Below are 55,227 nucleotides of genomic sequence, written 5' to 3'. Positions count from 1 at the left end.
TCACCAGAGAACAATTGCTCTGCTTCGCATCAGTGCGCCGCATTATCAATAGCTGTACATCGGTGAAGATCAAGCAAAAATTTTTACTCTGAAGCATTAATTCCGGACTAGAAAACGAGATCTCCGACGACATCTCAAAAGTAATACAAAAAAAGCCGGGCTGCCCCATCAGGGCAGCCCGGCTTTTTGTTAGTGGCTTGAAGACTTAAACGTCCAAACGCACACCCGTCGCAGTGCTAAACCAGTTGGTGTTGGCAGGGTTCACGCGCAGGCCGACTTGGTCGCCGGCTTTCCAAGAAGCGCTCGGGGCGGTGCGCACAGTCACTTCACCAGCAGCGGTTTTCACCACCACATAGGTGTCAGCGCCTGTGGGCTCCACCACCGCCACTTCGCCGCGCCAAGCGGCATCGCCAGTGATGAGCTCAATGTGCTCGGGGCGCACGCCCAGGGTGGCGTCGCCAGTGGCTGGGGTTGCCAGCTCCAGGGTGCTGCCGTTGAAAGTAAAGCGGCCTTGCGCACCGGGCACTTCTACATGGCCCTTGATCAGGTTCATGGTGGGCGAGCCGATGAAGGTGGCCACGTAGGTGTTGGACGGGCGGTTGTAGATGTCGTCGGGTGTACCGATTTGTTGCAGGATGCCGTCCTTCATGACCGCGATGCGGCTGCCCAGGGTCATGGCTTCGATCTGGTCGTGTGTCACGTACACGCTGGTGATGCCAGACACCTGGTGCAAGCGCTTGATTTCGGCGCGCATTTCCACGCGGAGCTTGGCGTCCAAGTTGGAGAGCGGCTCGTCAAACAAGAAGAGCTGGGGGTCACGTGCCAATGCGCGGCCCATGGCCACACGCTGGCGCTGGCCACCAGACAGCTGCGCTGGGCGGCGGTCCAGCAAGTGTTCTATTTGCAGCATGGCAGCCACTTCGGCAATGCGCTTTTTGCGCTGCTCTACGGGCACCTTGCGCATTTCCAGCGCGAAGCCGATGTTGTCGGCCACGCTCATGGTGGGGTACAGCGCGTAGCTCTGGAACACCATGGCGATGTCGCGCTGCGCAGGGGCTACGCCCACCACGTTTTTACCGGCAATGCGCAGTTCACCTTCAGATGGCTCTTCCAGGCCCGCAATGATGTTAAGCAAGGTGGACTTGCCGCAGCCAGAGGGGCCTACCAGGATCAGGAACTCGCCGGGGGCGACGTCGATTTCGATCTTTTTCAGGACTTCAACGGCTTTGTCGCCCTTGCCGAAAACTTTGCGGATGCCTGCGATTTGGAGAGAAGCTGCCATTTTTTATCCTTTCACCGCGCCAGCGGTGAGACCTTTCACGAAGTATTGACCTGCCAGTACGTAGACCAACATGGTGGGGAGACCTGCAATCACGGCCGCAGCCATGTCGACGTTGTAGCTTTTGACACTGCTGGAGGTGTTGGCCATGTTGTTCAGGCCGACGGTGATGGGCTTGCTGTCTGCGCCGCTGAAGGCCACGCCGAACAGGAAGTCGTTCCAGATGTTGGTGAATTGCCAGATGAGCGTCACCATCAGGATCGGGGTAGACATGGGCACCACGATGCGGAAGAAGATGCGCCAGAAACCAGCGCCGTCAATGCGCGCAGCGTTCACCAGTTCTTTGGGGATAGCGGTGTAGTAGTTGCGGAAGAACAGCGTAGTACCAGCCAAACCGGCAATGCAGTGCACCAAGATCAAGCCACCCAGCGAGCTGGACAGGCCCAGAAAACCGAGCACTTGGCTCATGGGCAACAGCACCACCTGGAAGGGCATGAACACACCAAACAACATGAAGCCGAACAGCACTTCACTGCCTTTGAACTTCCACATGCTCAGCACGTAGCCGTTGATAGCGCCCCACGCGGTAGAGATCAACACCGCAGGCACGGCCATGATGATGGAGTTGGTGAAGAAGGGTTGCAAACCGCGGCAGTCCACACCGGTACAGGCGGTGGACCAAGCGGCAGACCAGGCGTCAAAGTTGAGCGAGGTGGGCAGGCTCAGCAAGTTGCCGGAGCGGATTTGCTCGGCGTCCTTGAACGAGGTGGCCAACATCACGTACAGCGGCGCCAAAAAGAAGAAGGCGGCCAGCAGCAGCGTGGCGTAGATCAGGATGCGGGGTAGGTTTTTGGTCAGCATAAGGTGCGATCGTGGAGGACGGTCGTAAGTAACGGTCGTGGATTAACGGTCGTGGGGTTTGGTGCGCAATTCGCTGTACAGGTAGGGCACCACAAGGGCGGCCACAAACACCAGCATCATGGTGGCGCTGGCTGCACCCAGGCCGATCTGGCCGCGGGTAAAGCTCATCACGTACATGAAGGTGGCAGGCACGTCAGACGCGTAGCCGGGTCCGCCGGAGGTGAGCGCCATGACCAAGTCAAAGCTCTTGATAGACAAGTGCGACAACACCAACACGGTAGAAAACACCACCGGGCGCAGGATCGGCAGAATGATGCGCCAGTAGATGCGGGGCAAGGATGCGCCGTCGATCTGGGCCGCTTTGATGATGCTGTCATCAATGCCGCGCAGGCCAGCCAACGACAAAGCCATGGCAAAACCGGCGGACTGCCAGATACCGGCAATCACCACGCAGTAGATAGCGGTGTCAGACTGCACCAGCCAGTCGAAGCTGAAGCTGGTCCACCCAAAGTCGTGCATCAGTTTTTCGAGGCCGAGGCTGGGGTTCAAAATCCATTTCCACGCGGTGCCGGTCACGATGAACGACAAGGCCATGGGGTACAGGTAAATGGTGCGCAGCACGCCTTCAGCGCGGATTTTCTGGTCCAGGAAAATCGCCAGGCCCATGCCGAGGGCCATGGAGCCGCCCACGTACAACACGCTGAAGATGCCCAGGTTTTTCAAGGCCACATACCAGCGGTCCATTTCCCAGAGGCGCACGTACTGCTCCAAGCCTACGAACTCGTCGTAGTTGGGCAGCATGCGCGAGCCGGTGACCGACAGGATGCCGTTCCAGATCATGAATCCGTAAATGAAGGCGAATCCGAGCACAAAGCCCGGGGCAATCACCAGCTTGGGGAGGATGTTTTCGATGGTTTTCATAAGTCTTACTTTTGCTTTGGCGCGCTGACTGCGACCAATTTGGCGACGGCTTCGCTCACGCTCAGCTTGTCGTTATTCCAGAACTCGCTCACCGCAGCGCGCATGGACGCTTGCTGCGAGGACGGCAATGCCATGCCATGCGCCACGGACGGAACCAGTGAGCCCGAAGCGGACGTGGCTACAAAGTCTTTGCTGGAGGTCTTGGCGCAGTCGTCAAACTTCTCCATGTTCATGCCCATGCGCACCGGGATAGAGCCCTTGCGCAGATTGAACTTTTCCTGGAACTCTTTGCCCATCAACAAATAGGCTAGGTAGCCCTGTGCCTTTTGGGCCTCCCAGCCTTTGAGCTGGAACATGGCAAAAGAGTCGACGTTGAAGGTGTAGGCATTGGCCGTGCCGGGCGCTGCCGAGCAAGTGAACTCTTTGCCCGGTGTCTGGCCTGCGGCCAGGAACTCGCCTTTGGCCCAGTCGCCCATGAATTGGAAACCGGCTTTGCCATTGATCACCAGCTCGGTGGTGACGTTCCAGTCGCGGCCGCCGGAGGCGGTATCGGTGTAAGCCTTGAGGCGGCGGAAGGTTTCCAGCGCCTTTTTCATGTCATCGCTGTTGATGGCAGCCCGGTCGAGTTTGACCAGTGCCTTGTCGTAAAGGCTTGCACCGCCCACGCCCAGCACCACGGACTCGAACACCGTGAAGTCTTGCCAGTCTTGGCCACCGTGGGCCAGAGGGATCAGGCCTGCGGCCTTGATTTTGTCAGCGGCAGCAAAAAACTCATCATAGGTTTTGGGCAACGCGGCAACGCCTGCTTTTTTCAGCACGGCGGAGTTGGCCCACAACCAATTCACCCGGTGCACATTGACCGGGACGGCCACATAGCGGCCTTTGTATTTCATTTGGTCAGCAACGACCTTGGGGAGCGTTTCGTCCCACTTCTCGAAAGACGCCATCGCGTCCAGGTTGCTCAAGACACCGAGCTCTGCCCACTCCTGAATGGCAGGCCCCTTGATATTGGCGGCTGCGGGCGCATTGCCAGCCAGCACACGCTGCTTGAGTACGGCCATGGCATTCTGGCCACCGCCACCGGTCACGGTGAAGTCGCGCCAGGTGTGGCCACGTTTTCCCATCATGTCTTTGAGCTCGACCACCGACTTGGCTTCACCGCCTGAGGTCCAGTAGTGCAGCACCTCGACTTCGCCCGCAAACACGCCTGCACCTGCGCACAGAGCACATGCAGCGGCAAACCGGCGCGCGAAAGCAGAAAGAGCCATGGGAATAGACCTGAAGAACACGAGATTTGAAATAGCCCCACCCCTGCGGGAGGGATAGGGCTATATGAGGTGAACGGCGCCTGCTGGCGCCGGCCAGGGCTTACTTGGTAGCAGCGGCCTTGGCGATGTTCTTCACGCCGTCAGCAACGGAGATCTTGTCGTCGTTCCAGAACTGGGACACGGCGTCCTTGATCGCGCCTTCAGCAGCTGGCTTGATAGCCATGCCGTGGGCCACGGAAGGAACCAAGCCACCGGATTTGGCGGTGTCCACGAAATCCTTGGCGGATGTCTTGGCGCAATCGTCAAACTTGTCCATCTTCATGTTCAAACGGACAGGGATAGAACCCTTGTTCAGGTTGAACACTTCTTGGAACTCGGTGCCCATGATGGAAGCAGCCAGATCAGCCTGTGCCTTTTGAGCGCCAGCGTCTTTGAGCTTGTACATGGCGAACGAGTCCACGTTGAAGGTGTATGCGTTAGCGGTGCCTGGAGCAGCAGCGCAGACGTAGTCCTTGCCGGGAACCTTGCCAGCAGCGGAGAACTCGCCCTTGGCCCAGTCACCCATGAACTGGAATGCGGCCTTCTCTTGGATCACCATGGCAGTAGCCAGGTTCCAGTCGCGGCCAGGAGCGGCTGCGTCGGTGTAACCCTTGACCTTGCGGAATGTTTCCAGGACCTTGGTCATGGTGGCGCTGGTCAAAGCTTTTTCGTCGAGCTTGATCAAAGCGTCGTTGTAGAACTTGACACCGCCCACGCCCAGAGCCACAGACTCAAAGGTGGTGAAGTCTTGCCAGTTCTGGCCACCGTGTGCCACGGGGATCAGGCCAGCCTTCTTGACTTTTTCAGCAGCAGCAAAGAATTCGTCCCATGTCTTGGGAGTGGAGGTCACGCCGGCTTTTTTCAGCACAGCGGAGTTAGCCCACATCCAGTTCACGCGGTGCACGTTCACGGGAGCAGCAACGTAGTTGCCTTTGTACTTCATGACGTCAGCCACCACCTTGGGCAACAGGTCGTCCCACTTTTCGGCCTTGGCAGTTGCGTCGAGGTTAGCCAACACGCCTTCAGATGCCCACTCCTGGATGGCTGGACCCTTGATCTGGGCAGCTGCAGGTGGGTTACCGCTCACGACACGGCTCTTGAGCACGGTCGCTGCGTTGTCACCGCCACCGCCGGCCACTGCGAAGTCTTTCCATGTGTGGCCCTTGCCTTGCATGATCTTCTTCAGTTCAGCCACAGACTTGGCTTCGCCGCCGGATGTCCAGTAGTGCAGGACTTCCACTTCGCCAGCCACAGCGGCCGAACCAGCAACCACGAGTGCCACTGCGGTGGCGAGTTTAGAAAGCTTCAACATCTTGTCTCCAAATAAAGTTTGTCTGTCCGGCCCTTTGTGCTCTGGGCCGAAAGCAACGTTGAATTCAATTGGACACCATGTCCACTTGAATTAATTAATTTTTAATTAATTTTTAACGCCAAACTACTAGGAGTTTCCCTAACCCGCTCGAAATCGGCGGGTTAAAGCGGTTTTTAGCCCAGCACAAGGGCCAGCGCGGCATAGTCGCCCACTTTTTCACCCAGGCCCGCCGGCACGATTTCGACGCCATCGGTGAGCGCCGGCAACTTGCCCTTGAGGGCCGCTTGCAGCTTGGGTAACAAGAACTCGCGGTTGTGCCAAAAGACGCTGCCGCCGATGCTGATGCGCTGCAGATCGAGTGTGGCCACCATGTTGTAAAGGGTGCGGCCCATCACATCGCACAAGTCATCCACAATGGCCAGAGCGCCCACCTCACCTGCGCGAGCCGCTACAAAAAGCGTAGCAGCATCGGTGTAGCCCTGCGCACCGAAACGACGCGGAATCGCATTACCGGCAACCAGCCCCTCCACATCGCCCACGTTGCCGCAGCCGCACAACGCGTCTTGGTTGGTGCTGACAAAGGTGTGGCCTGCGTGGCCTGCGTTGCCATTTTTGCCGCGCAGGATATGGCCATCCACACACAAGCCCATGCCGATGCCAGTGCTCCAGGTCACGTAGGCGCAGTTGGCCACGCCCTGCAGGGCACCCCAGCGACGCTCGGCCTCAAGTGCACCTACGCCATCGTTTTCGACCCGGACATTGGGGAAAGCGGCTTTGAGCGGCGCCTCGAGCAGCGCAGTAACCCAGTCATTGGGAAGGCCGCGGGCCTTGCCGGCCAAGCCGCCACAGATGTTGGGGCCTGCCAGCTCGACCATGCCGCCATTGATCACAAACGGGCCGCAAGTCGCCACGCCCACGGCGGCAATGTCTGCCACCGCCACACCCGCCAGGGCGCAGCTTTCACCCACCATGCGAATGATCTGGCGTGCCAGTGCGTCGTTAGAGCCTTCTTTGGCGGTGGGCTCAGAGACTTTGCCACGCACACCTGCGGCGTCGGCAATATTGACTGCCACTTTGGTGCCGCCGATGTCTACACAGGCAACCGGCGTGCTGCCGGGGGCAATGTTCAATTCAATGTCGTGGGTCAAAGCCATGCTGCACTCGCTCTCAAATCTTGAAAAAACAGGGGGGTCGGAAGCTCAATCGCGGCCGTAGTCGTCCTGCAGGCGGACGATATCGTCTTCGCCCAGGTAACTGCCGAACTGTACTTCCACAATCTCTACCGGGCCGTTGGTCAGGTTCGCCAAGCGGTGCACCTGCCCGATCGCGATGTCGCAATACTCCCCAGGCTGCAGGTCAAACTGGCGGTCATCCAGCGTCACCCGTGCGGTGCCGGTGGTCACCACCCAGTGCTCCGCGCGCTGGTGGTGCTTTTGCAAACTGAGCTGCTGGCCGGGGTGTACCCCGATGCGCTTGATCTTGTTGCCCGGCACCTCCGAGATGGTTTCATACCAGCCCCAGGGGCGCTCGGTGCGCTCAATCGTCTCAGTTCGCAAGGTAGTCTGCATGATTAAACAATCCTTAAAACGGCGCGCAGATACTACCCCGCATCCCCCCTATAGGGTTACTGGCGTGTTACTGCGCGTTTTCAGGATGCGGGAAATACATGGGCAGTACCGCGTGCGGACACCGCTACACGGGCGCCGACCAACGGGGCATCGAGGCCCGCGCTGTGCACATGCACCAGGGTGCCGCCGGCATCTTCGTCCAGCTGCACCGACAGCTCACACACCGCGCCACAAAAATCCGACTCGACTACGGTGCCCGCACACACGGTGCCGGGTCTGGCAGATGGCGGTGTGCTCGCCAAAGGGGTGACGTGGAGCTGCTCGGGGCGCAACAATATTTGCCCGTCTCCGTGGCGCAAGGTGTCGCCGGTGGGAAGGCGGCCCAGCGCACACTCGGCCCACCCTTGTGACAAGCGCGCATTCAGCACCACCGCCTCGCCCAAAAAGCTGGCGGTGACCGGGTCTTTCGGCCGGAGATACACCTCCAGCGGGGCACCCACTTGTGCGAGCTGGCCAGCCCGCATCACGGCTACTTGGTCGGCAAATGACAGCGCCTCGGCCTGGTCGTGGGTCACCAGAATGGTGGTGATGCCTGCCGCTTGCAGCAGTTGCGCCACGGCCTTTCGGGTGGATGCGCGCAAGCCAGTGTCCAATGCTGAAAAGGGCTCGTCCAGCAGCATCAGCTTAGGCCGCTGCGCCAGCGCCCTGGCGAGTGCAACGCGTTGCTGCTGACCGCCCGACAGCTCATGCGGGCGGCGCTGCAGCATCGCGCGGTCCAGCGACACCATGTCCATCAGCTCGTCAATGCGCGCCCGGCGATCCGGCGCTGATTTGTCGAGCCCGAAGCCCACGTTGTCCGCCACGCTCAGGTGCGGAAACAGCGCCCCGTCTTGTGGCACATAGCCAATACCGCGGCGGTGCGCAGGCACGATGGCCGGGCCATCGGCCAGCACCTCGCCTTGCAACACGACCCGGCCAGCGTCTGGCGCCTCGAAGCCGGCAATGATGCGCAACAAACTGGTTTTCCCGGAGCCGGAGGGCCCCACGATGGCGGTGCGGCTGCCCCGGGGCACGCTCAGTTGTATGCCTTCGAGCGCGGCGACCGCGCCATACGATTTGTGCACGCCGTGCAGTTCAAGAGTAGTCATCGTCCAGCAACACGTCGGGATTGGATATACAGCAACCAGGTAAGGGGCAGCGACAAGAGCACCATCAGGAGGGCATAAGGTGCCGCGCCCGCGTAGTCGATCTCGGAGCTATGGGCCCAAAAGGCGGTTGCCAATGTTTGTGTGCCGTTGGGCGCGAGCAGCAGTGTCGCGGTCAGTTCGGTCGTGATGGCCAAAAACACCATGGCATAGCCTGAAGCCGCACCAGGAGCTGCCAGTCGCATGGTGATTTGCCACATGGCCTGCAACGGTGAGCGGCCCAGGCTGCGGGCCGCCTGCTCCAGCTCCTTGGGCGCCTGGGCAATGCCGGCACGCAGGCTGACCAACGCACGGGGCAGAAACATCAGAGCATAGGCCAGCATGACCGTGAACACCGTTTGGTACAAAGGCCGCGCCACCCGCACCGTGATGGTGACCAGCGACAGCGCCACCACAATGCCCGGCAGTGCACCGGCCAGGTAGTTGGCCCCCTCGACCCAGCGTTGCAATTTGCCGGGCGCGCGGATCGACAGCCACGCCATGGGAACCGCAGCCACGGTGGTCAGGGCCGCGCCCAGTCCTGCCAGCAGCAGGGTTTGCCACACCGCGGGGATTAGTTCAGGGAGATTCCACACCACAGCGCCACCAGCCCACAGCCAACGGCTCAAAGTCACCATGGGCACACCCAAGGACAGCAGCGCCGTCACCACTGGCAAGAGCAGGCATAGCAGCGACCAGCGCCCGAGCGCTTGCACCGGCACCTGGCGGGCGGAGCCCGAGCCGACCCGCGCATAGCGCTCGCGGCCACGGGTGCCGGCCTCCAGGCCCAAGAGCCCGAAGCAGCAAATCACCAGCACGCCGGCCAGCATATTGGCGGCGGGGCCGTTGTAGGTGCTTTGGAACTGGTCCACGATGGCGGTGGTGAAGGTGTCAAACCGGATGGTGACAAACAAGCCATATTCGGCCAGCAAGTGCAGACCGACCAGCAAAGCCCCGCCCCAGATCGCCAAGCGCATTTGCGGCAGCACCACACGCACAAATACCGCCCACGGGCTCAGGCCCAAGGACGCGGCAGCATCCTCCATGGCTGGGTCCAGGCGGCGCAAGGCGGCCGCAATCGGCAAATACACAAACGGGAAATACGCCGCCACTGAAATCAAAACCGCTGCCCACAGGCCATGCATGCCGGGGGCTACGCTGATCCATGCATAGCTGTGCACAAAGGCCGGCACAGCCAGGGGGGCGGCAGCAATCCACGACCACCAGCGCGCTCCGGGCAGGTCGGATCGCTCGGTCAACCAGGCCAGGGCCAGCGATAGCACGATACACACAGGCACCGTCAACACCACCAGCGCCGTGGTGTTGAGCAACAGCTCACCGACACGGGGCCGGAAGACCAGCGCTGCCACCACGTCCCATCCACTTTGAACGCCAACCCAAACGACAAAAGCCAAAGGCAGCAACGCCAATGCCGACACCAGCAAAGCCGCGCCTGCTACCCACGACAAACGCCCCCGGCGCACCATGCGAGCCGGGGGCGCATTCACATGCACCGCAAGAGTGGTCACAACAAGGCTTACAGCAAACCAGCCTGCGTCATCAGGTCGGACACTTTCCGGCTATTGAGCTTGGCCGGCTCCACTTTGGGCGCCTGCAAGTCAGCCAGCGGCACGAGACTGCGATGCGAAGCGGCACCTTGGCCCACCGCGTATTCATACGAAGAGCCGGTACGCAAAATTTCTTGGCCGCCTTTGCCGGTGATCCACTTTACAAAAGCCTGAGCCTCGGCTTTGTGCTTGCTGGAGGCCAGCACGCCGCCACCGGAAATGCTGACAAAAGCGCCCGGATCTTCGTTGCGGAAGTAGTGCAGGCCCACCTTTTCGCTGTTCTCGCCGGTCTTGGCCATGTCGCCGTAGTAGTAATAGTGGTAGATCACTGCGCCATCCACTTGGCCTGCATTAACCGCCTTCATGGCGATGCTGTTGCCTTTGAAAGGAACCACGTTCTCTTTCATGCTCTTCAGCCAGGCCAAGGTGGCAGCCTCTCCCTTGAGCTCCAACATGGCACTCACAATGGCCTGAAAGTCCGCACCGGCCTGAGCGGCAGCCCAGCGGCCTTTCCACTCGGGCTTGGCAAGATCCATGATGGATTTGGGCAACTGGTCTTTGCTAAATTTGGTTTTGCGGTACACAAACACGGTGCTGCGCGCGGCAATACCGACCCAGCGGCCATGGGCCGTACGGAAGTTGGGTGCCACCTGGTTGATGGTTGCGGGGTCGAGCGGCGCAAACAAACCTGCGCCATCCACCAGCGTCATGGCGGGGGAGTTTTCGGTCAAAAACACGTCAGCAGGTGATGAGCCCCCTTCTTGCACCAACTGGTTGCCCAGCTCGGTGTCACCGCCTTGGCGCAAGGTCACCTTGATACCGGTTTCCTTGGTAAAGGCCTCGACCCATGCCTGTGTCAGGCTGGCGTGCTGGGCGTTGTACACCACGATGCCCTCGGCAGAAGGCGTAACGGATTGCGCTTGCACCCATGCAGCGCTGCCCATGGCTGCGCCCAAGACGGCGAGCCGGAAAAAGGAGGTCAAAAATGTGCGTTTCATGAAGCGGGCTCTTGAATCTGTGGCGACCGCAATAAACGGACGCCGTCACGAATAAAAATAATTCGCATTTAGATTGTAGCCTCAGCTATCCGGGTTTGTACTGACGCAGGTCAAACCCATGCACTGCTGTCTCCTTGGCCCGGCGTGTCAGATCAAAGCCGGTGGGTACGGTCGCCGCGGGCAAAGCCCAGCAAGGGCGTGTCAACCCCCCGCCCGATGGCAATCACCTTGAAAAGCTCGCCCATTTCGTGCTCCATGAGCAACTTGCTGGCAGCCACACGGGCCGCCAAATCCTGAGACTGCATGGCCTCGGCCATGCCGCAGTTGATCAAGAAGTGCGCTTGGTTGGTGTAGCCCAGCACATCCAAGCCGGCGTCTTGCGCGGCCACTGCGGTACCGGTGAAGTTGACATGCGCGGTAATGTCTTTCAGGCCCACCCGGTCCAGCGGGTTGGCGTCGGCCTGGTGGGCCTGGTGGCACATCACGGTGCCGCCGGACCGCTGTACATGGTAGTACTCACTCTCCGGAAAACCATAGTCCAGCAACAAAGCAGCGCCCCGCTGCAAGCGGTCTGCCAGGGTGCGCACAAACGCATCGCCTTGGGCGTGGATCTCGGTCAGGTAGTCGTGCTCGCCATCCACCTCCAGCGGAGGGCGCAAATCGGTCAAGCGGTCTGCCCAGACGAGGTCGCCACCAGAGAGCGCCACACCGCGCTCGTGCCACACACCGGCCACCCGCGCCAGAAGCTGAACCGGCATCGCATCCAGCACCTCGTTCCCCACCACTACTCCTCGCATGGCGGCCGGCAGTTCGCTCACCCATTGCACCTTGTCGGCGTGCCGGGCTAAGCGCTCACGCTGGCGGGCTTTGAGGGAGTCTGAGAGATCCACAATCGTGTACGCGCGCACCCGGTCGCCCAGTGCATCAAGCAACTGCCCTGCCAGCGCACCGGTGCCAGCGCCAAACTCCCACACCTCGTCCGTCTGGGTGGCCTCCAGCACTTGGGCGACTTGGCGGGCCAGTGCCTGACCGAACAGTGGGCTGATTTCAGGGGCTGTGACAAAGTCACTGCCCGCGCCCTGCACGCCCTCTGCGGTGCTCACGCCTTGGGGCATTTGGCCGAACTTGGTCGAGCCGTTGGTGTAGTAGCCCAGCCCCGGCGCATACAAAGCCATGGCCATGAATGTGTCAAATCCCAGCCATCCACCGGCTTTCTCGATGGCATCCGCGATAATTCGGGTCAAGTTGGCCGGAATGTTTTCCGTCGTGGACATAGATGTTTGTTTTATGTTGCGTAAAGCCACGGATTATCTTTCCCCCTCGCCCCACTCCCATTTCAGGAATCATTTGTGTTGAAGCGCGTACTCGTTACCGGCGGAGCCCACCGTTTGGGCGCCTTGATTTGCACCCGCTTTGCGGCTGCGGGTTGGGAGGTCTGGTGCCATTACCAACGCAGTGCGGATGCCGCACTCGCGCTGTGCGCACAGCTGCGGGCCCAGGGGCATGAGGCACATGCGATCCACGCCAACCTGGCCGATGAAACCAGCCGCCGCGATTTGATCGCCGAGATTGCCGTCAAATCAGGCCCCCTGCACTGTCTGGTCAACAACGCCAGCAGTTTCGAGCCCGATGCTGGCGACGCCATCGACACCGAGGGCGCACGCCAGCAACTCGAAGTGAACCTGATGGCGCCTCTGTCGCTCTCGCGCTGGATGGCCAACAGCCTGGACCCTGACGCATTGGCGGGCGGGCACAGTGTGATTCATGTGTTGGACCAAAAAGTGTTCAACCTGAACCCGGATTATTTTTCGTACACCGTCAGCAAACTCGCACTCGAACGGGCGGTCGCTCTGCAGGCGCAGGCGCTCGCACCTGCGGTACGGGTGTGCGGTGTGGCCCCGGGCCTGATGTTTCTGAGCGGCCCGCAAACGCAAGAAAACTTCGATAAAGCCGCCCGGGTGAATTTGCTGCGCGAACCGATTGACCCCGGCCAAGTGGCCGCCACCTGCCTGTTTCTGGCGGAAAACCCTTGCATCACCGGCACCACCTTGTGCGTGGACAACGGCCAGCACCTTGTGCCGCTGGCCCGCGACGTGATGTTTGCGGTGGATGACCAACCCGAGAAAACACGCCCATGAGCCACGATCCGTTCGTCACCCTGGCGCTGGAGTGCCGCCGCCTTTTTTTAAAGGACCATGTGGTCCAAGTGCGCATCGGCGCGCACGACTTTGAAAAAGGGGTCACCCAGCGGCTGATTTTCAATGTGGAGCTGTTCGTGCCTTTTGAGGGCAGCACGCCCACATCCGACAGCCTCTCCGAGGTGGTGGACTACGACTTTGTGCGCCAGCTGATTGCCAGCCGTGTGGCGCGCGGCCATGTCGAACTGCAGGAAACCTTGTGCGACGAACTCGTGCAGCAGATGCTGGCGCACCCACAAGTGCGCGCCGTGCGCCTATCGACCCAAAAACCTGACGTGTACCCTGACTGTGCGGGGGTAGGCGTTGAAGTATTCCGAATGAAAGGCGCCAATGCGTGACGAGAGCATGAAGGCCGGCACCGGTCACCAAACCCTGACACTCACGGGCCTGCGCTTTGACGCCAACCTGGGTATTCTGGAATCAGAAAAGCTCGCGCCCCAACCTATTCAGGTAGACGCCGAGCTGAGTCTGGGCACCCAGCCGCTACTGCCGCATGACGATGACATCAACCATGTGCTGGACTACCGCAAGGTGCGCCAGATCATCATCACGGAGTGCACAGCCGAACATGTGAACCTGCTGGAAACACTGATCGGCAAACTGGCCCACCGGCTGATGCAACTGCCCGGTGTGCTGGGCGTGCGGGTGAAGATCGCGAAACTGGAAATTTTTGAAGACTGTGAAGTTGCCATCCGCATGGAAACCGGGCAGTGGTAAGCCACCCCGCCGCGCGAACACTGCAACAAGGAAAGAGAACACTATGAACGCCACATGGGTTGAAGAAGACACCATCGCCGACGCGGAGGCTGCAGAAGCCACCGCCAACCGCAACAAAGAACTCAAGATCGAGCGCGAAACTCACAAGCTCGAGAAGCGCCTGTGCCGCCAAGTGGGCCAAGCCATCATCGACTTCAACATGATTGAAGAAGGCGACCGCGTCATGGTCTGCATGTCCGGCGGAAAAGACAGCTACGGCATGCTCGATATCCTGCTCAAGATGCAGCAGCGCGCACCGATCAACTTCGAGATCGTGGCGGTCAACCTCGACCAGAAGCAACCCGGCTTCCCTGAGCACATCCTGCCCGAGTACCTGGCCAAGCTTGGCGTGGAGTTCCACATCGAGACGCAGGACACCTACTCCATCGTCAAGCGCAACATCCCCGAAGGCAAGACCATGTGCAGCCTGTGCAGCCGTCTGCGCCGGGGCATTTTGTACAACGTAGCACGCAAGCTCAAGTGCAACAAACTTGCGCTGGGCCATCACCGCGACGACATGTTGCAAACCTTTTTCCTGAACATGTTCTTCGGTGGCAAGCTCAAAGGCATGCCCCCCAAGCTGACCAGCGACAACGGCGAATTCGTAGTGATCCGCCCGCTGGCCTATGTGGCCGAGAAAGACCTGATCCGCTGGGCAGCGCACCGCGAGTTCCCGATCATCCCTTGCTCGCTGTGCGGCAGCCAGACCAACCTGCAACGGGTGCAGATCGGCAACATGCTGCGCGACTGGGAAAAGCAATACCCCGGCCGTGCCGAGACCATGTTCACCGCGCTGCAAAACGTGGTTCCGTCGCACCTGATGGACCACACCAAGCACGATTTCAAAAATATCCGCCCCACCGGCATTGCGGACGAGAATGGCGACAAGGCCTTTGACGCCGAAGACTTGCCTGCCCCCACCCTGCCCGGCTTGGCGGGCTTGCCCGGAATGCAAGTGGTCAGCCTGTAAGCCACGGCCACAAGCCCCATTGGGAGACTGCTGATGCTTTCGAACCTCCGAACCTGGTGCCTACCGGCCCTCGTGGTCTTGGCAACTGCGCTCACAGGCTGCTCTTTGCCACGCATGATCGACAGCGATGTGCAGAGCTTTGCCGGCGCCGGTGCACCCGTCAGCCCGGCGGACTTCCGGTTTGAGCGCCTGCCCTCCCAACAAAACAGCAGCGCCCAAGACACCGTAGAAAACCTGACCCAGGAAGCCCTGGAACGCGTGGGCGTGATGCGCAATGACGCCTCGGGGCGCTACTTGGTAATGGTCGGGCTGGGGGCGGACAACATCCGCAACCCGCACTACCGGCCGCCACGCTCGCGGTTCATCCGGGGCGCAGATGGACGGCTCTACGAAGACCGCCCCCTTACACCCGACATCGAGGTCCCTTGGTATCGCCATCGGGTGCACTTGACCCTGCGCGACAGCACGACCAGCCAGGTGGCCTATGAAACCACGGCCGTTTTTGACGGCCCGTGGCGCGATACCCTGAACCTGCTGCCCCCCATGCTGGAAGCCGCGCTCAAAGACTACCCCATGCCGGTGCAGCGCAAAGTCGTGGTGGAGTTACCGGCCGCGAACAAAGAGAACCCTTAATGCCGGTCACCCGCATCATTGCCGTGCGCCACGGCGAAACCGCCTGGAATGTGGACACCCGCATCCAAGGCCAGCTCGACATAGGCCTGAACGACCGTGGCCTGTGGCAAGCCGAGCAGGTGGGCAAGGCATTGGCAGAGGAATCCATCGACCGGATCTACAGCAGCGACCTGCAGCGCGCCCACACCACGGCCCAAGCCATTGCCCGACACGCAGCCAACCCGACAGCGCACGAGGTGCAACTGCACGCCGGCTTGCGCGAGCGGAGCTTTGGCACCTTCGAGGGCGAGACTTGGGCGGACATTGCTGAGAAATGGCCCGATGAGTCCCGCCGCTGGAAGCAGCGCGACCCCCACTTTGCCCCGCCCGGCGGCGAAACCCCCACCCAGCTGCTGGCGCGCGTGCAGGCCACGGTGGACGACATCGCGGCGCGCCACCCGGGCGAGCACATCGTGCTGGTCGCCCACGGCGGCGTGATGGACATGCTCTACCGCCTGGCCACCCGGCAAGAACTGCATGCCCCGCGCACCTGGCACCTCGGCAACGCGGCCATTAACCGGCTGCTGTGGACACCCGACGGACTGAACCTGATCGGCTGGGGCGATGCACGCCACTTGGAAGACGACGTGCTGGACGAAACCACCGCCTGACGCTCCATTAAAAACCGCCATGCTCCACTACGCCCTGCACGCAGGCTCCGTCCCGTGGCAAGACCAGTTGCTATACGCCGGCATCATCATCGCGGTCATCGCCGCGGTGTTTTTCGGCCTGTGGTGGCGCAAGCGGGCAAGTCGCCCGCGCCAAGGCGACTTTGCGGCGCTGGTCCAGCAAGGCAATGTGGCCGAAGCCATAGCCGCGCAAGCCCAGAGCCCCTTAGCCGATGCAGCCGATGCCTGGCAGGAAACGCGCCACACCATGGACAACGTCAAGTCCGGCGTGGAACGCTTTCTCGCGCTGATGTTTGCGCTGCTCTCCGGACTGCTGTGCGTGATCAGCGTGACAGCGGTGATCGGCTATGTGTGGGATTTTCCGGCGGTAGATTGGGGCCTTTTGGCCTTTTATGCGGCGCTAGGCTGCGTCACCGCTTGGTTCACCCGGGTGCAGTGGCGCGACTTCCGCGGACAAAAATAGACGTCCGCCCCCAGCGCGGCCTAGGGTTCCCCCGATCAGCACCAAGCGCTTGCTCGGCAAAAATGCCGCATGAGCAAAATCATCGTTTTCGCTACCCCAGTTTTCTTCCTCCTCATCGCCCTGGAGTTCGCCTGGAGCCGGCGTGCCAACGCCCGCGTTCCGGGCAGCCGGGCCTATCGCCTCAATGACGCGATCAACAGCATCAGCCTCGGCATCCTGAGCCAGGTGGCAGGGGTGCTGAGCAAGGTGCTCACGGTGGGTATTTATGCCGCGGTGTTCAACGCGGTTGCCCTGTACCCCGACCTCGCTTTCTGGAGCACCTGGTACGGCGTGGTGCTGGCCCTGGTGTTTTACGATTTTTGCTACTACTGGCTGCACCGCGCCGGTCATGTGGTAGCGCTGTTCTGGGCGGCCCATGTGGTGCACCACCAGAGCCAGCATTACAACTTGTCGACCGCACTGCGCCAGACCAGCAGCGGGGCATTATTTGGCTGGGTGTTTTACCTGCCCATGGCAATCGCCGGGGTGCCACCGCTGATTTTCGGCATCGTGGCGCTCATCGACCTGCTTTATCAGTTCTGGGTGCACACCGAGCAGGTGGGCAAGCTGGGCTGGTTTGACCGGGTGTTTTGCTCACCCAGCAACCACCGGGTGCACCACGCGGTGAACGACCCGTACATCGATAAAAACTACGGCGGCATCCTGATGGTGTGGGACCGCATGTTTGGCACTTTCCGCGAGGAAGATGAACCCTGCGTTTACGGCACTCGCGGTGCGCTCAACAGCTGGGACCCGGTGTGGGCCAATGCCGAGGTGTACTGGGGTCTGGCCAAAGATAGCTGGGCCACCCGCCGCTGGGTCGACAAGCTGCGCATCTGGTTCATGCCGCCGGGCTGGCAACCGGCAGACTTGGCCGCAGCCCACCCCAAACCCGCATTCCGCTTGGAGCAGGTGCAGACGTTTAACCCACCCTTAAGCACCCGCCAGCAGTGGTTCGCCAGTCTGCAGTTTTTGGGCTTACTGGGTGCTGTGGCGGCATTTTTGTGGGTGGCGGACAGCCTGAGCTTTACCGATGCTGCGCTCTATGCGGCGGGCCTGTTTGCCTCGGTATGGGCGGTAGGCCGATTCATGCAACATGGCCTGAACACGCTGGAAGTGTTGGCCGTAGAAGCTGCGGCTTGGGCCAGCCTGAGTGCAATAGACCTGCTGCCCGGCCACCTGCTGGCCAAGCCACTGGTGATGACACTTGCTATTATTTTTGTAGCTACTCGCGCCTATTCTATGAACACTAGTGACCAAAAACACTCTAAATCGACTGCCTTACTGCTTGCGGCGTTGGTATTTTCACTGGCCGGTGATGTGTTTCTGATGCTGCCCGGCGACTATTTCATCCCCGGGCTGGCGGCGTTTCTGGTGGCGCACGCCTTCTACATCGCCCTGTTCCGGCAGGACGCGCCTTGGTTTGCCAACCGCAGGGCGTTACAAGGAGTGCTGGCAGTTGGCGCCGGGGTGTATGCCGTGCTGTGGAGCCACTTGCCTGATGCAGGCTTGCAGGTGGCCGTGGCAGCCTATATCACCGTGATCTGTTTGATGACCTCACAGGCCTTGGGCCGGGCCAGCACATTGGGCGATGCAGCCGCTGATCGCGTGGCGCTGGGCGCCTGCATTTTCATGGCGAGCGACGCGCTAATCGCGATCAACAAATTCCTGATGCCGGTACCGCTGGCCCCGTTCTGGATTATGGTGACTTACTTTGCCGCCCAGCTGCTGATCACCCGCAACAGCAAAGCCTGACGCGATCGCTCAGCAGTGCGGCCTGCCGTAGTTTTGCATGCAAAGGTTGCGAATGCGCTGTTGGTCAATCGCCAAGTTTCTTTGGGCATCCTGCTGCGCTTGGTACTTGGCGTTTCTCTCAGCCGACTCTTTGCGCTGGGCCTCTGATCGCTCGAGATAGGCCCGTTGATTCTGCTGCGACATGGCCAGAGAGTTTTGGTACTCCGCGTTTCTGGAGGAAACCAGGCTTTCGCGGCGAAGTTTTTCTTCGCTGGCTTTGGCATCGGCATTCATTTTGGCCACCATCGCTTCGCGTTTGGCGACCTCAGCCTGTTTTTGCTGGGCCTCTTGCTCTTCGAGCTTGCGCCGTTCGAGCTCCATCATCGCGAGCTCACGCTTGCGCTCCTGGTTTTTATTTTGCAGGTAAAAACCCACTGAAAACAACACCGCGACCAACAAAGCGCCGATCATGATCGGGCGCTGGTACCACGGGGTCTCTGGGGCCTCCGCCACGTAGCGCATCGATAGGCTGGGTGTGGTCGAGCTTGCCTGCAACTTCCGGTCATGGGCGGCTCGCATCTCCGGGTTCAAAAGGATCTTGGCAGCATCGCGAATCGACTGGAGCCGATCCATGTCTTCGGGGTGATCGACCAGATGTTCTTTGGTGAACCTGGATTGAGCCGCCGTCAGCGCTTGCCGGATTTCCTCTGGATTCGCATCGCCGGGCAGGCCGAGCGTCAGATAGGCAGACTTCATTCTCTTCACTCCCTGTAGTCACCACGAACACCTGGGCTGCAGGTGAGCGATTGGCGTGGTTCTTTTCGTTCTCTGCCAAATATTTTACAAATCTTTACCGAGCGATCTGCCCTCGCGGAGCGCCTGACGAAAGAGAAGTCTGAATCACCCAGCGCCTTTGCAAAGCGCCGGTGGATTAGTCGCCCAACAAGTCCACCACCGGCCCCGCAGGCGCGGTGACTCCGAGGTGGCGGTAAGCCGCCAGCGTCGCAATGCGGCCACGCGGGGTGCGCTGCAAGTAACCCTGCTGGATCAAGTAGGGTTCGATCACGTCTTCAATGGTTTCGCGCTCTTCGCCGATGCTGGCGGCAATGTTGTCCAGCCCCACAGGGCCGCCATCGAAGCGGTGAATCACCGCCTCCAGCAGCTTGCGGTCCATCAGGTCAAAGCCTTGCGGGTCCACATCCAGCATGGCCAACGCGCGGTTGGCAATGTCCAGAGTGATCTTGCCGTCGCCTTTGACCTCGGCAAAGTCGCGCACACGCCGCAGCAGGCGGTTGGCGATCCGCGGCGTGCCGCGCGAGCGGCGGGCGATCTCGAAACCACCATCCTCGTCCATGGGCACGCCCAAGAGACCTGCACTGCGCTTGACGATGCGTCCAAGCTCTTCATTCGTATAAAACTCCAGCCGCGCCACGATGCCGAAGCGGTCCCGCAGCGGGTTGGTCAGCATGCCGGCCCGCGTGGTGGCGCCCACCAGCGTGAAAGGCTGCAAGTCGAGCTTGATGGAGCGGGCCGCCGGGCCCTCGCCGATCATGATGTCAATCTTGTAGTCCTCCAGCGCGGGATACAAGATTTCTTCCACCACCGCAGAGAGGCGGTGAATTTCGTCGATGAAAAGAACGTCGTTCTTCTCCAGGTTGGTCAGCAGCGCGGCCAAATCTTTTGGCTTTTCGAGCACCGGGCCAGAGGTCTGGCGCAGGTTCACGCCGAGCTCGTGGGCAATGATGTGGCTCAGAGTGGTTTTGCCCAAACCGGGCGGGCCGAACAGCAGCACATGGTCCAGCGCTTCGTCCCGCTTTTTGGCGGCGCCGATAAAAATCTCCAGCTGCTCGCGCACCTTGGCCTGGCCCACATACTCATCGAGCAGCTTGGGGCGCAGGGCGCGTTCGATGGCCTCTTCGCTGTTAGACACAGGCGCGGCCGACACTACGCGGGGCGCAGGCGGCGGGGGAACAGCAAAATCGTCGGTCTGAATGCTCACAGCAGCGGCCTATCCAAGCAGAAAAAACAAGATACCCAAACGGGGTGCCCACTATAGCGCGCGCCATGCCGGACTTAAGAGAACCGGACCGACTGCCGATACCCATCACAACACCACTGTGTTAGATGAGGCAAGGCGCCACCGCCAGCTCCTGTCAGTGTTTGAAAGGCCCACCCTTGATACCCCGCCCCCCCGAACGCCACCAGCCACGCTCGCGATCACTGCGCTTGGGTGCACTCCTAGCAGCTGGCCTGTGCCTGGCGCCGGTGTGGGCCAACGATGTGAAGCCTGCCAAAAAGCCCGTGGTGGGTGAGATATCGGCCACTAGCGCCTCCAACCCCAAAGAGGTCGGCGACCAGCTGCGTGAAGCCTTGGGCAAAGACGTGATGGGCAAAAAGAAACTGCTGATCAACGTCTCCAAAGTGCCCGGAGCCGGCGGTTCACCCACCGCCCCTGCGCGCAACAAAGCGCCCAGCAAAAACAGCGACGCCAACGGCTCAGGCGGCCAAAACAGCCGCCAGTACATCGAGGCGCGCGCCGCGGCAATGGCGGGTACCAGCATTGGGCCAGCCTTGCCGGTGCTGGCTGCGCCTGCTGGCATGCCGGCTGCGCCGCCCATTTGGTCTTACGAGGGGGATAGCGGCCCGCAAGCTTGGGGGCAACTCCGCCCCGACTACCAGCTGTGTGCCAACGGCCAGCGCCAATCGCCCATCAACATTGAAGAGGGCAGCACTTTGCAAGGGCCGGCAGAGCCCATCGAGTTCAGCTACCTTCCCAGCCAAGGCGTCGTCATCAACACCGGGCGCACCATCCGGGTCGATGTCGATGGGGTCAACTCGATTTTTGTGCGCGGCTCGCGCTACCGCTTGGTCCATGTGGACTTCCACAGCCCGTCCGAGATGGCGATCAACTATCGCCGCTTCTCGATGGTGGCCCACTTGCACCACCAGAATGAGCAGGGCCAGCTCGCTATCGTCGCGGTCTCTTTGGACCCCGGCGAACCGAACCCCCTGATTGAAAAAGTGTGGACCTACATGCCACTGGATGTAGGGGACCGTGTGGAAATGCCGCGGTCCACCTTGAATCTGAGCGAGCTGCTCCCGTCAGACACCCGGTATTTTCAGTACATGGGCTCGCTGACGACACCGCCTTGCACCGAAGGGGTGCTGTGGCTCGTTTTAAAGCAGCCTGCCGCCCTCAGCGCGCAGCAACTGCGCCTATTCACCCAGCTCTATCCGCAAAATGCGCGCCCCGTACAGCGAACGAATGGCCGCCCTGTGCGTGAAGCGCAATAAGGCTACGCGAAGCGCCTTGCTACCAAAAATATAGCATCAGGCGCAATCAAAACCTGCGCTAGAAGCCTATTTGGCCAAAGACTTCAGCGCCAGCTTGATACCATCGCTCACCCCCACATCCTTGGGCAGGGCCTTGAGTGCAGCTGCCGCTTCCTTGTCGCTGTAGCCCAGGGCCAGCAATGCCTGCAGGATGTCGGACTGCGCATCGCCCACGGCGCCCAGAGGCGCACCAAGGTCTGCACCCAACTTGCCCTTGAGCTCCAGCAGCAAGCGCTCGGCTGTCTTTTTGCCGATGCCCGGTACCTTGATCAGGCGACCGGCCTCTTGCAAGGTCACCGCCTGCGCCAAGTCGCCCACGTCCATGCCCGACAGCACCGACAAAGCGGTGCGCGGCCCCACGCCGGAGATCTTGATCAACTCGCGGAAGGCCTCGCGCTCGGTGCTGGTGGCAAAACCGTAGAGGATTTGCGCGTCTTCGCGCACCACAAAGTGGGTGAGCAGCGTGACCTTGTGGCCGTCGGCGGGCAGGTTGTAGAAGGTGCTCATGGGCACCTGCACCTCGTAGCCCACGCCGCCGCAGTCGATGATGACTTGCGGTGGATTTTTGTCGCTGACGATGCCTGTGAGTTTGCCGATCATGGTGCGGAGTCCGGGGTTCTGGAGTGGTGGATGGCCAGCGAGGCCACGGTTCGGATCAAATTGGGGACAATGCAGGGGTAGCGCTTCTGTGGCGCCCCTTCGCAGTCCCCTGCTTTGCCGGATTATCAGCTTGATTCTCAAACACATCTTCACCCCGCTGAACAACACGCGTCTCTCGCACCTGTGCGGGCCGACCGACGAACACCTGCGCACCATCGAGCGCGAGTTGGAAGTCAAGATTGCCCACCGGCATGAGCAGTTCAAGGTAGAAGGTGCCAAGGCCAAAGCCCAGCGCGCCATGGAGATGCTGCAGGCCCTGTACGAGATTGCCGGCCGGCCGATTGCGGCCTCTACGGTGCAGCTCATGCTCAGCGGCGATGGTGAGTTGGGTGCTGAAGGACCGACTTTGTCCACCCGCCGCGCCGACCTCAAACCCCGCAGCCAGAATCAGGCGCTGTACCTGGACAACATTGCCGAGTTCGACATCACGTTTGGCATCGGCCCCGCTGGTACCGGTAAAACCTATCTCGCCGTGGCTGCGGCGGTGGACGCGCTGCAGCGCAGCTCGGTGCAGCGCATTGTGCTGACCCGTCCCGCGGTGGAAGCTGGCGAGCGACTGGGCTTTCTGCCCGGCGACCTGAACCAAAAGGTGGACCCCTATCTGCGCCCCCTGTATGACGCGCTCTACGACCTGATGGGCTACGACCAGGTGCACAAGGCCTTTGAGCGTCAGCAGCTGGAGATTGCACCCCTGGCCTTCATGCGCGGGCGCACGCTGAACAACGCCTTTGTGATCCTCGACGAGGCGCAAAACACCACGCCTGAACAAATGAAAATGTTTTTGACCCGCGTGGGCTTCGGCACCAAGACGGTCATTACTGGCGATCTGACCCAGATCGATTTGCCCAAAGCGCAGATGAGCGGCCTGGTGGAAGCCGAGCGCGTGTTGCGCCGCACACCAGGCATTGCCATCACCCGCCTCACCAGTTCAGACATCGTGCGCCACCCGCTGGTCGCCCGTATCGTGGATGCCTACGAGGCCGCACGGCTGGAAGACCTGCCACAGATCGCCATCCCCGAGCCAGAGCCAGAGCTCCCCCGCGTGGGCCTGCCCAAGACCCGCAGTGCATCACGAACCGTGCGCAGTAGCTAAACCTTTTTTGATTCACTGAACCCCATGCTTCCAGAACTCAGCCTCTCCCTGCAATTCGGCAAGATTCAAGATGCCGACAAACACCGCGACGCGCTCAAGCGCCACAAAGTCATCCGCTGGATCCGCAACACCCTGGAGGTGGACGGCGAGATCACCGTGCGCATCGTGGACACCGAAGAAGGCCAAACGCTGAACCGCGAATACCGCCAGAAGGACTACGCCACCAACGTGTTGACCTTCGACTACACCCAAGAGCCGGTCACCGCCGACCTGGTGCTGTGCGCGCCGGTGATTGCCAAAGAAGCCAAAGAGCAAAAGAAAACGCTGGAAGCCCACTACGCCCACATGATCGTCCACGGCACCCTGCACGCACAAGGCTGGGACCACGAACTGGACGAGGATGCCGAAGTGATGGAGCTGCGTGAGAGCGAGATCATGGCGCGCTTGGGATTTAAGAACCCCTATTGATCCTTGTTAGTGGTGCGCTCCGGAGCAGCCGCCTTGGGCGCTTTGCTCCGTGTCCCCCGCGCTTCGCGCTCCTCCTTGACCTACGCAAAGCGCCCAAGGCGGCTGCTCCTACAGGTTATTAGTTGCGAGCGAGAACCTGCGCACCTTTATCAATCCGCGTAACGCGTCCTTGCGATGGTCGCACGCTTGCGCATGCGACCGATCAACAGTAAGCCCACCGCAGCCAACACCACCAGGCCCACCATGCCGAAGGCCCAGATCACCCACAACAGCGGGGCCACCCAGTCCAGCAGCGGCGTGATCCAGGGCATGACAGCGGCGAGCATTTCAACTGACCACACGATGGTTGCGCGCACCGCCTCGGCTGTGCCAGCGTCTGTCCACAACGCAATCCATGGGGGCAGCGGCCACTGGGCGATGGTCTGAAGCCCGCCTTGCAGGTCCACGCCTTGGCCTGCCACCCAACTGGCCAAGGCCGCCGAGAGGCCGATAAAGCCGGTCCATAACAATGCGAGAAATACGGTTGCTATAGCGAGTGCGATTTTCATACGCAAATTATCGGGACCGCGCGTGAATTCACAGCGACATGCCGCAGCATGAGCCCTCGCTTGAAGGGGCCTTCAATGGGGGGCGACGGTCCTGACTCTTGAATCTTTTCAGCCCCTAGCGCCCATGGAATATGCGCAAACAGCTATCAAATCAGTAGCATCTAGACAGCTGATGCCACCCGCATGGGAATCGTCACTGGCCCGTCATTGACCAACTCCACCTGCATGTCCGCCGCAAAAATACCGGTCTGCACGATGGGGTGCACTGTGCGGGCTTGGGCCACAAAGTAGTCGTACAAACGCCGCCCTTCATCAGGCGCGGCGGCGCCCTTGAAGCTAGGCCTGTTACCGCCGGAGGTGTCTGCGGCTAGGGTGAACTGGCTCACGATGAGCAGGCCGCCGTGCTGGCCCGCGCCATCCAAATCCTGCACGCTGCGGTTCATCTTGCCTTCAGCATCACTAAAGATGCGCAGCTTGAGCAGCTTGGCCAGCAGCTTGTCGCCCTGGGCCTCGGTATCGCCCTGTTCGGCGCACACCAGCACCAGCAAGCCCTGCTCGATCTTGCCCACGGTGGCACCATCCACCACCACCTGCGCGCGGCGTACGCGCTGTACCAAAGCCATCATCCCGTGTACCTCTCGAAACTGTCTGCGGCCATTGTGCCGCGCACCCCTGTGCCACAATGAATCATCATGTTTGCACACCTTCAACGCCTCCGATTGTGGCTGCTGGCTTGGGCCGCGTTGTCGCTGTTGAGCGGTGTGTACATCGCGCGCGGCGAGCTGGCGCGTCAGCAGGAGGTGTTCGACACCAACTCCCGCATCGTGCACCGCTTGCTCAGCCAGCAGGTGGTGCAACACGACGCCATTCTGGCCACGCTGGCGCTGCTGCATGGCGGCAATGCGGCCGACCGGCCCGAGCAACGCCTGCCCGCACTGTATGGCCAAATTGCTGCTGCCTCCCACCGCGGCGCGAATGAAGCCTGGCCCTCGGCAGAGCTCACCAACGCGGAGGCCGAGTCCCTCCGCCTCAAGCGCGCAGTGCTGGCCGATGTCGACCTGCAAAAAGGCACTTACCAGCTGGTCCTAGCCGCGCAGCCCGACAGCTATGCCCTGACCATTGCCCTGCGCAACATGGTGCCCTGGGCGGAATGGCCCATGAAGCCGGACACCAGTCCGGTGCAAGTGCGCCTGGACCTGGGCGCCAAGACCTACACCGTGCAAGCCGGTCGCCCTTTTGCCGCGGAGGATGCAGGCTGGACCTTCGAAGCCCGCAAAGTGCTGGCGGCGGAGAGCCAGCCTTTTGAGGTGGTGTCCCGCCTGCATGTGCCATGGTCCGCGCTGCCGTGGACCTACATGTTGATCAGCGCCGGCGCGATTGCGCTGGCCTTGCTGCGCGGCCGGATGCTGGTGCAACAACGCACCCAGCAACGCCGTGAAGAAGAGCGCCAACGCGTGGGCCAACGCACACGGCTCAACACCTTGGGCGAACTGGCAGCCGGCATGGCCCACGAAATCAACCAGCCCCTCACCGCCATCCTGGCCAACACCCAGGCCGCCAGCCGTCTGCTGGATGATGCCGAGCCCGACATGACCGCCGCCCGCAGCGCGATGCAGATGGCGGTGCAGCAGGCGCGCAGAGCGTCTGATGTGGTGGGGCGCCTGCGGCGCACGGTGGAGCGCCCGGGCAGCGCCGCGGCAGTGCAAAGCGTGGACCTGCACGCGGCCTGCCAGCACGCACTCTACCTGCTGGAGCCCGAACTGCAGCGCAGCCGTTGCACCCCCGCCCTGACCGTGGACGGCACCCCATTGGAAGTGCAGGCTGACCCGGTGGCGCTGGAGCAAATCATTCATAACCTGCTGACCAACGCACTGCAAGCCATGGAGCAGGTGCCGCCGCAGGAGCGTGCTCTACGACTGGTACTCAGCCACACAGCCACCCACGGCGTGCTGCGTGTGCAGGACACCGGGCCCGGCATCCCACCAGACGCATTGACCAAGGTGTTTGAGCCCTTCTTTTCCACCCGCGAAGGCGGTCTGGGACTGGGCCTGAGCCTGTGCGAATCCTTGGCGCAGGGCATGGGCGCACACCTGAGCGCTGCCAATCTGCCAACGCAAGGCGCCGAGTTCACCCTGCAGATGCCCCTCGCAACCCCCGCCCCATGACCGCGCCGCTTTCTCCCCTGATCCACCTGATCGACGATGACGAAGCCGTGCGCAGCAGTCTGGCCTTGCTGATCAGCACCGTAGGCTTGCGCGTGCAGCCGTGGGCCGACCCGCAGACGTTTCTGCAGACCTTCGACCGGGAGAGCATTGGCGCGATCGTGCTCGATGTGCGTATGCCCGGCATCAGCGGGCTGACGGTGTTGGACACACTGAAAGAACAAAAGGTGGACCAGCCCGTCATCATGCTCACCGGGCACGGCACCATCGACATGTGCCGCCGCGCCTTCAAATCCGGCGCCGCCGAGTTTCTGGAAAAGCCGGTGGACGACGAGCGCCTGCTTGAAGCGCTGCAAACCGCGGTGCGCCAGCATGTGCAGTCCCGCCAACGCAACCAGGCCGACCGCGTCACCCGACAGCGCTACGCGCAACTGTCGGAGCGCGAGCGCGAGGTGCTGGGCCTGATCGTGTCCGGGCTGACCAACAAGGAAATCGGCCGCGCACTCAACGTGTCGCCCCGCACCATAGAAACCCACCGCGCCAACCTGTTCGCCAAGCTGGAGATTGACGCGCTGGCCCAGCTGGTGCGCCAGTACGCCGCACTGGTGGACGAAGACACCGCCGCTTAAAGCTCTGGGCGCTCCGTAGTTGTACGGAGGAGCGGGCGTAGCGGTACGCATGGGCAAATCGCCCCCGGATTTTTACAGTACCTGCACGGTTGATCGAACCGCTTGTACCCCTCAATTTCCGGAGCATTCCATGCGTACTTCCCACCTCCTCGCTTTGATTCTTTCCACCGTTGCTGGTGCGGCCAGCGCTCAAGCCGTGCGCACCGAGCGCAACATGTCCCTGGAACTGGCCAACCAGATTGCCACCGCTACTGTGGCCGCCTGCTCCGCCAACGGCTATGCCGTAACAGCGACAGTGGTGGACCGCGCCGGCAGCGTTCGCGCCGTGCAACGCGCTGACAATGCCGGCCCCCACACCCTGGCCGCCAGCCAGGAAAAAGCCTTTACCTCTGCCTCCGCCAAAAACACCACCCTGGCCATGATGGAAGGCACCCAGAAGAACCCGGCCGCGGCCAACTTGGTATACATCCCCGGTTTCTTGCTGGTGGGTGGCGGTGTGCCGGTCAAGGTGGGCAACGAAGTCATCGGTGCGGTCGGCGTAGGCGGCGCACCTGGCGGCCACCTGGACGAGCAGTGCGCCATCACCGCGTTGGACAAGGTCAAGGATTCTTTGAAGTAAATAGGCCTCTAGCGCTTGTAGATATTGCGCGAGAAGCTCCTGTTTTTATAGCATTTGAAAGTTACACACCATGTCAAACCCCGATAGCACCCGGCTTATCCGGACCCTTCGATTCGCCCTGCTACTGGCGGGCATGGCATGGCTGCCGCTGTCTCAGGCGCAGGTAGCGCCCACTGCCGCCGAGACAGCGGCCTACCGCGGCCTGCACGCGGCGGCGGCGCGGGGCGATATGGCCACACTCACGCAGCTGCTGAGCGCCAAAGCCGACATCAATCAGCGCGATGCCTATGGCCGCACACCCTTGCATGTGGCCACCTTTGCCAAACAGCGTGCGGCGGTGCGCGCCTTGATTCAAGCGGGCGCTGACACCGGCGCTTTGGAAAATGACCGGTACGACGCTGTCACCATCGCCGCAGTGGCTGATGACGAGGAAACTTTGCGCACCCTGCTGGGCCTGGGCGCCAGCGCCAAATTGGTGACCAGCCGCTATGACGGCACTGCGCTGATTGCGGCCGCCCACCTGGGCCACGACGGCGTGGTGCGCCAGCTGATTACGGGCGGCGCCCCTTTGGACCATGTGAACAATCTGCACTGGACCGCAGCCATCGAATCCATCGTGCTGGGCAACGGAGGCGCCCGCCACCAAGCCACACTAAGGGCCTTGGTGGAAGCAGGCGCTAACTTGCAACTCACCGACCGCCACGGCAAAACGCCGCTGGATCTGGCGCGCAGCTATGGCTACGCAGAGATGGTGCGCTTGCTGGAGAAGCGCTAGGCCCGGACTCAGGCCAGGGTCACGCGGGCAAACTTGCGCTTCCCCACTTGCAGCACGTAAGTACCCGCGCCGAGCTTCAAGCCCTTGTCGCTCACCACATTGCTGTCCACCCGCACTCCACCACCGTCAATCAGGCGGTTGCCTTCACCGCTGGAGGCAGCCAGGTTCGCTGACTTCAGCAGCGCGGCAATGCCCACCGCTGCGCCACCTTCGCCTAGCGGCAAGGTGATTTCGTCGATCTGGTCCGGAATACCTCCCTTGCTGCGGTTGATGAAGTCCTGCTCTGCCGCATCAGCGGCGGCCGCGCTGTGGAAGCGCGCCGTGATTTCTTTGGCCAGCGCCACCTTGGCATCTTTGGGGTTGCGCCCGCCCTCGACCTCGGCCTTGAGCGCCGCAATCTCCGCCTCGCTCTTGAAGCTCAGCAGCGTGTACCACTTCCACATCAGCACGTCGGAGATAGACAACACCTTGGCAAACATGGTGTTGGGCTCTTCCGAGATGCCGATGTAGTTGTTCTTGCTCTTGGACATTTTCTCCACGCCGTCCAGCCCTTCGAGCAGCGGCATGGTCAAGATGCACTGGGGCTCCTGGCCGTATTCGGCCTGCAGGGTGCGGCCCATGAGCAGATTGAACTTCTGATCGGTGCCGCCCAGCTCCAGGTCGCTTTCCAGCGCCACCGAGTCGTAGCCTTGCATCAGCGGATAGAGGAATTCGTGCACCGCAATCGGGGTGCCTGCGTGGAAGCGGTCGTGGAAGTCGTTGCGCTCCATCATGCGGGCCACGGTGTAACGGCTGGCCAACTGAATCATGCCGCGCGCGCCCAGCGGATCGCTCCACTCGCTGTTGTAGCGAATCTCGGTTTTTGTAGGGTCCAGCACCAGGCTAGCCTGGCGGTAGTAGGTCTCGGCGTTCACCTTGATTTGCTCGGCGGTGAGCGGCGGGCGCGTGCTGTTGCGGCCGGAAGGGTCGCCGATCATGCTGGTGAAGTCACCGATCAAAAAGATCACCGTGTGGCCCAGATCTTGCAGCTGGCGCATCTTGTTGAGCACCACGGTGTGGCCGATGTGGATGTCAGGCGCTGTAGGGTCCAGCCCCAGCTTGATGCGCAGCGGTTTGCCGGTGGCTTCCGACTTGGCGAGCTTTTTCACCCATTCGTCTTGCGGGAGCAGTTCTTCCACACCGCGCAGGGTGACCGCAAGGGCCTCGCGCACACGATCGCTTACAACTAATTGGGGGCTTAAGGCTTGATTCATAAGGGTTTTTCTTGTGGCCGAAACAGGCGCGGCGGCTATACTGCCGGCTCCTTTGCGCAACGCGTTCGTTGCCAGCGGCTGGATTTTAGTCGGGCCGCATCCCCCACACCGGAGTCTTTGATTTGAAGCATGGACTGAACCAGGCTGTTGAGTTGTGCGTGGCGCGTGCCACGGCCTTCATCCAGCTGTATCCCAAACAAATTACAGCCGCCATTGCTGCCCTGCTGATCGGCGGCACGGGCGCCACCTTCGCGGTCGCCACATTGGCGCCTGATGCCTCAGATTTGCCGGTGCGCACCGTGGTCGAAGTGGTGCAAAGTGAATCGCTAGCAGCCTACGGAAACGACATCAGCGATCAGGCCATGCGCTTGTATCGCACAGAAACCACCCGCTCGAGCGACACTGCAGACACTCTGCTCAAGCGCTTGGGCGTCGTCGATCCGCAAGCCGCTGCATTTTTGCGCGCTGACAGCCAAAGCCAGTCTGCACTGCTGGGCCGCGGTGGCCGCAACGTCACTGCTGAAGTCAACGCGCAACAAGGCCTGGAAAAGCTCAGCGCACGCTGGAGTCCGAATGACGACGGCACCTTCAAACGCCTGACCATTGAAAAAACAGCGGGCGGCTTCCGGGCCCGTACAGAAACACTGCCCCTGGTGGCCAACACACGGCTCGCCAGCGGCGTCATTAACAGCTCCTTGTTTGCAGCGACTGACGACGCCCGCTTGCCGGACTCGGTGGCCACGCAAGTCGCTGAAATTTTTGCCGGTGACATCGACTTTCACCGGGCTCTGCGCAAGGGTGACCGCTTTTCCGTGATTTACGAAACCCTGGAAGGCGATGGCGAACCGCTGCGCGCAGGCCGGGTGCTGAGTGCCGAGTTTGTGAACGCAGGCAAGCCTTTCCAAGCCATGTGGTTCAAGGACCCAGTGGCAGCTGGCAAGGGCGCGTATTACACCTTGGGCGGCGAGAGCTTGCGCCGTGCTTTCTTGGCATCGCCCTTGGAGTTCTCGCGGGTGACCAGCGGCTTCAAAATGCGTTTCCACCCCATTTTGCAAACATGGCGCGCACACTTGGGTGTGGACTACGCCGCTGCAACGGGCACCCCGGTGCGGACTGTGGGCGATGGCGTGGTTGATTTCGCGGGTGTGCAAGGTGGCTTTGGCAATGTGGTGATGGTCAAACACCGCAACAACCAAACCACGGTGTATGCGCACCTGAGCCGCATCAACGTCAAGAAAGGCCAAGCGGTGAGCCAGGGCCAGAACATCGGCGCGGTAGGTGCTACGGGCTGGGCTACAGGCCCGCACTTGCACTTTGAGTTCCGCGTCAATGGCGCTCACCAGGACCCACTGTCGATTGCACGCCAGAGCGAGTCCATCCCTGTATCGCCTGCTGCGAAGCCGATCTTTGAGCAAGCCGCAGCGCAGGTGCGCAGCCAGCTCGCCAGCGCAGCACAGATGCTGCCCGGCTCGGCTGAGTAAGCGCCTGCCCCTGTGTCGGAGTTATTCATCGGCCTGATGTCCGGCACGTCTTTGGACGGGGTGGACGGCGTTTTAGTGGATTTCGCGGGCGATGCCCCTAGGGTGCTGGCGCATGAGACTCTTGGCTTCCCCGACACATTGCGCGCAGATTTTCTGGCGTTGAACACCAGCGGTCCGGATGAAATTCACCGTGGTGCGCTCGCGGCCAATGGCCTCGTCCGCCTCTATGCCAAGGTGGTTGACGGCCTGCTACAAAGCACCGGTCTGACGGCCAATACAGTACACGCCATCGGAGCTCACGGGCAGACCGTAAGACATCGCCCCGGCGAGTTTGACGGCGTGGGCTATACCACCCAGCTAAATCAGCCCGCACTTTTGGCAGAACTCTGTAGCATCAACGTAGTGGCGGATTTCCGTAGCCGTGACGTCGCCGCGGGCGGGCAAGGGGCTCCGCTGGTGCCACCGTTTCATCAGGCCTTTTTCAGCCCACGCGGCGAGCGATTGGCAGTGCTGAACATCGGCGGCATCTCCAATTTCACCCTGTTAAATGCCACTCCAGAGGCCCCAGTGCTGGGCTTTGACTGTGGCCCGGGCAACGCGCTGATGGACGCGTGGTGCCATCGCCATACAGGGCAGCACTTTGACGCGGATGGCGCGTGGGCCGCATCGGGCACCGTGCTGCCAGAACTATTGAATCAGCTGTTGCAGGAGCCCTTCCTGCAAAAGAAGCCTCCCAAGAGTACCGGGCGCGATCTTTTCAACATCGCTTGGCTGGAGGGCCATTTGAGTGTGTGGCGCGCCACGGGCGAGGACTCCACCCCCGCCGATATTCAAGCAACCCTGACGGAGTTCACAGCGCGCACCTGTGCTGATGCGTTAGAGCGCAATATGGCGGCGTGCCCTGTGGTCGCTGTGTGTGGCGGCGGGGCCTATAACGGCTCACTCATGCGACGTTTGCAAGCGCTGTTGCCGGTATGCAGGGTACAAAGCTCCGCATCGCTCGGCCTGCCGCCACTGCAAGTGGAGGCGACTGCTTTCGCATGGCTGGCGCGGCAAACCTCACTTCACCGACCATCCAGTTTGCCAAAAGTAACGGGCGCCCAAGGCGCCCGCATACTCGGTGCAATCTACCCGGCCTAAAGGTCAGGTAGAGAAAGACGAACCGCAGCCACAGGTGGTCGTGGCATTGGGGTTCTTGATGACGAACTGCGCGCCCTGCAAATCTTCTTTGTAGTCGATTTCTGCGCCTACCAAGTATTGGTAGCTCATGGCATCGATCAACAAAGACACACCGTTTTTGGTCATGGTGGTGTCGTCTTCGTTCGTGATTTCGTCGAACGTGAATCCGTACTGGAAGCCGGAGCAACCGCCACCTTGCACAAACACGCGCAATTTCAAATCAGGATTGCCTTCTTCGGCGATCAGGTCAGCCACTTTTGCCGCGGCGCTGTCGGTGAACAGGATCGGGGAAGGCATGTCAGTTTGGATGTTTTCAGCAACGGCGCTCATGGCGACTCCATTCAGATACGAGAATAAGACAAATAGTACAGGAATCCGCTCGGGAATTCTTTCACTGGTTATTTGCCGCTAGTTTCAATGTGGGTTTTTCTTCGCCATGCAACATCGGACGCAGCTGGCCAGCGATCAAGGCGCCTTGGTGCATTTCCAGCGCGGCGTATTCAATGTCACCCTCGATCCGGGCCTTGGGTTGCAGCTCCAACATGCGACGCGCATGGATGGGGCCTTTCACCGCACCGTTGATGATGATGTGATCGGCCGTGATCGAACCGGTAATGCTCGCAGAGTCCGAGATCACGAGGATGCTCATGGCCGCCTCAGCAGCATACACATTGCCAACGACAGTGCCATCAACCCGGAGGCCATCCGAAAAGGTCAGGTTCCCTTGGATCTCAGTTCCGTCCGCGATCAGACTCTTGATGGGTGGCTGCTTATTTTTATTGAACATGGCATAGCTTTCAAAGACTTAAAGCTTGAGCGTCTGCGTTGCTCGAACCACAGACCCGTCAAGAACACGCGCTGACACGCTTTTCACCACAGTCTGGGGAGGGAGCGAAAACTCTCCTTCCAGGCGCCCGTATTGCTTGACCTTGAGGGCGATAGCCCCTTCGGGTAGCGAAGCCGTCCAGGGCTTGCCGTTTGCCGTCCCCACCAGAGTTATTTCCAAACGACCTACAAACTCTTGGCTGTTACGGCCGGCCTGCATGACCAACGCTTGCCATTTTAAGGTACCCGGAGCGGTGAGCTCCGCTTGAAGACCCCGTATCGCAATGCCCTCAACCCCGCCCGCAGGAATCAATTTTTCGAAAAACCCCAAATCGTCGCGCAAGGCCCGGTTGTCGGCCTCGAGTTGTTTCACTTGCGAGATGAGCTTTTCTTGAGACGCCTTTTCGGCGGTTACCAAGGTGTCCGCGGTATTGGCAACTGATTGCGCCTGATCTCGCTCCGCTTTCAGGGTCAACATTTCGGCTTGTAACGCAGCGGCTGTTGCGCGCAGCTGCACCAGTTCGTCTTTGGACCCCTTTTCGAGACCGGCAATATCCTTGCCGAACTCAAATGCCCATAGGCCAATGGCCGCACAAAAGCCCAACACAATCGCCAGCAAAGCCCAGCGGAAGGGCCACGGCATGGCACTGCGCACGGCCATTCGGGGAGCACTGATGGTGAGGCGGCGTCGAAGGAGTCGAAATCTCATGAGGGGCGAAGTCTAGCAGTCCACAAAAAAACAGCCGCCAGAGCTTGCACTCGGGCGGCTGTCGATGTGCAACCAGAGGTTGCAGCGTGATTAACGCTTGGAGAACTGCTTACGACGACGAGCGCCGTGGAAGCCGACCTTCTTACGTTCCACTTCACGCGCGTCACGAGTTACGAAGCCGGCTTGGCTCAGTGCGGGCTTGAGGCTCGCGTCGTAATCGATCAATGCACGTGTGATGCCGTGACGGGTAGCACCCGCTTGGCCGGACTCACCGCCGCCAGCAACGTTGACCATGATGTCAAACGTTTCAGCGTGGTTAGTCAGCATCAGGGGTTGCTTGCAGATCATGATGGAGGTTTGACGACCGAAGAAGTTTTCGATGTCTTTACCGTTCACAGTGATCTTGCCAGTGCCTTTTTTCAGGAAAACGCGGGCGACGCTGGATTTGCGACGGCCTGTTCCATTGTTCCATTCACCAATCATGAGAGCTCCTTACAGTTCCAACACTTTGGGTTGCTGGGCAGTGTGGGGATGCTCAGCACCACCGTACACCTTGAGCTTCTTGATCATGGCGTAGCCCAGGGGACCCTTGGGCAGCATGCCCTTGACGGCTTTTTCCAAAGCGCGACCGGGATGCTTGGACTGCATGTCACGGAAGTTAGTAGCTGTGATACCGCCGGGGTAACCGGAGTGGCGGTAGTACACCTTGTCCAAGGACTTGGTGCCAGTCACTTTGAGTTGGGCTGCGTTGATAACGACGATGAAATCACCGGTATCGACGTGAGGCGTGTAAATGGCCTTGTGTTTGCCGCGCAAACGGAGAGCAACTTCGCTGGCTACTCGTCCGAGGACCTTATCGGTCGCGTCAACCACAAACCACTCGTGCACGACCTCAGCGGGTTTTGCGCTGAATGTAGACATGAGTTTTCTCTTTAAAAAGAAGGTTTGGGAGGGCTCTTTTCCACGGTCGGCGTTCCTCTGTTGGGAATCTCTTAGGTGGGGAGTACCCTGTGCACTGTCGTGAGACGGAACCCAGAGTTGCTTCGCCGCGGAGCCGCAAAAAGCGCTGCGAAGCCCTCGATTATACAAAGCCCCCGCAAAAATCGCAAATCCACCCTCACGGGATCAGTTGCGGGACTTGTTCTGCTCTTCCCAATGCTTGCGGTCTGCCACGCAAACGGCCAAGTTGTAAAACTCGGGTTTCTGGCATTCCCGATAGACGCACATGGTTCGCGAAAAGATCGATGCAGTCGCGCAGATGGCGGTGGTATCTTTCGCGGGAGAAGCGGCCGCGGACGATGTTTCGGCACCACCCTGCCCAGCGGCGGCACCAGTCGCCGGAGGGCTCGACGGCTTTTCTGCCACTGCAGGTGACGTCGCAGCTCCCCCAGACTGCTTGGGAGCAGCGTTCGGCTTGGCGCGACCATTGGCAACCGTTCCACTCGCGGATTTCGCAGGCGCAAGCGGCACAGCGGCAGGGTTTTGCGATGGCTGAACTTGTGATGGAGCTACAACCGGCGTAGCCTCTGTCACCAGTGGGCTCGGGGGCACGATGCTTTCGACTAGCGGTGTTGCCGCTGTGACTGGAGGTGTCGGCCGCATGGACCACACGAGGGCGCCAACAAGTACCACGCCCCCTGCAATCCAGAGCCAGGGCGACTTTGCGCCCGCCTTTCCTTGGGGGGCCTCAGCGCGGCGCTTTTTAGCCGGCGACTCTCCCTTGGGAGGCACCTTCACTGTTTTGGATTGATCGAACGTAGCAGGCTGAAACACGGTATCCGGAAAATGCGGGGCCGGCTGCGTCGTGAGCAACTCCGTGGTAACCGGCTCCGGATCATTACCGGTCTCGACCAAAGTCACCGAATCGCCCAGAGATTTGCGCCAGTCGAATCGCGCAAGATCCGGGGGAGACTTCATGCCGATTTCTTGAGTAAAGGCCTCCACGCTTGCAGTTCGGTCAGCAGGCTCAATCGCCAGCGCGTGCGAGATGGCGCGGACAAAGCCGTCAGAGTATTTCTGGTTGAAATGTGTCTCGGCCGTCTGGGCCACCTGCGAAAAAGCCGGCAAGCGGTCGCGCACTGCGCGGAACGTGGCCGGTAGAGGCGGCTCATTGCAGATGCAGCCGTGCATCACGGCCGCTACCGCATAGAGATCGGTCCACGGCCCCTCTTGCATGTCCCGGGCGTCGGCGTATTGCTCGATCGGCGCGTAATTCACCTTGAGGATGGCCGTGTGCTTTTGACTGGTATCGAGAATGGCGCGTCGCGCAGCTCCCAAATCCAGCAAGACCGGAGGGCCGATGTTCTGCAGAAAAATGTTGTCTGGCGACACATCCCGGTGCAGCGTGCTGTTGTCGTGCAATACCTTGAGGCCAGCCAATACCGACCACAACACTGACTGCAGCCACTCCTGGGGCGGGGGGCCACTCATCCTGCGACGGGCCTCCTTGAGGGTAATGCCCTCATACAAGGGCATCGCCATATAGGCGGTGTTGTTGGCTTCCCAGAAGCGATATACCTTCACCAAAGACGGGTGGTCAAATCGGGCCAACAAGCGCGCCTCGGCAATAAAAGAACGCAAACCCGACTCAAAAGCCGCCGCGTCTGCGACCGACTTCACCGTGAGAGAGGACAGGTTGTCGCGCCCTACCAGGCTGGTGGGCATGTACTCCTTGATCGCGACCGCCCGGTGCAAGGAATGGTCATAACCCCGGTACACCATGCCAAAACCACCCACGCCCAGCAAACCCTTAATCTCAAACTCGGCGAGACGGGTACCGTTTGCAAGGGCGTCCATATGCCCGGCCCCAGTGACCCGGACTGAAGCAGGCGCAGTGTGAATGTCAACCATGGCGTGAGATGAACTCTGTATTTTTTATGCCCGCAAAGGCCCAGTCAGGGCCCCTTTCCAAACTCGATGCACATGGCAACGCGGGTCGATAGGTATCATAGGGGATGTTTAGTTATCGACACGCCTTCCACGCCGGCAACCACGCCGACGTGTTGAAACACACCACTTTGCTGGCAGTTTTGCGCCATATGACGCAAAAAGAGACCGCGCTCAACGTCTTTGACACCCATGCGGGAGCCGGGCTGTACAAACTCGATGGCGACTTTGCCAAGACCAGCGAAGAAGCCGCCGAGGGCTTTCTGAAACTGGTGGCCAGCAAACCAGAGACGCCGTTTGCACCCGCATTGCAGGACTACATCGACATGGTGGCGAGCTTCAATGCCGGTAACACCTGGTCGGTCTACCCCGGCTCGCCGTTCATCATCCAAAGCCTGCTTAGCGGCCGCGACAAGCTCAAGATGTTTGAGTTGCACCCGACGGATACCAAAACACTGATCGCCAACGTCGCCCAGCTCGAAGCCGGCCGGCAAGTGACGGTGTTGCGTGAAGACGGGTTTGAGGGTCTCAAGAAATTTTTGCCCCCACCCTCGCGCCGTGCTTTGGTGCTGTGCGATCCGAGCTATGAGGTCAAAAACGACTACATGCGGGTGGCAAGCATGGTGGCGGACTCTATGCTGCGTTTTGCAACCGGAACCTATGCGGTGTGGTACCCCATCATCCCGCGGCCAGAGGCCCATGACCTGCCGAAGAAACTCAAAACCATGGCCAACAAGGCCGGCAAATCGTGGTTGCACGCGACGCTCACCGTCAAGTCGAGCAAGCTGACGACCGACGAGCAAGGCGAAGTGGTCCGCCCCGGATTGCCCGCAAGCGGCATGTTTTTGATTAACCCACCGCACACACTTAAGGCAGCACTCAAGGACGCGCTGCCCCAAATGGTGAAGCTGCTCGGGCAGGACGCCAATGCGACGTCCACCCTCGACTCCGGCGGCTAAGTCGGCAGTTACCTTAGGCGCTTAGGCCGAGGTTTTGACACAAGGCCAGAGTCGGCGCACTCTGGTTCATGGTGTAGAAATGGATGGAGGGTGCACCGCCTGCGCGCAGTTGCTCGCACAAATCGGTCACCACCTCCAAGCCAAACGCCTTGATGGATGCCACGTCATCCCCGTAGCTCTGCAGGCGCAAGCGAATCCAACGCGGGATTTCGGCGCCACACGCATCCGAGAAACGCATCAGCTGGGTCGAGCTGGTAATGGGCATGATGCCCGGCACCACGGGCACTGTGACGCCCAAAGCATCCGCCTCTTCCAGAAACCGGAAATAAGCGTCAGAGTTGTAAAAATACTGGGTGATTGCGGAATTGGCACCCGCTTTGACCTTGGCAGCAAATGCCTGCATGTCGCTGGCCGGTGATTTGGCCTGCGGGTGCACTTCGGGGTAGGCTGCCACTTCAATGTGGAAATCGTCGCCGGTTTCGGCTCGGATAAAGGCCACCAAGTCACTGGCGTATTGAAACTCACCGCCTGCGCCATAGCCGCTCGGCAAGTCACCGCGCAAAGCGACCAAGCGCTTCACGCCCATGGTCTTCAAGGTGGCCAATTGCACCCGTACGGTGGCTTTGGTCGCCCCCACGCACGAAAAGTGGGAAGCCGCGCTCACCCCTTCCGACAAGATGTCGCGCACGGTGTTGAACGTACCCTCTTGGGTCGAACCGCCCGCACCAAAAGTCACCGAGCAAAATTCGGGGGCCAAGCTGTACAGCTGTTGGCGCACCACGCGCAGCTTTTCGGCACCCTCAGGGGTTTTGGGCGGAAAGAATTCCAGACTCAGTGGAATCCGATGGCTTGTAAACATAGTGTTCTCCGTCTCAGCCCCCGCTATGGCGAGGGCCGGATTCAACCCGCCTTGCGGGCGCAAATAAAGAATTCGCGGTTTCCGTCTCCACCTTCGATGGCGGAGTCAAACCAATGGGTCACCGTGAGCCCGAGGTCGGCACAGGTCTCGCGCAAGCGCTGTTCCACGATCGGATACATCTCGGGATCTTTGACGATTCCACCCTTGCCCACTTGACCGGGCTGCAGCTCGAACTGGGGTTTGACCAGCGTAAGCAACATCCCGCCCTCTTTGAGCAACTCGACCGCAGCAGGCAACACCAGGGTCTGCGAAATAAAGGACAGATCAGCCACGAGCAGATCAAAGGGCGGAGCAAACTCAGGCGGCAGCTCTACCGGTTCTGGCTCGGCAGCCTCTGGCGCCGGAGCCGCGTCTTCGTCGTCGAAGTCATCTTCATCGCCCCAGTCATCCGCGCTGTCTGATTCTTCATCAAATTGGCCGCCTGCGCCGGTGCTATCTGCGTAAGCAGCTACCAAATCCATAGCAGACAGCGTGCGCGCGTTGACAGACTCGACGCATAACACACGCGGATCGCTGCGCAGAGAGGGATGCAACTGGGCGCTGCCCACATCCACGCCCACGACCGATTGCGCACCGGATTGCAGCAAGCAATCGGTGAAGCCACCGGTGCTTTGCCCCACATCCAGACAACGCAGTCCGGTAACAGACAGGCCGACTTGCTTGAGTGCCGCTTCGAGCTTGAGGCCACCGCGGGACACATAACGCGCTTCGGAATCATCGAGCAAACGGATCTTGGCGCCATCAGGCACTTCATCGCCATTTTTGGCCACACGTTTCCAGACTTCGCCCGAAAGCTCCATCTTCAGCCACTCCACGCCATCCGCTATCAAGCGCTGAGCCTGTGAGCGGGTGCTGGCCAGTCCACGCTGCACCAAAAGTTGATCAATTCGCATCGTTATCCAAAGTTATCCCACACACACCCTCTTGATCAGGGACACCGCTGGGCCGGCTTCGCCGGACCGCAGGTGTCGCCCCTCGAGGGGGAGGCGCCAAAGGCGCCTCGGGGGTGTTAATACCTGTACGTGTCTTTCTTGTACGGACCGGCTTTGCTCACGCCGATGTACGAAGCCTGCTCGTCGGTCAGTTCGGTCAACATCGCGCCGACTTTCTTCAGGTGCAAACGTGCCACTTTTTCGTCCAGGTGCTTCGGCAAGACATAGACCTTGCCGGCCTTGTATTCCTTCGGCTTGGTGAACAGCTCGATCTGGGCGATCGTCTGGTTCGCAAAGCTGGAAGACATCACAAAGCTGGGGTGGCCGGTGCCGCAACCTAGGTTCACCAAGCGGCCCTTGGCCAACAAGATGATGCGCTTGGAAGCCTTCTTGCCCTTGGCAGGGAAGATCACGTGGTCCACCTGGGGCTTGATCTCTTCCCACTTGCACTTGGACAAGGACGCTACATCGATTTCGTTGTCGAAGTGACCGATATTGCAGACGATGGCTTGGTCCTTCATCGCATCCATGTGCGCGTAAGTGATCACGTTCTTGTTGCCAGTGGTGGTCACGAAAATGTCGGCCTTGTCGGCAGCGTATTCCATGGTCACGACCTTGTAGCCTTCCATGGCGGCTTGCAGGGCATTGATCGGGTCGATTTCTGTCACCCACACTTGGGCGGACAACGCACGCAGCGCCTGGGCAGAGCCCTTGCCCACATCACCGTAACCCGCCACCACAGCCACCTTGCCGGCGATCATCACGTCAGTGGCGCGCTTGATGCCGTCAACCAGGGATTCGCGGCAACCGTACAGGTTGTCGAACTTGCTCTTGGTGACCGAGTCGTTCACGTTGATCGCGCGCAGGGCCAGAGTGCCCTTGACGGACATTTCTTCCAGACGCATCACACCGGTGGTGGTTTCTTCGGTCACGCCAATGATGTTCTTCAGGCGGCGGCTGTACCAAGTGGGGTCCACCTTCAGCTTGGCCTTGATGGCGTTGAACAGGCAGACTTCCTCTTCGCTGCCGGGCTTGGCCAAGACCTTGATGTCCTTCTCGGCGCGGGCGCCCAGGTGCATCAACAAGGTGGCATCGCCGCCGTCGTCCAGAATCATGTTCGGGCCTTCGGCCGCAGTGCCCTTCTTGCCACCGAATTCAAAAATGCGGTGGGTGAAGTCCCAGTATTCGTCCAGTGTCTCGCCCTTGTGTGCGAACACGGGGGTGCCCTTGGCCACCAACGCTGCGGCTGCGTGGTCCTGGGTGGAGAAAATGTTGCACGAGGCCCAACGCACATCTGCGCCCAGAGCTTGCAGGGTTTCGACCAGCACGCCGGTCTGGATGGTCATGTGCAGAGAGCCGGTGATGCGCGCGCCCTTCAGAGGCTGGGCCTTGGCGAACTCTTCACGGATGGCCATCAGGCCGGGCATTTCGGTCTCAGCGATGGTCAGCTCTTTGCGGCCCCAATCGGCCAGGCTCAGGTCGGCGATCTTGAAGTCTTCTGCCTTCACGGGGGCAGCGACGGCTTTGGCGGGCTTAACCGTCTTTACCGCTTTGGGGGTCTTGGCGTTTTTAACCAGTTTCAATACAGCGCTCATGGTGTGCTCCAAACGTTGATTTGCATAGCCACTGGCGCACTCGGGGAGGGGATTTGACAAGCAACTCACCGCACGCGTTTCCAGTGGGTGAGCGCCGTTGTGAAGGCACGGTGCTGATTGCACCGTGTGTTCCGAGCCTCACTCGCGGTACCTACATGGGTACATGGCGGGCTGCAACGCTCCTCGGAATGTGCGCATTTTAACCATGCGCCGATGCCGCACCGCGCCGCTGGGGCAATGCCCCGACAAGTCGAGTGCACTCAATCGGCCGGGCCGCTACTGCTCCCCACTTGCAAAGCGGGTTGGCGGAGCAGCTGGTAAGGGCCGCTTTCGGGGTCGCGCAGCACTTGCATCACCATCTCAGCCAAAGCGATGCCGGTGGTTTGCGGTGTAGGTTGCGTCACGGTGGTCACGTTCAGCCCGGTCAACAAGGTGTCTTGCGGAATGTCGCCATGCACCACCACCGAGATGTCTTGCCCGACGCGCAGCCCCGCATCCATCAGCCCCCGGATCAATCCGACGCCACCTAGGTTGTTGTCCACCAGCACAGCCGTGGGCCGGGGCGACAAGGCCAAGACCTGCGCTACCGCATTCAACCCGCTACGCCGGTCGTTCACACCCCCGATGCAATAGCCAGGCGGGCACTCCACATCGGCTGCCTGCAATGTGCTGACATAGCCCCGATGCCGCTGAAAAGCAAAATTCAACGCCAGCGGCGCATGCACATAGGCAATGCGGGTGTGGCCCAAGGCCAGCAAATGCTCCACGGCCAGTTTGCTGCCCAGGTCATTGTCAAAGTCCAGCCACGAGTAGTGCGCGCACTCTGCGGTGCGGCCGTAGCCTACAAAGGGGTAGTTGTTTTCCAGCAAAAAGTCTACGCGCGGGTCGTGCACACGGGTGTTGGGAACGATGACCGCATCCACCCGACCGCCTTTGAACAAGCGCTCGTAAATTTCCAGCTCGGTTTCGTTTTTGGCCACCGCCAGCAACAAGTCCTGGTGCTCGCGCTCCAGGCGCTCGCCCAAGCCATCGGCCATGTCCAGAAACTGCGGATTACCCAGGTTTTCGACCGCTGCGGAATACACAATTCCAATCGCATCGGTGTTACCGCGCACCAGCCGGCGCGCACCCGCGTCGGGGCGGTAGCCCATGGCGTCTGCCATCTCTTTCACACGGGTGCGGGTGAGTGCGTTGACGTCGGTGTACCCGTTCAAGGCCCTGCTAACCGTGGAGGTGGACAGCCCTAGTGCCTGGGCCAACTGCTTGATGCTCACGCTTGTCTCCGCGAATGCTGTGTTTGTTGTGAGGCGAGTTTAAAGCCGACCCCGCGCGCGGCTGGCGGGGCACCTCTGTAAAATACGCCCTCTTTCCCCGCGGCCCGCCTGTGATGCGCGGCCCACCCGACCCTGGATCCCCCTGTGACCTACGCACCCGAGACCAAGCGCCGCCGCACTTTTGCGATCATTTCCCACCCGGACGCCGGTAAAACCACGCTCACCGAAAAGCTCTTGCTGTTCTCGGGCGCGATCCAGATCGCCGGCTCGGTAAAAGCCCGCAAAGCCAGCCGCCACGCCACCTCCGACTGGATGGAAATTGAAAAGCAGCGTGGCATCTCGGTGGCCTCTTCGGTCATGCAGATGTCGTACCGCGACCACGTGGTCAACCTGCTTGACACCCCGGGCCACAAGGACTTCTCGGAAGACACCTACCGCGTGCTGACCGCCGTGGACTCAGCGCTGATGGTGATTGACGCGGCCAACGGTGTGGAAGCCCAGACCCGCCGCCTGATCGAGGTGTGCCGCCAGCGCGATACGCCCATCATCACGTTTGTGAACAAGATGGACCGCGAAGTGCGTGAGCCCCTGGACATCTTGGACGAAATCGAGCGCGAACTGGGCATGCCCTGCGTGCCCATGACCTGGCCCGTGGGCCAAGGCAAGCTGTTCGGCGGCATCATCAATTTGCGCACGCAGGCCATGACCGTGTTTGAGAGTGGCAGCGAGCGTCGCCCACAAGACTTTGACGCCATGCCCCTGAGCGACCCGGCGGCACTCAAAGCCCGCTTCGGCCACGAGTGGGACACGGCGGTGGAGAGCATGGAGCTCGCCACCGGCGCATCCCCCGCCTGGGACCACGAAGCCTTTTTGGCCGGCAAGCAAACGCCCGTGTTCTTCGGCTCCGGGGTGAACAACTTCGGCGTGATGGAAGTGCTGGACGCGCTAGTCGACCTGGCCCCCGCACCCCAGAAACGCATCAGCACCACGCTGGTCAACCGCCAGCCCGTGGTCAAAGAAATCCAGCCTGAAAACAGCGCCTTCAGCGGGGTGGTCTTCAAGGTGCAGGCCAATATGGATGCCAACCACCGCGACCGCATCGCCTTCGTGCGCATGGCCAGCGGCAAGTACACGCCGGGCATGAAGCTCAAGGTCATGCGCACCGCCAAAGAGCTGCGCCCCACCTCGGTGGTGACCTTCATGAGCCAGCGCCGCGAGGCGGTGGAAGAAGCGTATGCCGGCGACATCGTGGGCTTTACCACCCACGGCGGCGTGCAGCTGGGCGACACCATCACCGACGGCAGCGTCAACCTCATGTACACCGGCCTGCCCTTCTTCGCGCCCGAAATGTTCATGACCGTGGTGCTTAAAAACCCCTTGCGCACCAAGCAGCTGCAGCAAGGCCTAGCCCAGCTGGGCGAGGAAGGCGCCATCCAGGTATTCAAGCCCGAAATGGGAGGCAACATGCTGCTGGGCGCGGTGGGCCAACTGCAGTTTGAAGTGGTGCAGCACCGCCTGAAGGGCGAGTACGACGCCGACATCCGCCTGGAAAGCAGCCAGTACACCGGTGCCCGCTGGATTACGGCCGACACGCCCAAAGAACTGCAGGAGTTTGTGAACGCTTACCCCATGCGCATGGCAAAGGACGCGGCAGACACGCTTGCCTATTTGTGTACCAGCCCCTACGACGTGCGTCTGGCGCAAGAGCGCTTTCCGAAGATCCACTTCCACCCGCTGCGCGAGCATGCGGGCTTGGCACTGCAAACAGCAGGCTAAACAAGAGGCCCCCACGTGAAACCCCTGGCGCAATGGCCGGTGGACAGCCGCCGTGCCATCCGCGGGGTGTTCACCGATATCGACGACACCCTCACCCACGACGGCCACATCGCCCCCGAGGCGCTGCAGGCGCTGGGGGATCTGAAAGCGGCCGGGCTCGCGGTGATTCCGATCACCGGGCGGCCCATCGGCTGGTGCGAACCCTTTATGGCCGGTACCAACGGCCCGGCCTGGCCGGTGGATGCCATGGTGGCAGAGAACGGGGCGGTGGCGTTTGTGCCGGCTTCTGCGGACACATTTACAAGCCAAATTGGCCTCCAGCGCTCGTCGGATATGCGCGAGGTGCTATCAAAACGATATCAACAAAGTGCTGAGGTGCGCAGCGCCAATCGACAGCGTATGGATGCGATTTCCGCCCAAGTCTGTGCCGAAGTGCCGGGCATGGAACTCAGCCGCGACAGCGCGGGCCGCGAAACCGACCTCGCGTTCGACTACGCTGAATTCGCCCAGCATTCACCTGACACTGTGCAACGCGTGCTGGCCCTGCTGCAAAGCCACGGCATGCAAACCACGGTGAGCAGCATCCACATCCACGGCTGCTTTGGGGACTTCAACAAATGGACCGGCGCCTGCTGGATCGTCCGCGAGCTGTTGGGCCGCGACCTGAGCACCGAGCTGGACCAGTGGGTGTTTGTGGGCGACTCGGGCAATGACCAGGTCATGTTTGAGCACTTCACGCACAGCGCGGGCGTGGCCAATATTGCGCGCTTTGTGCCGCAGCTCAGCCACCTGCCCACCTATGTGACCCCTTCCGCCCGCGGCGCAGGCTTTGCCGAAGTTGCGCAGGCCATCTTGGCGGCGAAAGACCATGACTAAGGCGCTCGACACCCACCACCCCGCCCCCAAGGGCTCGGGCACCGGGCTGCTGGCGGTATTCGGCTCCACGCTGTTTCAGCTCTCAGGCGTTTTCATGCTGTCACCGCTGATGCTGGTGATGCTCAAAGAGCGCGAGGTGTCCACCACCCTGGCGGGCTTATTTGCCGCTACGACGTGGCTGGGCATCTTCATCGTCACCCCGTTTGCATCGGCCATCACCCAGCGCTGGGGGCGGCGGCGCGCGATGTGGTTTGCCTCGGGGGTGCCGCTGGGAGCAGCCATCGGGTTCATGGCGACCGACCACCTGGGCCTGTGGTTTGCCTTGGAGCTGTTGGCCGGTATCGCCGGCGGCATGCGCTGGGTGCTGGCGGAAGCTTTTATTGCCGAGTTCTCGCCGCCCGAGCGGCTGGGCCGCACCATGGGCATGTACGCCACCATGGTCGGGCTGACCTTTGTGATCGGCCCCACGCTGCTCGCATGGACGGGTAGCAGCGGCCACGCGGCGCTGGGCCTGGTGATTGCGCTGCTCACCATCGGCCTGCTATGGACGGCGCTGATCCCCCCGATTGCGCCCCCTGCCGAGCCCGACACCGCACATGCCGGCCCGCGCGGCCTGTGGCTGGCGGTGCAGCAGCACCCGATCTTGATGCTGGCAGGCTTTATCGGCGGCTTTTTTGAGTTGGGCCTGGCCTCCATCCTGCCGCTCTACGGCCTCACGCTGGGCATGGGTGCCAGCGCCGCGGCGCTGATGATTTCAGTGAGCGGAGCCGGCAGCACGCTGGTTGCCATCCCGGTGGGCATGGTGGCTGACCGCTTTGCCAACCCGGTGCAAGGCCGCCGCACACTCATGGTGGCCGTCGCGGCCATGGCGCTCGTGTGCGCGGCCGCCCTGCTGGCGGTAGTGCGCGTGCCGTGGATTGTGTGGCCGGTGGTGTTTTTGCTCGGCGCAGCTGGCAGCGCGCTCTACACCTTGTGCATGACCGATATCGGCGCCCGAGAAAAAGGCAACCAGCTAGTTAACAGCACCGCTGTGCTGGTGCTCAACTACACCTTGGGCGGTTTGGTAGCGTCGGGCATCAGCGGTGCGCTCATTGAGCGCTCCGCCACCGTGACCTTCCCTCTCGTGTTGATGCTGGTGGCCGCCCTCGGGCTAGGCACGCTGCTCAAAGAGCACCGCCGCCAAACCTGAACGGTCGCCACCCACGCGCTGTTTTTTCGGCCCGGCTTTTAGCCGCCTAGTTTTTGGCGGCTTTCTTTTGGGCCGGAGCCGATTTGGCTTTGGAAGCGGGCTTGGGCGATTTCTTCACGACTTTTTTGCCGGTTGCCTTGGCTTTGCCTTTGGCTGACGGTTTTGCCTTGGCGCCCGGCTTGGCTTTGGTCTTGCTGTTCGCTTTAGCTGATGGCTCAGCAGCCCGCTTAAGCACGACCGCCTTGCCCGCCGGGGGCAGCAGGTCTTCGGTAGTCAGGCCATAACGCCCGGCCATGGTGGCCCAGGCGGTGCCTTGTGCCTTTTGGGGCAACACCCCATCCATCATCTGCTCGCCTTGCGGGGTGAGCAGCGCACCGCCGTGCAGGGCCGCTTGCAATTGCGATGCGTTGGGGGCGGTGACGCCTTGCTGGGCCAGCGCCCCTTGCGCCAGTTTGAGGGCCAGGCGCACCTCGCCATAGCCCAAGGGCCCGGTCGCAGGCTCTAGGCTGGCAGCGCCTGCGGTGGCTGTGGGGCGGCCGCTGCGCAAAGTGGTGACCACCTGGTCTGCATCGTGGGGGTTACCGATCCAGCTGCCGAACTCGGCAATCAGGCGTTCGGTGGAGGCTGCGTTATCGAGGGTGGCAGTCACCCCTTGGGCCTGCACCAGTGCGGGTGCGGCGACGGCACAGGCGATAGTCAGCACCGTGGCGCACAGGCCGCGCTGCAGCCACACGGGGCTGCACAGTTGAAAAATGTTGCTCATAAATGCAAGCTTAGCCGCTCGAAGGCGGTGTTTTCGGGGGGCAAATGTTACGGGCTGGTAAAGCCTTGAAGCACATTCACCGCATTCACGCCGACCGCGTCCACCGCATAGCCGCCCTCGAACACAAACACCGTCGGCAAACCCGCCCGCGCCAAGCGCTCGCCCAAGCGTAGATAGTCTTGAGTGGTGAGCTTGAAGCCCGAAATCGGGTCGCCTTCAAACGTATCCATACCCAGCGACACCACCAGCGCGTCCGCGTCGAACTTGGCAATGCCTGCCAATGCAGTCTCCAGGGCCTGGGCCCAAGTGGCGTAGTCGGTGCCACGGGGCAGCGGCAGGTTCAGGTTGGCGCCCAAGCCTGCGCCGGCGCCAGTTTCATCCGCGTGGCCGAGGTAAAACGGGTACTCGGTGCGCGGGTCGCCGTGGATGCTGGCGAAGTACACATCGGGCCGGTCGTAAAAGATGGCCTGGGTGCCATTGCCGTGGTGGTAGTCCACATCGAGCACCGCCACCTTGTGCATACCCGCATTGCGCAGGTGTTGCGCGGCCAGCGCTGCGTTGTTCAGGAAGCAATAGCCGCCAAAAAAGTCGGCCCCTGCGTGGTGGCCGGGTGGGCGGCTCAAGGCAAAGGCGGCGCGGTCGCCAGCCAACACCGCTTGCGCGGCGCTCAAGGCACAATGCGCACCCTCGCGGGCGGCCACCCAGGTGCCGCTGGTGAAGGGCGTACCGGCGTCGTACGAATACAGGCCCACCTTGGCCGCGAAGTTATCGGGCTCAATGTCGGTGCGGAGGGTGCGCGTGGGCCAGACGGAGGGCAGGATGTCCTTGTCCGCATGGGTGGGGTCCAGCGCCACCCACTGGTCCCAGGCCGTGGCCAAAAAGTTCAGGTAGCGCGGGCTGTGGATCGCGGTGAGCGCCGACTCGTCAAAGGTTTGCGGCTCCAGCACCGCGCCCAGCTGGCGGCGCTGCAGCTCGGCCAACACATGGTCGACACGGGCCGGCACCTCAAAGCACGGCACCAGCGCGCCGCGGAACATTTCGACTTTGCCTTGGTGTTGGGCGTGGAGGTGGTTGTAAAAGGTTTTCATGATGAGTTAGCTAGTCCATTTTGAGATTTGGATCATCCGAGCCCGGACTATTGGCTCACGCTCCGGGTCGCTCAGTAAACCGGGTAGTGCATTGTGGAAGGCTGGCATGTTCAGCAGTGCCGCCACTGATTGGCCTACATGTTTGCGCACTGCTGCCTCGGCGGCGGCCATTTCCTGCGCTACCAAGCTACGCCCTTCCATCACGGTCATGATGTCCTCAAGGTCGTGACTCAAGTACACATCGTTCTGTCCACGGTCTTTGAATGCTTCGAATTTGGTTGCGAAGAAGTGAGGCGCCGACAAATGCCGCAGCAGCAAACCATCCTCCAACTCCACTGACAAGGCCGCATCAAATCCCACCCGGTACCACGGGTTGGCAAAGCCCAACACCTTTTCGTCCAGGGGAACCAAGTCCAGCTGCATGCGGTTCCAGAACCAGCGAAACGGGGGCGTGTTGTCCGCCATCGACTGCTTGAAGCCACGTTGCATCAGTTGATCTGCCAGCCGGTGATACGCAGACAACGACGCCACTTCCACGATGGCGTCTACATCTTCCGTGGGGCGCACGTCCATCAAATCAACATCGTCCACCAGCAACCCCGTTGCACAGCCGCCAACAAAAACCACCTGCTCACACAGCGGCCCCATAGCCTGCGCTATCGCAATCAACAAGGCTAAATTCGGATTAGCCATACACAGGTCCCTTCACGGGCTTGGGCGCGCTAGGGTCAATGAGCGCCTGCAGGCGTTCCAGCGCCATGCCCCTTTCGCGCGCCTTGCCCACGCGTAGCGCGTCAAACAGTGCCAGCATTTCGTAGAGTTTGGCATCTTGCATGGCTGCAAAGGGCACCGATGGATGCAGTGGATCCACCCCCACGCCACGCATCGATCCGTTGGGGTGCGGCCATACAAAGTCTGAGCTACCGGGGGCAAATACACCGGCAAACGCTGGGGCGCTGTGGCTGGTGGGCACACCCACGGACAGCGGCAAACGTACCCCCGGGAACGCGTATTTGGCGCCGTGCAAGGCGAATTCGGCCAAGTTATGTGAATGGGGCCGAACCGCGTTGTCATCAGGTGCATCGCCATCCGGCAAGGCCGAACGGCGCACCCTTTTACGAGTGACCCGGTAAATACCCACAGGCTCCTGCGCATTCATTACCGAATTGATGTCACCCGCCAAGGACAGCGGAATTACCGCATAGTTTTGCGACAGCAACTCCGCCTGCAGCCCCCGCTTGATGCAAGCATGCGCCTCAGACACGCTAATGCCCAGCTCCTGCGCCAGCCGCGCATACGTCCAGCGCTGCTCACCCCAAGCCACGAGCTTGAGAGCTACCAGGAAGTCTTGGGGTTTGAGCTGCATTTACATTCAATATTCGTGAATCGCGAATATTGAATGTAAATGAAACACGAGACAAAGGCAAGTCATGCAAGAAATTGGCCTCTGGCGCACGCGGAAATTGCGCAAGCAGCTATCAAATAAATAGCAAATCAACTCTGGGGGCGAATCACTAGTTCATCGTATCCGGTGAGCGAGTCCGGCTCGCGGGTGAACTGCCAGTCGGGCAGCAGGGCCAGCAGCACCTCTGCCGTGGTGAGCACTATGCAGCCCGGCGCCACATGCCCGCCCAGCACCTGCCCATTCGCGGTGGAAATGGCCATATGCATGTGCGAGCCCGTCTTGTCGCCACCGGCGGCCACCGTGCCGGAGAGGGTGAGGATCTCCATGCTCTCGGTCAACCGTGTGGGTTGCGCCGCGCCCGCTAGCCGGATGCCCGCCGTGGACAGGCTGCCGATACCGGACAACACAAAGGCTGCGCGGCAGTTTCGGGCCTGAACTGCGGCTTCCAGAGCGGCGCGCAGGTCTTGGCCGGGGGTGAGGCGAACAGGAAATGGCTTCATCAAATCCCTCTCAAATCAGCCGCTAGCACTTATAAAATATACGCTAGCAGCTCTTTATTTGATAGCAAGCACGCTTTCGCGTGCTGCCTTCAGTTGGGCTTGTGGGTGATGCGTGCGCCCAGGGCGAGCAGCTTTTCGTCCAGCTTTTCGTAGCCGCGCTGGATCATGTTGGCGTTCTGCACCGTGGATTTGCCGCTGGCGCACAGGGCGGCGCCCAGCAGGGCCATGCCGGCGCGGATGTCGGGGCTTGGCAGGGTGGTGCCGCGCAGGCGGCTCTTGCCGCTGATGACCACGCGGTGCGGGTCGCACACCACGGCGGCGGCGCCCATGCCGATGAGTTTGTCCACAAAGTACAGGCGCGACTCAAACATCTTCTCGAAGAACAGCACATTGCCTTCCACCTGCGTGGCCAGGGTGATCATGCAGCTCATCTGGTCGGTGGCGAACTGGGGCCATGGGCCGTCGCCGATGACGGGCATGGCGCCGTCAAAGTCGCGGGTGACCTGCATGCGCTGGTTGCCGGACAGGAAGATGTGCTTGTCGTGCAAATCAATCTTCACGCCCAGGGTCTCGAACACGCGGTGGCACATGCCGTAGGCGTGCTTGTCGGTGCCCTCGACCGTGATTTCGCCCCCAGTGGCCGCGGCCAGCGCCAAATAAGAAGCTGCCTCGATGTGGTCGTGGCACACGGTGTAGGTAGTGCCGTGCAACGAGTCCACGCCTTCCACGCTGAGCTGATTGGTACCGATGCCGCTGATCTTGGCGCCCATGGCGTTGAGCAGGTGGGCCAGGTCTTGCACATGCGGCTCGCAGGCGGCGTTGCGGATCAGGGTGTGGCCGCGGCTTACGGCAGCCGCCATGAGGATGTGCTCGGTGCCGGTCACCGACGGCTCGTCAAAAAACAGCTCAGCGCCGGTCAGCGGGCCGGGCATGGTGAAGTCGTACACACCATTGATGCTGACCTTGGCGCCCAGCTTTTGCAGGCCATAAAAGTGCGTGTCCAGGCGGCGGCGGCCGATGACGTCGCCACCCGGGGGAAACAGGCGGGCTGAGCCGGTGCGGTGCAAGAGGCCGGCCACACACAAGATGGAGGTGCGCACCTTGTTGCACAGGGCCTGGCCGATTTCGCTGGTACGAACGCTGGCCACATGGATGCTGACGCGCTCGCCGCTGCGTTCGACCTTGCCGCCGATTTCGACGATCACGTCCAGCATATGGCGCACGTCGATGATGTCGGGCACGTTGTCGAGGATGACTTCCTGGTCCGTCAGGATGCAGGCCGCAATCATGGGCAGGATGGCGTTTTTGTTGCCGGAAGCGCGAATGGTGCCTCGCAGGGGCACGCCGCCTTCAATTTCAAATGTCGACATGGTGAGATTCAGTGTTGGGAGGCCGGGGTTTTCCGGCCGAGGGGGAGATTGTTACCGCTCCGGGCCCGATTCTTGTAACTTTGTGCTGTAACGGTTACAGGAACCGCGACGAAGTTGGCACTTTTCAGGCAGCCAGCCAGCGGGCGAATGCGGTGTTGACGGCGTCGGGCTGCTCCATCGTGCTCATGTGGCCGCAGTCCTCCACCACCACCAGCTCGGCGCGCACGGCGTGCATGGCGTTCACCATGGCCTGGTGCTGCTCGGGCGGGCTCCAGGCGTCTTGCCGGCCGGTGAGCACCAGCGTCGGGCAGGTGATGCCGGCCAGCACCGGCGCGGCGTCGGGCCGGGTGAGCAGCGCGTTGATTTGCGCCGCAAACTGGGCGGGGCTGCTGCGCTCCAGCATGGCCAGCACTTGCGCGAACACCGGGCCGCCCACCACGGCAGGGTGCACCATGGGGCGAGCCCACATGGCGCCCATGGCCCGCATGCCGGCGCGCTGCGCGTGCGACAGCAGGGCCATGCGGCCGGCTTTTTCTTTGGCGCCGGCTTCACCCTCAGCTAGGGGATGCACGCCGGTGTCCAGCAAGGCCAGGCGCTCTACCCGCTCGGGGGCCAGGCGCATTACCTCCAGGGCCACGCGCCCGCCCATGCTGTGGCCGGCTAGGGCAAAAGTGGCGGGGGCCACGGCCAGCACCTGCTGCGCCATGGCGGTGAGCGAGTCGGTCAGGCCCCAGTCCATCACCATGCAGTGGTGGGTGGCCGACAAGGCCTGCACCTGCGGCGCCCAAACAGCGGCGTCGCACATCAGGCCGGGGAGCAGTACGAAGGTTTTGGTAGTCAAATCAGGCTCCGGCGCCCGCAGAATATGCGCAAGCAGCTATCAAAAATATAGTGAAACAACTGGGGCGCCGGAGCAAAACTTGCCCGCCCGGCGCTGCAGCTCACACTGTAGCGGCTGGCAGAGCGATTTCAATCGCCAAGCCCGGCTGGGCATTGCGCACCGCAAAGCTGCCGCCATGCGCCTGCGCCACAAGGCGGCACAGGTAAAGGCCCAAGCCTACGCCACCACCTTCGCGGGTGCGGGCCGCATCCGGCCGGAAGAAGGGCTGGCCCAAGTTGGGCAACTGGTTCTCCTCCACACCGGTGCCGAAGTCGCGCACGGCGATCGACAACTGCCCATCCGTCCATTGCACAGTGATTTGCGGCGCGACAGACGCCCCCGCGCTATGGCGCAAGGCGTTATCCAACAGGTTGCGCACCAGCAGCCGGATGCGGGTCGGGTCCAGCTGCAGGCGGGGCAAGGCCGGGGGCAGCTGCATGTCAATGGCGGGGCTAACTTCAGCCTCTGCTGTGGCGTGAGCGGTTTGCAGCTCACACACCACGTCTTCCACCAGCGCGCGCACATCTACCGCCTCGCGGTGGAGAGCAGCATGCGGGCTGGCTAGGCGCTCGCTTTCCAGCAGATCGGTGACCAGGTCGCGCATGAGGGCCAGATCGCGCAGCAGCGCATCGCGGCCGGGCTGTACATCGGCCGTCTCAGGCAGCAGTTCGGTGTTCAGCCGGGCGCGAGTGAGCGGGCTGCGCAGCTCGTGGCTGATGGCCAGCAGCAAGGTGCGCTTGGCCTCCAGCATTTGGTGGATGTCGGCGCCCATGGTGTTGATGGTGGCGGCGAGTTCGCCCAGCTCGTCGGGGTGATGGGCGCGGCGCACCGGAATGGTTTGGGCAAAGTCTCCCGCCCCGAAGCGCTGTGCCCCGGCACGGATGTCGTCCAAGGGGCGCAACATGCGGCGCACCCGCCGGTAGGCCAGCGCTGTTAACAGCAACAGCACCGCCAAGGTAGCCCAACCGATGTAGCGTGGCCGGTCGTGCCAGGCCTGCACGCTCAGGCCGAAGCGGATGCGGTGGCCATCGGCGGTGGTGCGCTCAAAAAAGCGCATTTCTTCAGGCGGCTGTCCGTCGCGGGCCTCGGTGCGGGAATACAAATCCTCAACATGGCTGCGCCAATTCACTTGCGGCCCACTGATGCGCAGGGTGAGCGGCAGGCGCTCGGTCAGGGCTTGGGCCCGCTCAATGCTGGGCGGACTCCCGAGTCCAGAGGACAGGGTGTCGATGTAATCGGCCACCAGGGGCTTGGCGGCATCGCGCCAGCCCATGCTGAGGGCGGCTTGCATGCCGAACACAAATGTAAAGGCCATGGCCAGCGCCAGCATCACAAACAGAGCCATCAGCCGGAAGCGCAGCGAATGCGCCAGCAAATGTTTGGCGCTGCGCTGTACACGGATGCAATCCCGGATACCGGGCCAGCCTTTGCAGGCGCGCAACAGCGCTTGCCCAGCGCTCATGCAGCCGCACTCCGCGGTGCCAGGGCCAGTGTGTAGCCGGCGTTGCGCAGCGTTTTGATGCAGTCCAGCGGCTCCAGCTTTTTGCGCAGGCGACTGACCACAATGTCCACCGCGCGGGTGTAGAGCTCGGCCTCATGGCCGCGCAGCTGGTTCAAGATATCGTCGCGGCTGAACACTTTGCCCGGCGCACGGGCCAGCAGAAGCAGCAAATCGAACTCGGTGCCGGTGAGGTCAATGGCCTCGCCCTGGCGATGTACGGTGCGGGTGTCCACGTCAATGCGCAGCCCCTGAAAGCACAGCTGGTTGGGGTCGGCCGCAGCGGCTTTGGGCGCTACAGGTGCGCGGCGGCGCAGCACGGTTTGCACCCGGGCTACCAGCTCACGCGGCTCAAAGGGTTTGGGCACATAGTCGTCTGCGCCCAGCTCCAGGCCTACTACCCGGTCCATCACCTCGCCGCGCGCGGTGAGCATGATGATGGGCACGTCATTGTCTTTGCGGATGGCGCGACACAGCGCAAAGCCATCCATCTCGGGCAACATTACATCCAGAATGGCCGCATCGATACCTCCTTGCGCCAAGCGCGCCAGCCCGTCGCTGGGGCGCAGGCAATGCTCCAGCGCCATGTCGAAGCGCGCGAAGTAGGCGGCCAGGGGGCCGCCGAGCTGGGTGTCGTCATCGATGAGCAGAATGCGGTGCATAGGCGTCAGTGGGTTGCGGGCCTATTGTCACCCCCGCCATCACCGCGCAACAAGCTGCGGTGGCGCAGGATCAGACTGCGCAGGCGGTCGCGCTCGGCATCGGCCAGGCGGTCAAACAGGTCGGCCGCCTTTTGCACATCGTGCAGCACCTGCGGCACATAGCCGGGGCGGCGCTCCAACAGACGCAGGGCGTGTTCCCGGTCAAAGCGCGGGCCCCACACCAGGGCCATGACTTCGGCGTGGGGCTCAGCGTAGCCCTCTAGCACCACGGCCCCGTAGGCCCGCAACGGTGCGGCAATCGCGTTCAGAGTGACCGGCGCCATGACACTCAGCCCCGGCTGAACCAGTGACCGCGACCATCCATGTACTCACGCACCTTTTGTTGCTGGGTGGAGTTCAGGTTGTTGTAGAAGTTGGCCATGGCGGCGATGACTTCGGGGCTCTTGGTCTGGATGGCGGCGG

60 protein-coding genes and 1 riboswitch (2 of these 61 cut by a window edge) are annotated in these 55,227 nt (G+C 61.4%); of the genes, 22 read left to right on the top strand and 38 right to left on the bottom strand.

Annotated elements, in window-relative coordinates; all coding sequences use genetic code 11:
- Window positions 1–52: the 3' portion of a hypothetical protein gene (locus tag RAE21_RS00540; RefSeq protein ID WP_313879649.1), read on the top strand. It extends 179 nt beyond the left edge of the window; 52 of the gene's 231 nt are visible here — the last part of the coding sequence; the start codon falls outside the window, past its left edge; its stop codon occupies window positions 50–52.
- 153 nt (window positions 53–205) lie between these two features.
- Here the strand turns inward: RAE21_RS00540 and RAE21_RS00535 are convergent, their stop codons facing one another.
- The 11 genes from RAE21_RS00535 to RAE21_RS00485 form a co-directional block, all read right to left on the bottom strand.
- Window positions 206–1,282: an ABC transporter ATP-binding protein gene (locus RAE21_RS00535; RefSeq protein WP_313874047.1), complete on the bottom strand. Its 1,077-nt coding sequence runs from the start codon at window positions 1,280–1,282 to the stop codon at window positions 206–208.
- 3 nt (window positions 1,283–1,285) lie between these two features.
- The gene (locus RAE21_RS00530; protein ID WP_313874048.1) at window positions 1,286–2,140 is read right to left on the bottom strand and encodes a carbohydrate ABC transporter permease; all 855 of its coding nucleotides are present in this window, start codon (window positions 2,138–2,140) and stop codon (window positions 1,286–1,288) included.
- Between the two features lie 42 nt (window positions 2,141–2,182).
- The gene (locus RAE21_RS00525) at window positions 2,183–3,061 is read right to left on the bottom strand and encodes a carbohydrate ABC transporter permease (RefSeq protein ID WP_296509428.1); all 879 of its coding nucleotides are present in this window, start codon (window positions 3,059–3,061) and stop codon (window positions 2,183–2,185) included.
- 5 nt (window positions 3,062–3,066) lie between these two features.
- Window positions 3,067–4,329 (bottom strand): ABC transporter substrate-binding protein, encoded by a 1,263-nt coding sequence (locus tag RAE21_RS00520; RefSeq protein WP_313879648.1) that lies wholly within the window; start codon window positions 4,327–4,329, stop codon window positions 3,067–3,069.
- Window positions 4,330–4,429: 100 nt separating this feature from the next.
- Window positions 4,430–5,680, bottom strand: a complete 1,251-nt coding sequence (locus RAE21_RS00515) for an ABC transporter substrate-binding protein (RefSeq protein ID WP_313874050.1) — start codon at window positions 5,678–5,680, stop codon at window positions 4,430–4,432.
- Window positions 5,681–5,853: 173 nt separating this feature from the next.
- The gene (locus tag RAE21_RS00510) at window positions 5,854–6,834 is read right to left on the bottom strand and encodes an ROK family protein (RefSeq protein ID WP_313879647.1); all 981 of its coding nucleotides are present in this window, start codon (window positions 6,832–6,834) and stop codon (window positions 5,854–5,856) included.
- 45 nt (window positions 6,835–6,879) lie between these two features.
- A complete protein-coding gene (locus tag RAE21_RS00505) occupies window positions 6,880–7,248 on the bottom strand; it encodes a phosphomannose isomerase type II C-terminal cupin domain (RefSeq protein WP_313874052.1) in 369 nt (122 codons plus the stop codon).
- 80 nt (window positions 7,249–7,328) lie between these two features.
- The gene (locus RAE21_RS00500; protein WP_313879646.1) at window positions 7,329–8,396 is read right to left on the bottom strand and encodes an ABC transporter ATP-binding protein; all 1,068 of its coding nucleotides are present in this window, start codon (window positions 8,394–8,396) and stop codon (window positions 7,329–7,331) included.
- On the bottom strand, window positions 8,393–9,961 hold the full coding sequence (locus RAE21_RS00495; protein ID WP_313879645.1) for an ABC transporter permease: 1,569 nt from the start codon (window positions 9,959–9,961) through the stop codon (window positions 8,393–8,395). Before RAE21_RS00495 ends, RAE21_RS00500 begins: the two co-directional genes overlap by 4 nt.
- 8 nt (window positions 9,962–9,969) lie before the next feature.
- Window positions 9,970–10,998 (bottom strand): iron ABC transporter substrate-binding protein, encoded by a 1,029-nt coding sequence (locus RAE21_RS00490; RefSeq protein WP_313879644.1) that lies wholly within the window; start codon window positions 10,996–10,998, stop codon window positions 9,970–9,972.
- Window positions 10,999–11,150: 152 nt separating this feature from the next.
- Window positions 11,151–12,272: a class I SAM-dependent methyltransferase gene (locus RAE21_RS00485; RefSeq protein WP_313879643.1), complete on the bottom strand. Its 1,122-nt coding sequence runs from the start codon at window positions 12,270–12,272 to the stop codon at window positions 11,151–11,153.
- Window positions 12,273–12,347: 75 nt separating this feature from the next.
- On the opposite strand from RAE21_RS00485, the gene RAE21_RS00480 reads away from it, so the two are divergent.
- From RAE21_RS00480 to RAE21_RS00445, 8 genes are all read left to right on the top strand, one after another.
- A complete protein-coding gene (locus RAE21_RS00480) occupies window positions 12,348–13,136 on the top strand; it encodes an SDR family oxidoreductase (RefSeq protein WP_313879642.1) in 789 nt (262 codons plus the stop codon).
- Window positions 13,133–13,534 carry a dihydroneopterin aldolase gene (locus tag RAE21_RS00475; protein ID WP_313874058.1) on the top strand — a complete coding sequence of 134 codons (402 nt, stop codon included), beginning with the start codon at window positions 13,133–13,135 and terminating at the stop codon, window positions 13,532–13,534. Before RAE21_RS00480 ends, RAE21_RS00475 begins: the two co-directional genes overlap by 4 nt.
- A gap of 7 nt (window positions 13,535–13,541) precedes the next feature.
- Window positions 13,542–13,913, top strand: a complete 372-nt coding sequence (locus RAE21_RS00470; protein WP_313876187.1) for a dihydroneopterin aldolase — start codon at window positions 13,542–13,544, stop codon at window positions 13,911–13,913.
- 43 nt (window positions 13,914–13,956) lie between these two features.
- Window positions 13,957–14,922: a tRNA 2-thiocytidine(32) synthetase TtcA gene (ttcA, locus tag RAE21_RS00465; RefSeq protein ID WP_313879641.1), complete on the top strand. Its 966-nt coding sequence runs from the start codon at window positions 13,957–13,959 to the stop codon at window positions 14,920–14,922.
- Between the two features lie 33 nt (window positions 14,923–14,955).
- On the top strand, window positions 14,956–15,555 hold the full coding sequence (locus tag RAE21_RS00460) for a hypothetical protein (protein WP_313879640.1): 600 nt from the start codon (window positions 14,956–14,958) through the stop codon (window positions 15,553–15,555).
- The gene (locus tag RAE21_RS00455) at window positions 15,555–16,205 is read left to right on the top strand and encodes a histidine phosphatase family protein (protein ID WP_313879639.1); all 651 of its coding nucleotides are present in this window, start codon (window positions 15,555–15,557) and stop codon (window positions 16,203–16,205) included. Before RAE21_RS00460 ends, RAE21_RS00455 begins: the two co-directional genes overlap by 1 nt.
- Before the next feature lie 19 nt (window positions 16,206–16,224).
- A complete protein-coding gene (locus tag RAE21_RS00450) occupies window positions 16,225–16,686 on the top strand; it encodes a hypothetical protein (RefSeq protein ID WP_313879638.1) in 462 nt (153 codons plus the stop codon).
- Between the two features lie 69 nt (window positions 16,687–16,755).
- A complete protein-coding gene (locus tag RAE21_RS00445) occupies window positions 16,756–18,480 on the top strand; it encodes a lysoplasmalogenase family protein (RefSeq protein WP_313879637.1) in 1,725 nt (574 codons plus the stop codon).
- A gap of 9 nt (window positions 18,481–18,489) precedes the next feature.
- Here the strand turns inward: RAE21_RS00445 and RAE21_RS00440 are convergent, their stop codons facing one another.
- Together RAE21_RS00440 and ruvB are read right to left on the bottom strand one after the other, a co-directional pair.
- The gene (locus RAE21_RS00440; protein WP_313879636.1) at window positions 18,490–19,215 is read right to left on the bottom strand and encodes a hypothetical protein; all 726 of its coding nucleotides are present in this window, start codon (window positions 19,213–19,215) and stop codon (window positions 18,490–18,492) included.
- Window positions 19,216–19,390: 175 nt separating this feature from the next.
- On the bottom strand, window positions 19,391–20,458 hold the full coding sequence (gene ruvB, locus RAE21_RS00435; protein ID WP_313879635.1) for a Holliday junction branch migration DNA helicase RuvB: 1,068 nt from the start codon (window positions 20,456–20,458) through the stop codon (window positions 19,391–19,393).
- A gap of 176 nt (window positions 20,459–20,634) precedes the next feature.
- Between ruvB and RAE21_RS00430 the strand changes: the two genes are divergently transcribed.
- Entirely contained in the window at window positions 20,635–21,753 is a 1,119-nt protein-coding gene (locus RAE21_RS00430; protein WP_313879634.1) for a carbonic anhydrase, read from the top strand.
- 66 nt (window positions 21,754–21,819) lie between these two features.
- On the opposite strand, the gene ruvA is transcribed toward RAE21_RS00430, so the two are convergent.
- Window positions 21,820–22,392 carry a Holliday junction branch migration protein RuvA gene (ruvA, locus tag RAE21_RS00425; RefSeq protein WP_138517035.1) on the bottom strand — a complete coding sequence of 191 codons (573 nt, stop codon included), beginning with the start codon at window positions 22,390–22,392 and terminating at the stop codon, window positions 21,820–21,822.
- 130 nt (window positions 22,393–22,522) lie between these two features.
- Here ruvA and RAE21_RS00420 point away from each other — a divergent pair, with 130 nt between their 5' ends.
- Both RAE21_RS00420 and ybeY read left to right on the top strand, forming a co-directional pair.
- Complete coding sequence (locus tag RAE21_RS00420; RefSeq protein WP_313879633.1) at window positions 22,523–23,545, top strand: PhoH family protein; 1,023 nt, start codon at window positions 22,523–22,525, stop codon at window positions 23,543–23,545.
- A gap of 24 nt (window positions 23,546–23,569) precedes the next feature.
- A complete protein-coding gene (gene ybeY / locus RAE21_RS00415) occupies window positions 23,570–24,013 on the top strand; it encodes an rRNA maturation RNase YbeY (RefSeq protein WP_313879632.1) in 444 nt (147 codons plus the stop codon).
- A gap of 149 nt (window positions 24,014–24,162) precedes the next feature.
- Here the strand turns inward: ybeY and RAE21_RS00410 are convergent, their stop codons facing one another.
- Together RAE21_RS00410 and dtd are read right to left on the bottom strand one after the other, a co-directional pair.
- A complete protein-coding gene (locus RAE21_RS00410) occupies window positions 24,163–24,561 on the bottom strand; it encodes a hypothetical protein (RefSeq protein WP_313879631.1) in 399 nt (132 codons plus the stop codon).
- A gap of 161 nt (window positions 24,562–24,722) precedes the next feature.
- Complete coding sequence (gene dtd / locus RAE21_RS00405; RefSeq protein ID WP_313879630.1) at window positions 24,723–25,187, bottom strand: D-aminoacyl-tRNA deacylase; 465 nt, start codon at window positions 25,185–25,187, stop codon at window positions 24,723–24,725.
- A 66-nt stretch (window positions 25,188–25,253) separates the two neighbouring features.
- Here dtd and RAE21_RS00400 point away from each other — a divergent pair, with 66 nt between their 5' ends.
- From RAE21_RS00400 to RAE21_RS00385, 4 genes are all read left to right on the top strand, one after another.
- On the top strand, window positions 25,254–26,726 hold the full coding sequence (locus RAE21_RS00400; RefSeq protein WP_313879629.1) for a sensor histidine kinase: 1,473 nt from the start codon (window positions 25,254–25,256) through the stop codon (window positions 26,724–26,726).
- The gene (locus RAE21_RS00395; RefSeq protein WP_313879628.1) at window positions 26,723–27,352 is read left to right on the top strand and encodes a response regulator transcription factor; all 630 of its coding nucleotides are present in this window, start codon (window positions 26,723–26,725) and stop codon (window positions 27,350–27,352) included. The genes RAE21_RS00400 and RAE21_RS00395 overlap by 4 nt, the downstream gene beginning before the upstream one ends.
- Before the next feature lie 130 nt (window positions 27,353–27,482).
- Window positions 27,483–27,971, top strand: coding sequence for a GlcG/HbpS family heme-binding protein (locus RAE21_RS00390; RefSeq protein WP_313879627.1), 489 nt, complete (start codon window positions 27,483–27,485; stop codon window positions 27,969–27,971).
- 133 nt (window positions 27,972–28,104) lie between these two features.
- The gene (locus RAE21_RS00385) at window positions 28,105–28,746 is read left to right on the top strand and encodes an ankyrin repeat domain-containing protein (protein WP_313882618.1); all 642 of its coding nucleotides are present in this window, start codon (window positions 28,105–28,107) and stop codon (window positions 28,744–28,746) included.
- An 8-nt stretch (window positions 28,747–28,754) separates the two neighbouring features.
- On the opposite strand, the gene tyrS is transcribed toward RAE21_RS00385, so the two are convergent.
- Window positions 28,755–29,999 carry a tyrosine--tRNA ligase gene (gene tyrS / locus RAE21_RS00380; protein ID WP_313879626.1) on the bottom strand — a complete coding sequence of 415 codons (1,245 nt, stop codon included), beginning with the start codon at window positions 29,997–29,999 and terminating at the stop codon, window positions 28,755–28,757.
- Between the two features lie 122 nt (window positions 30,000–30,121).
- Between tyrS and RAE21_RS00375 the strand changes: the two genes are divergently transcribed.
- Both RAE21_RS00375 and RAE21_RS00370 read left to right on the top strand, forming a co-directional pair.
- Window positions 30,122–31,480 (top strand): peptidoglycan DD-metalloendopeptidase family protein, encoded by a 1,359-nt coding sequence (locus RAE21_RS00375; RefSeq protein ID WP_313879625.1) that lies wholly within the window; start codon window positions 30,122–30,124, stop codon window positions 31,478–31,480.
- 12 nt (window positions 31,481–31,492) lie between these two features.
- On the top strand, window positions 31,493–32,620 hold the full coding sequence (locus tag RAE21_RS00370; protein ID WP_313879624.1) for an anhydro-N-acetylmuramic acid kinase: 1,128 nt from the start codon (window positions 31,493–31,495) through the stop codon (window positions 32,618–32,620).
- Window positions 32,621–32,623: 3 nt separating this feature from the next.
- Here the strand turns inward: RAE21_RS00370 and erpA are convergent, their stop codons facing one another.
- From erpA to RAE21_RS00340, 6 genes are all read right to left on the bottom strand, one after another.
- A complete protein-coding gene (erpA, locus tag RAE21_RS00365; protein ID WP_313874075.1) occupies window positions 32,624–32,989 on the bottom strand; it encodes an iron-sulfur cluster insertion protein ErpA in 366 nt (121 codons plus the stop codon).
- 61 nt (window positions 32,990–33,050) lie between these two features.
- Window positions 33,051–33,446, bottom strand: coding sequence for a bactofilin family protein (locus RAE21_RS00360; protein WP_313879623.1), 396 nt, complete (start codon window positions 33,444–33,446; stop codon window positions 33,051–33,053).
- 18 nt (window positions 33,447–33,464) lie between these two features.
- Window positions 33,465–34,193 (bottom strand): DUF6776 family protein, encoded by a 729-nt coding sequence (locus tag RAE21_RS00355; RefSeq protein WP_313879622.1) that lies wholly within the window; start codon window positions 34,191–34,193, stop codon window positions 33,465–33,467.
- 90 nt (window positions 34,194–34,283) lie between these two features.
- The gene (gene rpsI, locus RAE21_RS00350) at window positions 34,284–34,676 is read right to left on the bottom strand and encodes a 30S ribosomal protein S9 (protein ID WP_313874078.1); all 393 of its coding nucleotides are present in this window, start codon (window positions 34,674–34,676) and stop codon (window positions 34,284–34,286) included.
- Window positions 34,677–34,685: 9 nt separating this feature from the next.
- Complete coding sequence (rplM, locus tag RAE21_RS00345) at window positions 34,686–35,114, bottom strand: 50S ribosomal protein L13 (protein WP_087495115.1); 429 nt, start codon at window positions 35,112–35,114, stop codon at window positions 34,686–34,688.
- Between the two features lie 204 nt (window positions 35,115–35,318).
- A complete protein-coding gene (locus RAE21_RS00340) occupies window positions 35,319–36,989 on the bottom strand; it encodes a serine/threonine protein kinase (RefSeq protein ID WP_313879621.1) in 1,671 nt (556 codons plus the stop codon).
- 158 nt (window positions 36,990–37,147) lie between these two features.
- Between RAE21_RS00340 and RAE21_RS00335 the strand changes: the two genes are divergently transcribed.
- Window positions 37,148–38,038, top strand: coding sequence for a 23S rRNA (adenine(2030)-N(6))-methyltransferase RlmJ (locus RAE21_RS00335; RefSeq protein WP_313879620.1), 891 nt, complete (start codon window positions 37,148–37,150; stop codon window positions 38,036–38,038).
- 13 nt (window positions 38,039–38,051) lie between these two features.
- On the opposite strand, the gene metF is transcribed toward RAE21_RS00335, so the two are convergent.
- From metF to RAE21_RS00315, 4 genes are all read right to left on the bottom strand, one after another.
- The gene (gene metF / locus RAE21_RS00330; RefSeq protein ID WP_313879619.1) at window positions 38,052–38,897 is read right to left on the bottom strand and encodes a methylenetetrahydrofolate reductase [NAD(P)H]; all 846 of its coding nucleotides are present in this window, start codon (window positions 38,895–38,897) and stop codon (window positions 38,052–38,054) included.
- 41 nt (window positions 38,898–38,938) lie between these two features.
- Window positions 38,939–39,850 (bottom strand): TlyA family RNA methyltransferase, encoded by a 912-nt coding sequence (locus RAE21_RS00325; protein WP_313879618.1) that lies wholly within the window; start codon window positions 39,848–39,850, stop codon window positions 38,939–38,941.
- 116 nt (window positions 39,851–39,966) lie between these two features.
- Complete coding sequence (gene ahcY, locus RAE21_RS00320) at window positions 39,967–41,484, bottom strand: adenosylhomocysteinase (protein ID WP_313879617.1); 1,518 nt, start codon at window positions 41,482–41,484, stop codon at window positions 39,967–39,969.
- Between the two features lie 82 nt (window positions 41,485–41,566).
- Window positions 41,567–41,675, bottom strand: a riboswitch (S-adenosyl-L-homocysteine riboswitch).
- Window positions 41,676–41,744: 69 nt separating this feature from the next.
- Window positions 41,745–42,758: a substrate-binding domain-containing protein gene (locus tag RAE21_RS00315; RefSeq protein WP_313879616.1), complete on the bottom strand. Its 1,014-nt coding sequence runs from the start codon at window positions 42,756–42,758 to the stop codon at window positions 41,745–41,747.
- Window positions 42,759–42,902: 144 nt separating this feature from the next.
- Between RAE21_RS00315 and RAE21_RS00310 the strand changes: the two genes are divergently transcribed.
- From RAE21_RS00310 to RAE21_RS00300, 3 genes are read left to right on the top strand one after another with little or no spacing between them, the layout of a single operon-like run.
- Complete coding sequence (locus RAE21_RS00310) at window positions 42,903–44,534, top strand: peptide chain release factor 3 (protein ID WP_313879615.1); 1,632 nt, start codon at window positions 42,903–42,905, stop codon at window positions 44,532–44,534.
- A 15-nt stretch (window positions 44,535–44,549) separates the two neighbouring features.
- Window positions 44,550–45,410, top strand: a complete 861-nt coding sequence (locus tag RAE21_RS00305; RefSeq protein ID WP_313879614.1) for an HAD family hydrolase — start codon at window positions 44,550–44,552, stop codon at window positions 45,408–45,410.
- A complete protein-coding gene (locus RAE21_RS00300; protein ID WP_313879613.1) occupies window positions 45,403–46,599 on the top strand; it encodes an MFS transporter in 1,197 nt (398 codons plus the stop codon). Before RAE21_RS00305 ends, RAE21_RS00300 begins: the two co-directional genes overlap by 8 nt.
- Before the next feature lie 46 nt (window positions 46,600–46,645).
- Here RAE21_RS00300 and RAE21_RS00295 read toward each other — a convergent pair whose 3' ends face one another.
- The 11 genes from RAE21_RS00295 to RAE21_RS00245 form a co-directional block, all read right to left on the bottom strand.
- Window positions 46,646–47,362 (bottom strand): hypothetical protein, encoded by a 717-nt coding sequence (locus RAE21_RS00295; protein ID WP_313879612.1) that lies wholly within the window; start codon window positions 47,360–47,362, stop codon window positions 46,646–46,648.
- A gap of 47 nt (window positions 47,363–47,409) precedes the next feature.
- Window positions 47,410–48,450, bottom strand: a complete 1,041-nt coding sequence (locus tag RAE21_RS00290; protein ID WP_313879611.1) for a histone deacetylase family protein — start codon at window positions 48,448–48,450, stop codon at window positions 47,410–47,412.
- Window positions 48,451–48,456: 6 nt separating this feature from the next.
- Window positions 48,457–49,143, bottom strand: coding sequence for a hypothetical protein (locus tag RAE21_RS00285; protein WP_313879610.1), 687 nt, complete (start codon window positions 49,141–49,143; stop codon window positions 48,457–48,459).
- Complete coding sequence (locus RAE21_RS00280; RefSeq protein ID WP_313879609.1) at window positions 49,136–49,816, bottom strand: hypothetical protein; 681 nt, start codon at window positions 49,814–49,816, stop codon at window positions 49,136–49,138. Before RAE21_RS00280 ends, RAE21_RS00285 begins: the two co-directional genes overlap by 8 nt.
- Before the next feature lie 128 nt (window positions 49,817–49,944).
- Window positions 49,945–50,355, bottom strand: coding sequence for a PPC domain-containing DNA-binding protein (locus tag RAE21_RS00275; protein ID WP_313879608.1), 411 nt, complete (start codon window positions 50,353–50,355; stop codon window positions 49,945–49,947).
- 89 nt (window positions 50,356–50,444) lie between these two features.
- Window positions 50,445–51,725, bottom strand: coding sequence for a UDP-N-acetylglucosamine 1-carboxyvinyltransferase (gene murA, locus RAE21_RS00270; RefSeq protein WP_313879607.1), 1,281 nt, complete (start codon window positions 51,723–51,725; stop codon window positions 50,445–50,447).
- A 124-nt stretch (window positions 51,726–51,849) separates the two neighbouring features.
- On the bottom strand, window positions 51,850–52,566 hold the full coding sequence (locus RAE21_RS00265; protein ID WP_313879606.1) for an alpha/beta fold hydrolase: 717 nt from the start codon (window positions 52,564–52,566) through the stop codon (window positions 51,850–51,852).
- Window positions 52,567–52,666: 100 nt separating this feature from the next.
- The gene (locus RAE21_RS00260; protein WP_313879605.1) at window positions 52,667–54,067 is read right to left on the bottom strand and encodes a HAMP domain-containing sensor histidine kinase; all 1,401 of its coding nucleotides are present in this window, start codon (window positions 54,065–54,067) and stop codon (window positions 52,667–52,669) included.
- The gene (locus RAE21_RS00255; RefSeq protein ID WP_313879604.1) at window positions 54,064–54,765 is read right to left on the bottom strand and encodes a response regulator transcription factor; all 702 of its coding nucleotides are present in this window, start codon (window positions 54,763–54,765) and stop codon (window positions 54,064–54,066) included. Before RAE21_RS00255 ends, RAE21_RS00260 begins: the two co-directional genes overlap by 4 nt.
- A gap of 5 nt (window positions 54,766–54,770) precedes the next feature.
- On the bottom strand, window positions 54,771–55,088 hold the full coding sequence (locus RAE21_RS00250) for a hypothetical protein (RefSeq protein WP_313879603.1): 318 nt from the start codon (window positions 55,086–55,088) through the stop codon (window positions 54,771–54,773).
- Window positions 55,089–55,093: 5 nt separating this feature from the next.
- Window positions 55,094–55,227, bottom strand: partial view of a Spy/CpxP family protein refolding chaperone gene (locus RAE21_RS00245; protein ID WP_313879602.1) — the 3' portion only. Its footprint extends 352 nt past the window's final position; 134 of the gene's 486 nt are visible here — the last part of the coding sequence; the start codon falls outside the window, past its right edge; the stop codon is at window positions 55,094–55,096.

This window comes from Rhodoferax potami (genome assembly GCF_032193765.1).
In the GTDB taxonomy this organism is placed as follows: domain Bacteria; phylum Pseudomonadota; class Gammaproteobacteria; order Burkholderiales; family Burkholderiaceae_C; genus Allorhodoferax; species Allorhodoferax potami.
This window is presented reverse-complemented; position numbering and strand designations above follow the sequence as displayed.

Coding starts and splice junctions, on each gene's coding strand:
- RAE21_RS00335 (WP_313879620.1), top strand. CDS start 37,148: ATGTTTAGTTATCGACACGCCTTCCACGCCGGCAACCACGCCGACGTG.
- RAE21_RS00390 (WP_313879627.1), top strand. CDS start 27,483: ATGCGTACTTCCCACCTCCTCGCTTTGATTCTTTCCACCGTTGCTGGT.
- RAE21_RS00440 (WP_313879636.1), bottom strand. CDS start 19,215: ATGAAGTCTGCCTATCTGACGCTCGGCCTGCCCGGCGATGCGAATCCA.
- RAE21_RS00455 (WP_313879639.1), top strand. CDS start 15,555: ATGCCGGTCACCCGCATCATTGCCGTGCGCCACGGCGAAACCGCCTGG.
- RAE21_RS00300 (WP_313879613.1), top strand. CDS start 45,403: ATGACTAAGGCGCTCGACACCCACCACCCCGCCCCCAAGGGCTCGGGC.
- erpA (WP_313874075.1), bottom strand. CDS start 32,989: ATGAGCGCCGTTGCTGAAAACATCCAAACTGACATGCCTTCCCCGATC.
- RAE21_RS00525 (WP_296509428.1), bottom strand. CDS start 3,061: ATGAAAACCATCGAAAACATCCTCCCCAAGCTGGTGATTGCCCCGGGC.
- RAE21_RS00520 (WP_313879648.1), bottom strand. CDS start 4,329: ATGGCTCTTTCTGCTTTCGCGCGCCGGTTTGCCGCTGCATGTGCTCTG.
- RAE21_RS00395 (WP_313879628.1), top strand. CDS start 26,723: ATGACCGCGCCGCTTTCTCCCCTGATCCACCTGATCGACGATGACGAA.
- RAE21_RS00360 (WP_313879623.1), bottom strand. CDS start 33,446: ATGTTCAATAAAAATAAGCAGCCACCCATCAAGAGTCTGATCGCGGAC.
- RAE21_RS00250 (WP_313879603.1), bottom strand. CDS start 55,088: ATGGCGCCGGTCACTCTGAACGCGATTGCCGCACCGTTGCGGGCCTAC.
- RAE21_RS00355 (WP_313879622.1), bottom strand. CDS start 34,193: ATGAGATTTCGACTCCTTCGACGCCGCCTCACCATCAGTGCTCCCCGA.
- RAE21_RS00295 (WP_313879612.1), bottom strand. CDS start 47,362: ATGAGCAACATTTTTCAACTGTGCAGCCCCGTGTGGCTGCAGCGCGGC.
- RAE21_RS00340 (WP_313879621.1), bottom strand. CDS start 36,989: ATGGACGCCCTTGCAAACGGTACCCGTCTCGCCGAGTTTGAGATTAAG.
- RAE21_RS00255 (WP_313879604.1), bottom strand. CDS start 54,765: ATGCACCGCATTCTGCTCATCGATGACGACACCCAGCTCGGCGGCCCC.
- RAE21_RS00535 (WP_313874047.1), bottom strand. CDS start 1,282: ATGGCAGCTTCTCTCCAAATCGCAGGCATCCGCAAAGTTTTCGGCAAG.
- tyrS (WP_313879626.1), bottom strand. CDS start 29,999: ATGAATCAAGCCTTAAGCCCCCAATTAGTTGTAAGCGATCGTGTGCGC.
- RAE21_RS00485 (WP_313879643.1), bottom strand. CDS start 12,272: ATGTCCACGACGGAAAACATTCCGGCCAACTTGACCCGAATTATCGCG.
- RAE21_RS00325 (WP_313879618.1), bottom strand. CDS start 39,850: ATGCGAATTGATCAACTTTTGGTGCAGCGTGGACTGGCCAGCACCCGC.
- RAE21_RS00285 (WP_313879610.1), bottom strand. CDS start 49,143: ATGGCTAATCCGAATTTAGCCTTGTTGATTGCGATAGCGCAGGCTATG.
- RAE21_RS00400 (WP_313879629.1), top strand. CDS start 25,254: ATGTTTGCACACCTTCAACGCCTCCGATTGTGGCTGCTGGCTTGGGCC.
- rplM (WP_087495115.1), bottom strand. CDS start 35,114: ATGTCTACATTCAGCGCAAAACCCGCTGAGGTCGTGCACGAGTGGTTT.
- ruvA (WP_138517035.1), bottom strand. CDS start 22,392: ATGATCGGCAAACTCACAGGCATCGTCAGCGACAAAAATCCACCGCAA.
- RAE21_RS00445 (WP_313879637.1), top strand. CDS start 16,756: ATGAGCAAAATCATCGTTTTCGCTACCCCAGTTTTCTTCCTCCTCATC.
- RAE21_RS00530 (WP_313874048.1), bottom strand. CDS start 2,140: ATGCTGACCAAAAACCTACCCCGCATCCTGATCTACGCCACGCTGCTG.
- murA (WP_313879607.1), bottom strand. CDS start 51,725: ATGTCGACATTTGAAATTGAAGGCGGCGTGCCCCTGCGAGGCACCATT.
- RAE21_RS00275 (WP_313879608.1), bottom strand. CDS start 50,355: ATGAAGCCATTTCCTGTTCGCCTCACCCCCGGCCAAGACCTGCGCGCC.
- dtd (WP_313879630.1), bottom strand. CDS start 25,187: ATGATGGCTTTGGTACAGCGCGTACGCCGCGCGCAGGTGGTGGTGGAT.
- RAE21_RS00450 (WP_313879638.1), top strand. CDS start 16,225: ATGCTCCACTACGCCCTGCACGCAGGCTCCGTCCCGTGGCAAGACCAG.
- RAE21_RS00505 (WP_313874052.1), bottom strand. CDS start 7,248: ATGCAGACTACCTTGCGAACTGAGACGATTGAGCGCACCGAGCGCCCC.
- RAE21_RS00500 (WP_313879646.1), bottom strand. CDS start 8,396: ATGACTACTCTTGAACTGCACGGCGTGCACAAATCGTATGGCGCGGTC.
- ttcA (WP_313879641.1), top strand. CDS start 13,957: ATGAACGCCACATGGGTTGAAGAAGACACCATCGCCGACGCGGAGGCT.
- rpsI (WP_313874078.1), bottom strand. CDS start 34,676: ATGATTGGTGAATGGAACAATGGAACAGGCCGTCGCAAATCCAGCGTC.
- RAE21_RS00410 (WP_313879631.1), bottom strand. CDS start 24,561: ATGAAAATCGCACTCGCTATAGCAACCGTATTTCTCGCATTGTTATGG.
- RAE21_RS00515 (WP_313874050.1), bottom strand. CDS start 5,680: ATGTTGAAGCTTTCTAAACTCGCCACCGCAGTGGCACTCGTGGTTGCT.
- RAE21_RS00460 (WP_313879640.1), top strand. CDS start 14,956: ATGCTTTCGAACCTCCGAACCTGGTGCCTACCGGCCCTCGTGGTCTTG.
- metF (WP_313879619.1), bottom strand. CDS start 38,897: ATGTTTACAAGCCATCGGATTCCACTGAGTCTGGAATTCTTTCCGCCC.
- RAE21_RS00475 (WP_313874058.1), top strand. CDS start 13,133: ATGAGCCACGATCCGTTCGTCACCCTGGCGCTGGAGTGCCGCCGCCTT.
- RAE21_RS00385 (WP_313882618.1), top strand. CDS start 28,105: ATGGCATGGCTGCCGCTGTCTCAGGCGCAGGTAGCGCCCACTGCCGCC.
- RAE21_RS00510 (WP_313879647.1), bottom strand. CDS start 6,834: ATGGCTTTGACCCACGACATTGAATTGAACATTGCCCCCGGCAGCACG.
- RAE21_RS00260 (WP_313879605.1), bottom strand. CDS start 54,067: ATGAGCGCTGGGCAAGCGCTGTTGCGCGCCTGCAAAGGCTGGCCCGGT.
- ybeY (WP_313879632.1), top strand. CDS start 23,570: ATGCTTCCAGAACTCAGCCTCTCCCTGCAATTCGGCAAGATTCAAGAT.
- RAE21_RS00470 (WP_313876187.1), top strand. CDS start 13,542: ATGAAGGCCGGCACCGGTCACCAAACCCTGACACTCACGGGCCTGCGC.
- RAE21_RS00490 (WP_313879644.1), bottom strand. CDS start 10,998: ATGAAACGCACATTTTTGACCTCCTTTTTCCGGCTCGCCGTCTTGGGC.
- RAE21_RS00290 (WP_313879611.1), bottom strand. CDS start 48,450: ATGAAAACCTTTTACAACCACCTCCACGCCCAACACCAAGGCAAAGTC.
- ahcY (WP_313879617.1), bottom strand. CDS start 41,484: ATGAGCGCTGTATTGAAACTGGTTAAAAACGCCAAGACCCCCAAAGCG.
- RAE21_RS00280 (WP_313879609.1), bottom strand. CDS start 49,816: ATGCAGCTCAAACCCCAAGACTTCCTGGTAGCTCTCAAGCTCGTGGCT.